Consider the following 56,684-nt stretch of genomic DNA (forward strand, 5'->3'; position numbering starts at 1 on the left):
GGGCGTCGTTCGGCTCGTGCAGGACGTGCCCGAGTGGGCCGATCTCGTGGATCTGGGGTTCGCGGAGATCCGCGCGAGCGCCGTCGGCAGTCCGCAGGTGTGCAGGCGGCTGATCGCCGGACTCGACGACCTGCTGCGGCTCGTGCCGGAGGCACGGCGCGAGCCGCTCGTGCGGCATCGTGCGCTGCTCGTACAGGCGGTGGAGCGGCAGGTGCCGGAGGCGGCGGAGCGCGCGTTCGCGCTAGAGCCCGACCGCCAGGGCATCGGCTGAACGGGAGCCGACCGGCCGGCCGCCGGGTGCCGGCACCCGGCGGCCGCGCCCGGGGGGCAGCCCCCCACCGCCCGGGCTCGGGCTCGGCTCAGCGGCAGCCCGGCCACCCAGCACCCGGGTGCCGGCATCCGACCGGCCGGCCGCGGGGTGATGGGAGGCGCCGCGTGCGTCCGGGGGGCGGCGGCACGCGGCTCAACGGCAGTACAGCCACCAGACAACCTGCTGTCCGTACACGACCGCGGGCGCGTACAGGCCCGGCAGCCCCCGCTGCCCGGAGCTCGGCTCAACGGCCGTCCGACCGCCCGATCGCAGGCGCATCCGGGGGACGGCAGCCCCCGCCGCCCGAGGCTCGGCTCAACGGCAGCCCAACCACCCGGCGCGCGGGTGCCGACCGCCAACCACCGGGTCACGGAAGGCCCGCGGGCGCGCCCGCGGGGCGGCAGCGCTCGGCTGAGTGGCCGTCAGGACGAGCGCGCGCCGCTACCTCACTGCGCTCAGCGTCGCGTAGACGACCACGTTGCCCTGGTAGCCGGTGCTCGGGGAGTAGTCGCCGCCGCAGGTGATCACCCGCAGTTCCGGCCGGTCCGCGTCGCCGTAGACCTTCTCGTCCGGGAAGTCGCTCTTGGCGTGGACCTCCACGGCGTCGACGGTGAAGACGGCCGTGCGCCGGTCCTCCCGGACGACGTCGATGGTGTCGCCCTCGGTGAGCGCGCCGAGCCGGTAGAAGACCCCGCGGCCGGCGGGGGTGTCCACGTGTCCCGCGGCGATGGCCGTGCCCACCTCCCCGGGGGCGGCGCCGTCGCCGTACCAGCCGGCCAGGCCGGGTTCGTCGGCCGGTGGCGGGCGCAGGGCGCCCGCCTCGTTCAACTCCAGCCGTGCCAGCGGTGCGTTCACGCCGATGGCCGGGATCAGCAGGCGGACGGGGTCCGCGGGGGGCAGGGGCTCGACGTCCGCGGGCGGCGGTGTGCGGTCCGGTGCGTGCTGCGCGGAGGAGGCCCAGGGCTGTGCCGGCGAGGGCTGCGGGGGGTGGTCGTCGTACAAAGCGCCGGCCACCAGCACGGTCCCCGCGACGGCGGCGCAGGCGAGCAGCCGGTACGAGGGGAGGCCGGCCGTGTCGGTGGGCCTTGTCGTGGGCGTGCCGTCCATCAGGGGGCCTTCGTTCGGCGGTCGGGCTGGGGACCCGGCCGGCCCCCGGCACCGAGGCGGTGCCGGGGGCCGGTGGGCTGAGGTGCGGTCAGGTCCGGACGGTGCCGCTGCCGCGGCGCGTCCTGGCCACCGCACCGGCGATTGCCCCGGTCAGGAGCAGACCGCCGATCGTGAGCTGCGTGCTCTGGTCGGTGGGGTCGCCGAAGCCCGCCTCGACCGCTCCGCTGGGGCGGTCGCTGATCCGGTGGGTGCCGGTGACCTTGACGCGTGGGGGGCACTTCAGCGTGATGGTGTCGAGTCCGGACGAGGCGTCCTCAGGGACCTGGAACTCCCCCACCAGGACACCCTTCTGATCCCCCTCCAGGAGATGGAACTTCCCGCCTGTCTCCGACTCCCCCTTGCCGTAGGTCTCCTTGCCGCAGGCGGTGGTGGTGACGGTGACCGTGGTCCCGGGGGCGGCGTTCCGTGGGCTGATGCTGATGTCGCTCTCCTCGGCGGCCACGGCGGCCGGGACGGAGAGCGCGAGGGTGCCGAACACCAGGGCGATGTTCAGACCGGCGCGTGCCATTCGCATGTCTTCCTCCAGTGGAGCAGTGTCCGGCCTGTCTGCGCGGCGCCTGTGCTGTGCTCCGTCATGAGGCAACCACAGTCAGTGATCATCGCAAGGTCAGGACTCGGCACACCGTCACCCCGTAGGACGCAGGGATCTGACCTCCTTTCGGCGTTGCCGCAGGTCGTCGCGGGAAGCGCGCCGAGGGGAATCCGCCGGTCCGTCAGACGCGAACGGGCTAAGCGTTACTCCGTGTCGCCACTCGCGCGGAGCGCGGGCACCGGTCCGGCCGGTGTCCCCGGCCATGGCACGGGTCCGGGGACACCGGCCGGACGCGTGTCAGGCGTTGAGCTGGTACGCGGGGAAGTTCCCGGGCAGCCGCTCCCCGGCCGGGCCCTCGGTCACGGCGCGGACGAGCAGTTCGCCGCCGACGAAGGCGCCGCGCCAGGAGGAGCCGAAGCCGCCGAAGAGTTCGTCGCGGTCGCCGCGGGAGCGGGGCTTGTTGTGACCGGTCTTGAAGGCGCGGATCTGCGGGGCGAGGCGCCGGAAGGTCGCCGGGTCGTCCGTCGACAGGGTGGCGACGAGGGCGCCGTTGGAGGCGTTCATGGCGGCGAGCAGTTCCGCCTCCGTGTCGACGAGCACGATCGTGTCGACGGGGCCGAAGGGTTCCGCGTGGTGGAGCGGGGACGACGGCGGCGGGTTCAGCAGCGTGATCGGCGGGAGGTAGGCGGAGGTGTCCTGGCCGGGCAGGAAGCGGCCGTCGGCCAGGGTGCCCCGGTGGAGCGGGACGGCGCCGCGGTCCGTGGCCTCGGCGACGTGGTCGGCGAGTTCCTTGGCCTTGGCCGCGTTGATGAGCGGCCCGAAGTCCAGGGCGGGCAGGGGGTCGTCGGGGTGCTCGACGGCGAGGGGGTGTCCGGTGCGGACGGAGCGTACGGCGGGCAGGTAGGCGGCCAGGAAGTCGGCGAACGCCTCGCGCTGGACCACGAACCGGGGGTAGGCGGTGCAGCGCTGCTTGCCGTAGTCGAAGAGCTTGGGCACGACGGCGGTCAGGGCTGACCAGTCGGTGAAGTTCCAGATGCCCCAGGTGTTGAGGCCCTCCTGCTCCAGGATGTGGCGCTTGCCGACGTCGGCGACGGCGGTGGCGATACGGGCTCCGGTGTCGCGGCCGCCGACGAACGAGACGCAGCCGATCTCGGGCGCGCGGACCAGCGCCTCGGACAGTTCGCCGCCGCTGCCGCTGACCAGGGTGAGGGGCAGGCCCTCGCGGGCCGCGAGCGCGCAGGCCAGGGTGAGGCAGGCGGCTCCGCCGTCGGTGGGTGTCTTGGCGATCACGGCGTTGCCGGCGAGGGCCTGGACGAGCATCGCGTGGACGAGGACGGACATCGGGTAGTTCCAGCTGGCGATGTTGGAGACGGGGCCGTTCAGCGCGCCGCGGCCCTCCAGCATCGGCTCGATGCCCTCGACGTACCAGCGCACGCCGTCGATCGCGCGGTCCACGTCGGCCTGCGCGAGCCGCCACGGCTTGCCGATCTCCCAGACGAGCAGCAGGGCGAGCAGGTGCCGGTGTTCGGTCAGGGCGTCGAGCGCGGCGGCGACGCGGGCGCGGCGTTCGGGCAGGGGGATGTGGCGCCAGGCGCGGTGCTGGTCGAGCGAGGCGCGTACGGCCTGGTGCGCGGTGGCCGCGTCCAGGCGGGGCGGGCCGGCGATCGGGCCGAGGTCGACCGGGCTGGTGGCGGGCAGCGCCCGGCCGTCGGCCTGCCAGCGGCCGTCCCAGAGGTTGAGGACGCGCTCGTCCCGGAAGGCTTCGGGGGCGACGGCCAGACACCGCTGCCAGGCGTCGGACCAGGCGGTGCCCGGCTTGAGGGTGAGGGTGGGTGCCATCAGGTGTTCTCCGCTCGTACGGGTCGTGACGGGGCGGGAGGTGGCAGGGGCGGCCGGCTCGCACACGCCGGTCCGCCCCGAAGGCTGCTCTCCGGTGGACAGCCGTGGGTGGTTCGCGCGGTCAGCCGGTGGACTCGGCCAGCCGCGCGAGGACGAGCTGCGAGGTCTCCGTGGGGGTCGACCCGACCCGGACGCCCGCCGCCTCCAGTGCCTGCCGCTTGGCCTCGGCCGTGCCGCTGGAGCCGGAGACGATCGCGCCCGCGTGGCCCATGGTCTTGCCCTCGGGTGCGGTGAAGCCGGCGATGTAGCCGACGACGGGCTTGGTGACGTGCTCGGCGATGTAGGCGGCGGCGCGTTCCTCCGCGTCTCCTCCGATCTCGCCGATGAGGACGATGAGGTGGGTGTCCGGGTCGTTCTCGAAGGCGGCGAGGCAGTCGATGTGGGTGGTGCCGACGACGGGGTCGCCGCCGATGCCGACCGCCGAGGAGAATCCCGTCTCCCGCAGCTCGTACATGAGTTGGTAGGTGAGCGTGCCGGACTTGGACACCAGGCCGATGCGGCCGGGCTCCGGCGCGATGTCGGCGGGGATGATGCCGGCGTTGGACTGGCCGGGGCTGATCAGGCCGGGGCAGTTGGGGCCGATGACGCGGGTGCCGCGTTCGGCGGCGTACGCCTGGAAGGCGACGGTGTCGTGCACGGGGATGCCCTCGGTGATGACGACGGCGAGCCCGATCCCGGCGTCCGCGGCCTCGGTCACCGCGGCCTTGGCGAACGGCGGCGGCACGAAGACGACGCTGACGTCGGCTCCGGTGGCCGCCGTCGCCTCGCGCACGGAGCCGAACACGGGGACTTCGCGGACGCCGAAGTCGACAGCCGTGCCCGCCTTGCGCGGATTGACGCCCGCGACGACGTCGGTGCCCGACGCCAGCATCCGGCGGGTGTGCTTCATGCCCTCGGCCCCGGTCATGCCCTGGACGAGGACCTTGCTCTCCTTGGTGAGGAAGATGGCCATGGTTCCCGGTCCCTTCAGACGGCGGCGGCGAGTTCGGCGGCGCGGCGGGCCGCGCCGTCCATGGTGGTGACCTGCTGGACGAGGGGGTGGGCCCGCTCGTCCAGGACGGCCCGGCCGCGGGCGGCGTTGTTGCCGTCGAGGCGTACGACGAGGGGCTTGGTGAGCGTCACGGAGTCGAGGGCCTGGACGATGCCGTCGGCGACGGCGTCGCAGGCGGTGATGCCGCCGAAGACGTTGACGAGAACGCTGCGTACCTCGGGGTCGGAGAGGATCACGTTCAGGCCGTCGGCCATGACCTGGGCGGAGGCGCCGCCGCCGATGTCGAGGAAGTTGGCGGGCCGGGCGCCGCACCCCGCGACGACGTCGAGGGTGGACATGACGAGTCCGGCGCCGTTGCCGATGACGCCCACCGTGCCGTCGAGCTTGACGTAGTTGAGGCCCTTGGCGGCGGCGGCCGCCTCCAGCGGGTCGTCGTGCCGGGCGGTCTCGTCCGTTCCCCAACGGGCCTGGCGATAACGGGCGTTGTCGTCGACGGTGACCTTGCCGTCGAGGGCGAGGATGTCGCCGGAGACGGTGCGCACGAGGGGGTTGACCTCGACGAGAAGTGCGTCCTCGCGGACGAGGACCTGCCACAGGGCCCGCAGGACGGGCACGGTGGCGGCCGGGAGGGAGGCGGCGGCGGCGATCTCGGCGGCCTTGGCCTCGGTGACGCCCTCGGCGGGGGCGATGGGGATACGGGCGACGGCCTCGGGGCGGGTGGCGGCGACCTCCTCGATGTCCATGCCGCCCTCGGCGGAGGCGATGGCGAGGAAGGTGCCGGCGGCGCGGTCGAGGACGTAGGAGACGTAGAACTCGGCTTCGATGTCGACGGGTTGGGCGAGCATCACCGTGCGCACGGTGTGGCCCTTGATGTCCATGCCGAGGATCCGGCGGGCCGTCACCTCGGCGGCCGCGGGGTCGGCGGCGAGTTTGACCCCGCCGGCCTTTCCGCGTCCGCCGGTCTTGACCTGGGCCTTGACGACGACGCGCCCGCCGAGCCGCTCGGCCGCCTCGCGGGCCTGCCGTGCGGTGTCGGCGGTCTCGGCGTCCGGTACGGGGATGCCGCCTTCCGCGAAGAGTTCCCTTGCTTGGTGCTCGAACAGATCCATGCCGGGCTCCCAGTGCTTCGTCCGAAACGAATGAAAGTGCCGCACGCCCCCTGGACACCACCCACTGGATGCGGGATAACAAGCTTCATACAGTATTCGTCGACTGTATGCAATCTGCCGTGAAGCGCGTGGCGAGTGAGCCGAAGGGGCGCGCGGGGTGTCGACAGGGAGAACGCGGAGGTCCCCGAGGAACGAGGGGACCGAGCACGATCGACCGCCGACACACGCTTGAAGCGCACCGGAGGCGAACCGAGCCACAAAAAGAAGGGACAGGACTTCGCCATGCATGACGACAGCCGCGACGAGCAACAAGCCCTCATCTCGGGTGGACACCTGGTCGCCAAGGCACTCAAAGCGGAAGGTGTGGAGGTCATCTACACCCTCTGCGGCGGCCACATCATCGACATCTACGACGGCTGCGTGGACGAAGGCATCGAGGTCGTCGACGTACGCCACGAGCAGGTCGCCGCCCACGCCGCCGACGGGTACGCCCGCATCACCGGCAAGCCGGGTTGCGCGGTCGTCACCGCGGGGCCCGGCACCACGGACGCGGTGACCGGCGTCGCCAACGCCTTCCGCGCCGAGTCCCCCATGCTCCTCATCGGCGGCCAAGGGGCCCACACCCAGCACAAGATGGGCTCGCTGCAGGACCTGCCGCACGTCGACATGATGACGCCCATCACCAAGTTCGCCGCGACCGTGCCGGACACGGCGCGGGCCGCCGACATGGTCTCCATGGCGTTCCGCGAGTGCTACCACGGCGCTCCCGGCCCCTCCTTCCTGGAGATCCCGCGCGACGTGCTGGACGCCAAGGTGCCGGTGGACAAGGCGCGGGTGCCCGAGGCCGGGAAGTACCGGGCGTCGACCCGCAGCGCCGGCGATCCCGCGGACGTCGAGAGGCTCGCGGACCTGCTCGTGCACGCCGAGAAGCCGGCGATCCTGCTCGGCAGCCAGGTGTGGACGACCCGCGGCACCGACGCCGCGATCGAGCTGGTGCGCACCCTGAACATGCCCGCGTACATGAACGGCGCAGGTCGCGGCACCCTGCCTCCCGGCGACCCGCACCACTTCCAGCTCTCCCGCCGCTACGCCTTCTCCAACGCGGACGTCATCGTCATCGTCGGCACGCCCTTCGACTTCCGTATGGGCTACGGCAAGCGGCTCTCCCCCGACGCGACCGTGGTCCAGATCGACCTCGACTACCGGACCGTCGGCAAGAACCGCGACATCGACCTCGGCGTCGTCGGCGACGCCGGGCTGATCCTGAAGTCGGTGACCGAGGCGGTGTCGGGCCGGCTCAACGGCGGCGCGGTCAAGCGCAAGGCGTGGCTGGAGGAGCTGCGCGCCGCCGAGCAGACCGCGCTCGACAAGCGGCTGCCGCAGCTGCGCTCGGACGCCTCCCCCATCCACCCGTACCGCCTGGTCAGCGAGATCAACGACTTCCTCACCGAGGACTCGATCTACATCGGCGACGGCGGCGACATCGTCACCTTCTCTGGCCAGGTGGTGCAGCCCAAGTCCCCCGGGCACTGGATGGACCCGGGCCCGCTCGGCACCCTCGGTGTCGGCGTCCCGTTCGTCCTCGCCGCCAAGCAGGCGCGGCCGGACAAGGAGGTCGTGGCCCTGTTCGGCGACGGCGCCTTCTCCCTCACCGGCTGGGACTTCGAGACGCTGGTGCGCTACAACCTCCCCTTCGTCGGGATCGTCGGCAACAACTCCTCGATGAACCAGATCCGTTACGGCCAGGCACAGAAGTACGGCCTGGAGCGCGAGCGGGTCGGCAACACCCTCGGCGACGTGCACTACGACAAGTTCGCCCAGATGCTCGGCGGTTACGGCGAGGAGGTGCGCGACCCGGCCGACATCGCACCGGCCCTGCGCCGTGCCCGCGAGTCGGGTCTTCCCTCGCTGATCAACGTCTGGGTCGACCCCGACGCGTACGCCCCCGGAACCATGAACCAGACGATGTACAAGTGAGGAGCGCCGGCCATGACACAGACCAGGACCAAGGCTCTTGAGGGCATCCGCGTCCTCGACATGACCCACGTCCAGTCCGGCCCCTCCGCCACCCAGCTGCTCGCCTGGCTCGGCGCGGACGTGGTGAAGCTGGAGGCGCCGAGCGGTGACATCACGCGCAAGCAGCTGCGCGACCTCCCGGACGTCGACTCGCTGTACTTCACGATGCTCAACTGCAACAAGCGGAGCATCACGCTGAACACCAAGTCGGAGCGCGGCAAGGAGATCCTCACCGAGCTGATCCGCCGCAGCGACGTGATGGTGGAGAACTTCGGGCCGGGTGCGGTGGACCGCATGGGGTTCACCTGGGAACGCATCCAGGACATCAATCCCCGTATCGTCTATGCCTCCATCAAGGGGTTCGGGGACGGTCCGTACACCAACTTCAAGGCGTACGAAGTGGTGGCGCAGGCCATGGGCGGGTCCATGTCGACCACCGGATTCGAGGACGGGCCCCCACTCGCCACGGGGGCGCAGATCGGCGACTCGGGCACGGGCATCCACGCGGTCGCCGGCATCCTCGCCGCGCTGTTCCAGCGGGAGCACACCGGGCGCGGCCAGCGCGTCAATGTGGCCATGCAGCACGCGGTGCTCAACCTCTGCCGGGTGAAGCTGCGCGACCAGCAGCGCCTGGCCCACGGCCCGCTCGCCGAGTATCCCAACGAGGACTTCGGCGGCGAGGTCCCCCGCTCGGGAAACGCGTCCGGCGGCGGCCAGCCCGGGTGGGCGGTCAAGTGCGCGCCCGGCGGCCCCAACGACTACGTGTACGTCATCGTCCAGCCGGTGGGCTGGCAGCCGATCTCGGAACTGATCGGCCGCCCGGAACTCGCGGACGATCCCGAGTGGGCGACGCCCGAGGCACGGCTGCCGAAGCTGAACAAGATGTTCCAGCTGATCGAGGAGTGGTCCTCGACGCTGCCCAAGTGGGAGGTGCTGGAGCGGCTGAACGCCCACAACATCCCCTGCGGGCCGATCCTGTCCACGAAGGAGATCATCGAGGACGCGTCACTGGCCGCCAACGAGATGGTCGTCGAGGTCGCGCATCCGCAGCGGGGCACGTTCACCACGGTCGGCAGCCCGCTGAAGCTGTCGGACTCGCCCGTCGAGGTGGTCACGTCACCGCTGCTGGGCCAGCACAACGAAGAGGTGTACGTCGGTGAGCTGGGGCTCGGCGACGAGGAGTTGCGCCTGCTCAAGTCGAACGGAGTCGTCTAGTGACCGATGCAGTGACGCACGAAGAGCGCAGGGACACGGTCCGGGCGGTCATCGCGGGAGCCCTCGCGGAGGGCCGTACGGCGCTGACCGCCCCGGAGGGGAAGGCGGTCACCGACGCGTACGGGATCCCGACTCCGGCGGAGGGCCTCGCCGAGACCGCCGACGAGGCGGTGGCCCTGGCGGACCGGATCGGCTTCCCCGTCGCGATGAAGATCGTCTCGCCGGAGATCCTGCACAAGACGGACGCGGGCGGTGTGCAGGTCGGGCTGTCGTCGTGCGCCGAGGTGCGCGGAGCGTTCACCGCGATCGTCTCGAACGCGAAGGCGTACGCGCCCGGGGCTCGCATCCTCGGGGTCCAGGTGCAGCAGATGGTGCCTGCCGGGACGGAGGTGCTCGTCGGCACGGTCACGGACCCCACGTTCGGCAAGGTGGTGGCGTTCGGTCTCGGCGGTGTGCTGGTCGAGGTGCTGAAGGACGTGACGTTCCGCCTCGCGCCCGCCTCGCGGGACGACGCGCTGTCGATGCTCGACGGCATCCGGGCCGCCGAGGTGCTGCGCGGCGTGCGCGGCGGCGCCGCGGTGGACCGCGAGGCGCTCGCCGACGTGGTGGTGCGGGTCTCCGAACTGGCTGCGGACTTCCCCGAGATCGCCGAGGTGGACCTCAACCCGGTCTTCGCGTCCGCCGACGGCGTGATGGCCGCGGACGTGAGGATTCTGCTGACCGAGGACGCGCCGGCCGCGCGGCGGACGTACACACGCGACGAGATCCTGGCCTCCATGCGGCGGTTGATGCAGCCGCGTTCGGTGGCCGTGATCGGCGCCTCCAACGAGCAGGGCAAGATCGGCAATTCGGTCATGCGAAACCTGATCGACGGCGGCTTTCCGGGCGAGATCCATCCGGTGAACCCCAAGGCCGATGACATACTCGGCCGTAAGGCGTACAAGAGCGTGATGGATGTCCCGGGCGAGCCCGACGTGGCCGTGTTCGCGATCCCGGCGAAGTTCGTCGCGTCGGCGCTGGAGGAGGTCGGCCGCAAGGGCATTCCCAACGCGGTGCTGATCCCGTCCGGTTTCGCAGAGACCGGCGAGCACGAGCTCCAGGCCGAGATCGTCGCCATCGCCGAACGGCACGGCATCCGGCTCCTCGGACCGAACATCTACGGCTACTACTCGACCTGGCAGGACCTGTGCGCCACGTTCTGCACGCCCTACGACGTCAAGGGCGGTGTGGCGCTGACGTCCCAGTCGGGCGGCATCGGCATGGCGATCCTCGGTTTCGCGCGGTCCACGCGGACGGGCGTGTCGGCGATCGTCGGTCTCGGCAACAAGTCGGACCTGGACGAGGACGATCTGCTGACCTGGTTCGGCGATGACCCCAACACCGACTGCATCGCGATGCACCTGGAGGACCTCAAGGACGGGCGGGCGTTCGTCGAGGCGGCGCGGGCGACCGTGCCGAAGAAGCCGGTGGTGGTCCTGAAGGCGGGCCGTACGGCGGCGGGCGCGAAGGCGGCCGGGTCGCACACGGGCGCGCTGGCCGGCGACGACGCGGTCTACGACGACGTGCTGCGGCAGGCGGGCGTGATCCGCGCGCCGGGGCTGAACGAGATGCTGGAGTACGCGCGGGCGCTGCCGGTCCTGCCCACTCCGCAGGGCGACAACGTCGTGATCATCACCGGGGCGGGCGGTTCGGGGGTGCTGCTGTCGGACGCGATCGTCGACAACGGCCTGTCGCTGATGGAGATCCCGCCGGATCTCGACTCCGCGTTCAAGGCGTTCATCCCGCCGTTCGGCGCCGCCGGGAACCCGATCGACATCACGGGCGGCGAGCCGCCCTCGACCTACGAGGCGACGATCCGGCTGGGCATGGAGGACCCGCGCATCCATGCGCTGGTCCTGGGCTACTGGCACACGATCGTCACGCCGCCGATGGTCTTCGCCGAGCTGACCGCGCGCGTGGTCGAGGAGTTCCGGGCGCGCGGGATCGAGAAGCCGGTGGTGGCGTCGCTCGCCGGTGACGTGGAGGTCGAGGAGGCGTGCCAGTACCTCTTCGAGCGGGGCGTCGTGGCGTACCCGTACACGACCGAGCGCCCGGTGGCCGTCCTCGGCGCCAAATACAGGTGGGCGCGGGCTGCGGGGCTGCTGTGACGGGCACGGGGCCGGGCGTCCGGCCGGGGGTCCGGGGGTTGTCCCCCGGGAGCAGGGGTCAGGTGGGCGCGGGCTGCGGGGCTGCTGTGACGGGCACGGGGCCGGGCGTGTGGGGAGGCGGTCGATGACCTGAGCGACGGCTCGAACCACGGGGTCTGCGGTGGCCGCTCGCCGCGGACCCCGGCGCGAAGAGACACGGACAGGGGGCGCTGGCCAGACTTCTTCCACGCGAGGGGTTCGATCACCATGACGACAACCGACATCTCCACATCCGTCCCCTTCAGGGAGGTGACGGACGCCAACGGGCGCATGTACCGGATCGGCGAGTCCGATATCGACATCATGGGCCGCAAGCGCAAGTGGATGGTCATCCTGCCCTGGGTCGGCATGATGGGCATCAGCTCGGCGGAGTACGCTTTCGCGTCCGCCGAGGACACACTGCACACCGCGCACAGCTGGAGCAGTTCCCACATCTTCTGGATGCTGGGCGTGTGGGTGTTCTTCCAGGCGGCGGTGGCCTTCCCCGCCGGCAAGCTCCGGGAGAGCGGGAAGCTGCCGGCCCGCTGGGCGATGATGCTGGGTGCCCTGGGCACCCTGCTGGGCTATCTGTCGCTGGCGTTCGCGCCGCACGTCGTCGTCGCGTACATAGGCTTCGGCATGTTCAGCGGCATGGGCGCCGGCATGGTCTACGCGACGTGCGTGAACATGGTCGGCAAGTGGTATCCGGAGCGGAAGGGCGGGAAGACCGGATTCGTCAACGGCGGCTTCGCCTACGGCTCGGTGCCGTTCGTCTTCATCTTCACGGGCTACATGGATCTGACGAACTTCCGCTGGGTGCTGGTGTCGGTGGGTCTGTTCCTGGCCGCCACCGTCGCCGTCGCGGGCTACTTCTTCCAGGACCCGCCGAAGAACTGGTGGCCGGCGGAGGTCGACCCCCTGAAGAAGCCGGACGACCCGCGGGCGCGGCGCGCGCTGGAGAAGAACCCCCCGGCGGTGAAGCAGTACACACCGAAGGAGGCGTGGCAGACGGGCCGTGTGGCGCTGATGTGGTTCTGTCTGCTGTGCACGTCCGGGGTGAACATCTTCGGTATCGCCTTCCAGGTGCCGTTCGGTGACGAGGCCGGTTTCGCCGGCGGGATCGTCGCGACGGCGATGTCCCTGAAGGCGATCGTGAACGGCACGGGCCGCGGTGTGATCGGCTGGCTCTCGGACCGTTACGGCCGCAAGCAGTGCCTGATCTTCGTCTGCATCGTGCTGGGCCTGTCGCAGTACGGCATCCTGTGGTCGGGCAACATCAACAACCTGCCGTTGTTCCTGCTGTTCTCCAGCATCTCCGGCTTCGGTGGCGGTGCCATCTTCCCGATGTTCGCCGCGATGACCGCGGACTACTTCGGCGAGAACAACAACGCCTCCAACTACGGCCTCGTCTACAGCTCGAAGCTGGTGTCGGGTCTGCTGGGTTCGGGCATGGGCGCCGTGGTGGTGGGCGCCTGGGACTACGCGGGCGCGTTCATCCTGGCCGGTTCGATCTCGCTGTTCGCCGGCTGTGTGGCGACGTTCCTGCATCCGCCGGGGCGGCCGCGGAAGGGCCGGATCACGGCCAATCCGCAGCCGATCAGCAGGGACATGGGCTGAGCCGCCCCTCGTTGCGCGGCCACGGGTGGCCGCGGCGGCCGGGAGACCGGTCACCGCGGCCACCCGGCCGTATGGGCCCCGTTACGACAACTGACCGTCGTAGTCGGGGAGTTTGAACGTTCGCTCGGCGTGGCCGCCCACCAGGTCGGTGGTGTTGTTGCCGATGTTGGCGATGATCGTGTAGCCCTTGGCCTCGATCTCGGCGCGCTTCTCGGTCTTGTAGGCGCTGACCTCCTCGAACAGGTCGGGCAGGTCACGCACGTACAGGCCGTCGACCGGGTAGCCGGTCTTCTTCAGGTTCCAGTCCGTGAGGGAGTGGATGATGCCGGGGCGTGCGGTGACGAAGAAGACGGCCACGCCGCGGGAGTCGGCGTAGCGGGCGAGGTCGCGCATCGTGGCGATGGCCGGGGTGGGCAGCTCCCAGAACGGGTGGAAGTGCGTTTCCAGCGAGGTGTTGTCGATGTCGAGGACGATCGCCCGCTTCTCGCCGGAGGCGTCGGCCGTGCGCTGCTCGATGTAGGGGCGGGCCTCGGCGACGACGGCGGCGACGTCGCGCAGCCAGGTGTCGTAGTCGACGCCCTGCGTCCGGGCGGCGGGTGTCGTCGCCGTCGCGGTGTCCGCGTGGGCGGAGGCGGCGGGGAGGGCCGCGACGAAGGTCAGGGCGGCGGCGGTCGCGGTGGCGCGGACCGTCCAGGTGCGTGCGTGCATGGGGGGTCTCCTGGGTGTCGAAGCAGCTCAGGGGCCCGTTCGGCCGTGATCGGACGAACGGGTTGACATGCTCGCGCCTAATGATGGACGGCAGGCGACGTTCTTACTACCAGTCGGTAGCGTCCTTTGTGCGCGCATTTCCCGGAGGCGGCCCGTCCGGTGACCCATCGTCACCGGACGGGCCGGCCCGCGTCAGCCCCGGGCGCGCAGGGCGGCGAGGTTGCCGTAACTGATCCGGGCGACCTCCAGGGACTGCCCCGGATTCGTGGCGCTGGGCGCGCCGTCGTGCTCGATCATCGGGTTGTGGTAGTTCTTCGCCCCGACCCGCCTGAAGAACGTGCGGTAGTCGATGTCACCCTCGCCGAACGTCACCATGTCGTAGCCTTGGCCGTTCTGCGTGTTGACCCTGCCGTCCTTGGCGTGGAACAGCGGGTAGCGGGGGTTGTGACGCGCCACCAGGCCCGCCGGGTCGAAGACCTGCTCCTGCGTGGATCCGTCGTGGGCGGTGTAGGTGTGGAACTTGTACTGGGCCACGTGCGCCCAGTAGATGTCCATCTCCAGCCAGACGCTCGACGGGTCGGTCGCCCGCAGGAAGTACTCCAGCTTGCGGATGCCGGAGCTGCGGGTCGGCCTGCCCAGGGCGTCGAGGGGACCGCCGTCGAGCAGGAATCCGTACGCCGAGTCGTGGTTGTGGGTGTAGAGCTTGACGCCCTCGCCGCGGGCGATCTCGCCGAGGGCGTTCCACTTGTCCGCGGCGACGTCCCAGTCCGCCCGGTAGGAGCTGCCGGTGGGGTCGCCGCCGGTGCCCATGTGGGGCATGCCCAGGATGTTGGCGATCTCCAGATGGCGCTTGAACGTGTCGAGGTCGGCCGTGGTCAGCGGCCAGGAGCCGGGGATGAAGCCGTGGTTGCCCTGGGCCCGCAGCCCGTACTCGTCCAGCCAGGACCGCAGGAGCTTCGCCCCCTCGACGCTCTCCAGGTTGGCGCCGCCGGGGGCGTTCGGGTGCTGGCGGTACCCGGCGAACTCCACCTGCTGGTAGCCGTAACGGGCCAGCTGCCGGAAGACCTCGCGGAACCCGGACGGCAGGTCATTGATCAGCGGGTCGCGGCCCGTCGCGTCGCGGACGGTGTAGAGGATCAGTCCGCGCTTGTGCGGCGGGACCAGGGCGGAGCGGCCGGCGTCGCCGGCTCTGTCGTCCACGCTGTCCTGGGCCAGGGCGGGCGAGGCGCCGAGGACCGGGGCCGCGATCGCCGCGGCCGCGGCGGCGGTGCACGTGCTGAGGAAGCGGCGGCGGCTGACGCCGAGGGCACGGCGCAGGCTGTCGTCGGTGGCGGTCTCTTCGTTGAAGGCGGTCACGGGCATTCTCTCTTTCACTTCAATGGAACACGGATACCCGGCGTGCCGCCCTCCGGGGCGAGGCCGGCGAGCCGGAGCAGCAGGGACTTCACATCGGTGGCCGCGGTGCGGCCGGACACGGCATGGGGGGTGGAGCACAGGAGGAGCGGACCCTCTTCGTCGCTCGCGGGGAGGCGGCCATGGCTGCCGCGGACGGGTGAGGGGTCCAGGGGCACGACCGCGAGGCGGTAGCGCATGCCGAGCTTCTTGCGGGCCACGGCGGTGGCCGCCTTCAGCCGCACATAGGGGTCCTCGGGGTCCATGAACAGCTCGACGGGGTCGTAGCCCGGCTTGCGGTGGATCTCGACGAGCTGCGCGAAATCGGGGGCGCGGGCGTCGTCGAGCCAGTAGTAGTACGTGAACCAGGCGTCGGGGTCGGCGACGGCGACGAGCTCTCCCGAGCGGGGGTGGTCGAGGCCGTGGGCCTTCTTGCCCTCGTCGCCGAGGATCTCGTCGATGCCGGGCAGGTCCTGGAGGACTTCGCGGGTGGCTTCGAGGTCCTCGGGGCGTCGGACGTAGACGTGGGCGAGCTGGTGGTCGGCGACCGCGAAAGCCCGTGAGGCCATCGGGTCGAGGTACTCCATGCCGTCCTGGGTGTGGACCTCCAGAAGCCCCGCGCGGCGCAGTGCGCGGTTGATGTCGACGGGGCGGCTGACACGGGTGATGCCGTACTCGGACAGGGCCACGACGGTGCGGCCCTCCTGGCGCGCGTCCTTGAGGAGGGGGCCGATGACGGTGTCGAGTTCGGTGGCGGCCCGGTGCGCGCGGGGGTCGTCGGGGCCGTAGCGCTGGAGGTCGTAGTCGAGGTGCGGCAGGTAGCACAGGGTCAGGTCGGGATGGCGGGTGCGCATGATGTGACGCGTCGCGTCGGCGATCCACTGGCTGGAGACGATGTCCGCGCCCGGCCCCCAGAACCGGAAGAGGGGGAAGGTGCCGAACTTCTCGGTGAGTTCGTCGTGGAGGGCCGGCGGCCGGGTGTAGCAGTCGGGCTCCTTGCGGCCGTCGGCGTAGTACACGGGCCGGGGGGTGACGGTGATGTCGGTGTCGGCGCCCATCGCGTACCACCAGCAGATGTTGGCGACGGTGTAGCCGGGGTGGGCGCGGCGGGCGGCGTCCCAGATCCTGTCGCCGGAGACGAGGCCGTTGTGCTGGCGCCACAGCAGGACGTCGCCGAGCTCGCGGAAGTACCAGCCGTTGCCGACGATGCCGTGTTCGGCGGGGAGGGTGCCGGTGAGGAACGTGGACTGGGCGGCGCAGGTGACGGCCGGGAGCACGGTGCTCAGGGCGGACTGGGAGCCGGCGGCGGCGAGCGCCTTCAGGTTCGGCATGTGGTCGAGGAGCCGGGGGGTGAGACCGACGACGTCCAGGACGAGCAGCGGGGTGGGGCGTCGCGTGTCGTTCACGGCAGCTCCTTGAGGCCGAGGTCGGTCAACAGGTCGCGGGCCAGGGTGAGTTCGGCGGCGATGCCGTCGGCGAGCTGGGTGCGGTTGCGGGGCCGCAGCTCGGGCGGGAGGGCCTGCCAGGTGTAGGTCTCGACCTCCAGGTGACGGGTGCGGGGCGCGGGGCCGCCGACGAGCCGGGTCAGCGTGTCCTGGAGCACGGGCAGGGTGGAGGTGAGCGGCGGGGCGGGCGGCGCGTGCAGGGGGACGTGGAAGTGGGCGCGCCAGGGGGCGCCGTCGGGGAGTGCGTCACCGCGGACGGCCTCGTCGAGGTCGTCGGTGCCGCGGAGCCCGGCGGCGGATGGGGTCTCCCCTGCTCGAAGAGCTCGGGGAAGGGTGCGGGTCTGGTGCAGGAAGCGCGGCTCGGCGAAGGCGGCGAGCGCGTCGCGCACCTCGGGCAGGTGGGGATGTTCGGCGTGCAGGGCGGCGGACAGCTGGGCCTTGGGGACGGTGATACCGGCCGCGGCGAGCGCGGCGATGGCGCTTTCCGGTTCCTCGAAGGACGTGGCGAGGTGGCAGGTGTCGATGCAGATCCCGATGCGGTGGCCGGCGCCGATGTCGGTGAGAGGGCCGATGGCGTCCGCGGTGGTCTCCACGGTGCAGCCGGGCTCGGGTTCGAGGGCGATCCGGATGGACCGGCCGGTCAGTTCCTCCAGGGCGTCGAGCCGTTCGGCGAGCGTGGTCAGGGCGGTACGGGCCGCGTGCGCGGACCGCTCGTCGAAGGCGGTGCGCCAGGCGAGCGGCAGGGTGGAGATGGTCCCTTCGGTGACGTCGTCGGGCAGCAGGGCCACGAGGAGGCGGGCGAGGTCGGTGGTGTGGGAGAGGCGTTCGGGGTCGGCCCAGTCCGGCTTGTAGACGCGGTACTTGACCTCGTCGGCGCCGAAGCCCTCGTAGGGGAAGCCGTTGAGGGTGACGACCTCCAGTCCCCGCCGGTCCAGTTCGCAGCGCAGGCCGCGCAGGGCGGCGGGGTCGTTGATCAGGGCGTGGGCCGCGTCCCTGGCGAGCCACAGCCCGATGCCGAGGCGGTCCCTGCCGAGGCGCCTGCGGACGGGTTCGCAGTGGTCCCGCAGCTGGGCGAGGACGCCGTCGAGGGTCTCGGCGGGGTGGACGTTGGTGCAGTAGGAGAGGTGGACGGTGGACCCGTCGGGGTGGCGGAAGCGCATCCGGGGCCTCTCATTCCCCGCCGCGGAGGATGGAGTTGCCCTCGTGCAGTGTCTCCGGTGCGGGGACGTCGAGCTGGAGACGGCCGCTGAGGCCGTAGAAGGCGACCGGATTGCGCCACAGGACCTGGTCGACGTCGTCCTCGGTGAAGCCGGCGGCGAGCATCGCGTCGGCGACTTTGCGGGTCTTGAGCGGGTCGCTCCTGCCCCAGTCGGCGGCCGAGTTGACGAGCACCTTCTCCGTTCCGTACGTCTTCAGGATCGAGACCATGCGGTCCTCGTCCATCTTGGTGTCGGGATAGATGGAGAAGCCGAGCCAGCAGCCGCTGTCGATGGCGTGCTTGACGGTCGTCTCGTTGAGGTGGTCGAGCAGGACCCGCTCGGTCGGCAGGTTCGACTCGCGCACGACGTCGACGGTGCGGTGGAGACCGGCGAGCTTGTCCCGGTGGGGCGTGTGGACGAGGGCGGGCAGGCCGTGGTCGGCGGCGAGCTGGAGCTGGGCGGCCAGCGCGGTGTCCTCGGCCGGTGTCATGGAGTCGTAGCCGATCTCGCCGACGGCGACGACGCCGTCCTTGACGAGGTAGCGCGGCAGGGCGTCGAGGACGGGCGTGCAGCGCGGGTCGTTGGCCTCTTTGGGGTTGAGGGCGATGGTGCAGTGGTGCGCGATGCCGTACTGGGCGGCGCGGAAGGGCTCCCAGCCGAGGAGGGCGTCGAAGTAGTCGAAGAAGCTGGCCGGGGAGGTGCGGGGCTGGCCGAGCCAGAAGGACGGTTCGACGAGGGCGCGGACGCCCGCGTCGTACATCGCCCGGTAGTCGTCGGTGGTGCGGGAGGTCATGTGGATGTGGGGATCGAAGATGCGCATCACAGCTCCTCGGGCTTGTCGCCGGTCAGGGTCAGCACGCGGCCGAGATCACGGGGGATGTCGCGGCCGGCGGCGGTGCGCTCGGCGGCGTAGTCGGTGAGCATGCGGGCGAGTTCGCCGTCGCCGGCGGCGCGCCGCTCCAGGTCCGCGACGGCGTCGACGGGCACGCCGGTGAACAGGCACTTGAGGACGGCGTGCCGCCAGGCGTGCGGAGCGAGGTGGGCGGCGGCATACGGGCCGACGGCCGCGGCGACGAGCCGGGTGTCGTTGGTGCGCAGCGCGTCGTCGACCAGCGGCAGGGCGTGGGGGCCGTCGACGAGCGCGGGCAGGGCGAGGAGGACGGCGCGGCGTTCGGCGGCGCTGCCCTGCTGGTAGAGGCGGGTGAGTGTGTCGATGCCGGGTTGGGCCGCGCCGAGGATCAGGGTGCGGGCCGCGTCGGCGTTCTCCTGGCCGCAGTGCCGCCCGGCGGCGGCGAACCGCAGCTCCCAGGTGTGGGCGGCGTACGGGGAGGTGGCGGCCGGGGGCGAGGCGGCGGCCCGGGCGGCTTCGGCGAGGGCGTCGGCGAGCCAGGCGCGGGGCGTGTCGTCGAGTCGCGCGTCGAGGTCCGCGCGGGCGAACGGGGGTGCCGGTGTGTGTGTCATGCCGCTGGGTCTCCCTTCTGGCGGACGGCGCGGAGGAACTCGATGGAGGCGCGGGCGAGTTCGGGGCCCGCATGGGAGTGGCGGGGCAGTTCGACGACGGTGAGGCCCTGGTAGCCGGTGGCGGCGAGGGCGTCGAGGACGGGTGGGAAGTCGATCTCGCCGTCGCCGAAGGGGAGATGCTCGTGGACACCACGGCGCATGTCCTCGATCTGGACGTGCCGCAGCCAGGGCGCCGCCTCCCGGACGCAGTCGGCGGGGGGTGCGGGTTCGAGGCACTGGCAGTGGCCGATGTCGAGGGTGAGGCCGAGGGGTGCGGGGTTGCCGAGCGCCGTACGCAGGTGGTGGAAGTCGTCGAGGGTGGCGAGCAGGTGACCGGGCTCGGGCTCGATCGCGACGGGTACGCCGGCCGACGCGGCGGCGTCGAGCACGGGCCAGAGCCCTTCCTCCAGGCGCTTCCAGGCCGTGTCGGTGTCCGTGCCGGGAGGGGTGATGCCGCTGAAGCAGTGCACGGCACGGGCGCCGAGGTCGGCGGCGACGTCCACGGCGGTGAGGAGCAGCCCGGTGCGGGCGGCGCGCGCGTCGGGGTCGGGGTCGAGGAGAGAAGGCCCGTGCTTGCGGCGGGGGTCGAGGACGTAGCGGGCGCCGGTCTCGACGGCGCACATCAGGCCGAGTTCGCCGAGTCGGCCGCCGACGCGGGCCGTGCGGGCGGCGAGGTCGGGCGCGAGCGGGTCGAGGTGCATGTGGTCGAGGGTCAGCCCGACGCCGTCGTAGCCGAGGTCGGCGAGCAGGGCGAGGGCGTCGTCCAGGCGCAGGTCGGTGAGCCCGTTGGTGCCGTAGCCGAGGCGGAGCAGGGAGGGGTGGGTGGTCATGTGGGGCTGACCTTCCGTGCGAGCGTGCGGGCGATCGGCACGAGCCCCATGACGGCAAGGCCGGTGACAGGGGCGCCGGACCGGGCGGCGAGGGCGGCCTGGAGCGGGATCATCGCGCGGATCCCGCCGCCGACGGCGCGCTGGGTGAGGGCCGGTGAGGGGTTGAGGGCGGCGTGGAGGTAACCGGTGGCGGCGGTACGGAGGTATGCGGCTGTGAGCAGCAGCGGGGCGGGGCCGGCGGGTGGTGTCGCCACGGCGGAGGCGAGGGCGGTGGTGGCGGCGAGGGCGACGAGTGGTGTGGCCGTGGAGCCGCCGTGCGCTTCGTGCCTTGACACGGCGGTGACGGCGTAGGTGTGGGCGGCGAGGGCGGCGGCGGCGCGGGCGCCTCCGGTCGGCGTGAAGAGTCCCCCACCCCGCCCCTCCCCGAAACCCTGACGGGACCCGGGGGGCTCCGCCCCCCAACCCCCGGCGGCAGCTCCGCGCCGCACCGCACGGGGCGGCGCCCCGGGAACCCGCGCCCCGGGCGGGGTCGTTGCGGCGATCGCGGGCGCCGGCGGCACCGCGGCAGCTCCGCGCCGCACCCCACGGGGCGACTCCCCGGGAACTCGCGCCACGGGCGAAGGCGTTCCGGCGATCGCGGGCGCCGGCGGCGCCGCGGGCCGCGTCCCGGGCGCAGGCGACGCGGACAACGTTGCCGTTGCGCCCAGCAGGAGGTCCAGGCCGCGGGCCGCTGCCATCGCCGCCGGGGCCGCCGGGGTGTGCTTGAGGTGGAGGTCGTACGCCCAGACCGTGGCCGACAGGGCCGTGGCCACCGCCAGGGCGGGGCGGCCCGCGCGGGAGGCGAGGGCGAGGCCCGCCGCGGTGAGGCCTCCGGCCGCCGTCAGAGCCGCGCCGGGGGTGATGCGGCCGGAGGGGATCGGGCGGTGCGGGCGGTCGACGGCGTCCTCGTCGCGGTCGGCCCAGTCGTTGAGCGCCATGCCCGCCTCGTACAGGCACAGGGAGGCGCCCACGGCGAGTGCCGTGCCCCGGTTGGGGCGCAGCCCTGCCGCGGCGGCGCCCGCGAGGGCGTCGCCGGGGACGGTGAACAGGGCCGAGACGCGCAGCAGTTCGGCCCAGTCCCGCAGCGTGGCCCGGCCCGGCGCGGCCGGGGGTGCGAGGCGGGACAGGAGCGCGCGGATCATCGGGCCTCCCGCAGCCGGTCGGCGAAGGACAGCAGCGCGGTGAACTGTTCGGACAGACCCGCGGGGCCGCCGTCCGGGTCCTTGAAGTAGAAGCCGAGTTCGGGCAGCGGCCCGGTGATGCCGGCTTCGTGGGCACGGGCGACGAGCCGGGCGAGGTCGAGGACCAGGGGCGCGGCGAGTGCCGAGTCGCAGCCCTGCCAGATGGTCTGGAGGATCATGCGGGAGCCGAGGAAGCCGTCGAAGGCGATGTGGTCCCAGGCGGTCTTCCAGTCGCCGAGCGAGGGGACGTCGTCTATGTGGACCTCGCCCTCGGGGCTGTGGCCGAGGGTGTCGGCGAGGACGCGCTCCTTGCCGGCGTTCTTGGCGGCCGCGGCGGCGGGGTCGGCGAGGGCCGCTCCGTCTCCGCCGCCCAGCAGGTTGGTGCCGGACCATGCCCGTACGGACAGGGCGCGCTGCACGAACATCGGGGCGAGGACGGAGCGCAGCAGGGTCTGGCCGGTCTTGCCGTCGCGGCCGGCGTGGGGAAGTCCACTGGCCGCGACGGCGTCGGTGAGGGCGGCGGTGCGCAGCCCGGTGGAGGGGGTGAAGTTCACGTAGGGGCAGCCGGTGCGGAGGGCGGCGGCCGCGTAGAGGGAGCTGGGCGGCAGCCGGACGGCGTCCGGACCCGGGAGGGGTTCGGTGGAGGAGACGTTGACGACGACGACCCGTGCGAGGCGGTGCCGCTCGCGGAAGGACGCGAGATCGGCGGCGAAGGCGGTGATGAGTTCCTCGTCGGTGCGGGTGTCTCCGGCGAGCGGGCCGCCGGGACGTATCTCCTCGTCGGCTGCGGCGAGTTCGGAGCGGACGGCACGCGCGAGGCCGTGCGGGAGGACGCCGGCTTCGGTGAGGTGCTCGGCACGCTTGGGCAGCGGGCAGCTGGCGGTGTCGTGGCCGCCGAAGACGAGGGAGGACAGGGAGGGCAGTCCGGTGCCGGTGAACGGCGGTGTCTCGGTGACCATGCCGGTCGGCGGATGCAGTCCGGCGGTGACCGCCGCGCATCCGGCGACGGCGGTGGTGGCCACCGATCCGCGGGCTCCGGCGAACCAGACCCCGGTGCGTGCGGTGTCCCCGGCAACCCGGGGCTCCGTTGCGTTCCCGTCGTTGTTCACGGGCTGCCTCCCTGCCATGTCGATGTTCCGATGGGGATGGAGGACGGCGGGCGGGGGTACGGCGCCTCCCCGCCCGCCGCCGGCTCGGTGGCGGCCCTCAGGGTCGCGCCCCCGGAGGGGCGCAGTGCCGCGAGGGGCACCTAGGTCCTGTCCGGCCGATCTTGCCGGGCTCGCGTGCCCTGGCACGCACATCTGCTGCGTTGTCCTCGGTCGCCAATGTCCCCCGTAGCCCTTCGGGCACGGGAGGTGCCCCCACCGCAGTGGCGACCTCCTCCGCCTTGCATCTGCACGCACCAGGACCCGCTCACTGATCCGGCCTGATCGACCGGACAGGACCTATGAGGGCAGCTCCTTCAGCTGGATGTCACGGAAGGACACCTGGTCCTCGGCGCCGTGGTTCTGGATGCCGATGTAGCCGTCCTTGAGGCTGCGGACCGGGTCGGTGTTGGTGAAGTCGTTGATCTTCTCTCCGTTGAGGAAGACCTGCAGACGTTCGCCCTGGACCCGGATCTCGTAGGTGTTCCACTCGCCGGGCGGGCGCAGGACCCGGTCGCGGGTCTCGATGTCGGCCGACTTGAAGCCGTAGACGGCGCCGGTGGTGCGGTCGGGGGCGTCGGTGGCGTCGATCTGGACCTCGTAGCCGTTGTTGACCGCCGACCAGGGGTCGTCGGAGGCGGGGAAGCCGACGAAGACGCCGGAGTTGTCGTCGCCCTCCATCTTCCAGTCGAGCTTGAGGGAGTAGGAGTGCAGTTCCTTGGCCTGGTACCAGAGCATGCCCATGCCGCCCTCGGTGCGCAGTTCGCCGTCGACGACGTTGAACTTCCCCGGTCCCGCCTGCTTCCAGCCGTCCAGCGTCTCGCCGTTGAAGATGGGCCGGTAGCCGGTCCTCGGCGTGCAGTCGGCGTCGACCTGGCCGGTGGCGTAGCGCAGTCCGCCCAGCAGGTGCTGCCGGAAGGCCGGCTCGGCGTAGGACTCCTTGGTGTGGCCGCCGCCGGTGTAGAAGGCGCGGCCGCCCTCGTAGGACTGGCACCAGGCGATCGGGTGGTCGCCCTTCATGGTGCCGCCCGTGTAGCTGGTCTCGTCGAGGGTGGCGAGGACGCGGGCCTGCTCGCGCGGGTTGGTGCGGTAGTTGTACCACTCGTCGGTGCGCTGCCAGGGTCCGTCGATGTGCGCGGTGGCGGGGTGGTCGTGGTCCTCGACGCGTACGGTCGCGGACTGGATGTGCGGGTGGTTGGCGAAGTAGGCGCCGACGAGTCCGCCGTAGAACTCCCACTCGTACTCGGTGTCGGCCGCGGCGTGCACGCCCATGTAGCCGCCGCCGGCGGCGACGTAGTCCTCGAAGGCCTTCTGCTGGTCGGCGTTCAGGACGTCACCGGTGGTGGACAGGAAGACGACCGCGTCGTAGCGGGCGAGGTTGGCGGCGGTGAACTGGCGCGGCTCCTCGGTGGAGTCGACCGTGATGCCGCTGCTGCCGCCGAGGTCCTTCAGCGCGGTGATGCCGGCGGGGATGGAGTCGTGCCGGAAGCCGGCGGTCCGGGAGAAGACGAGGACGCGCCCCGCGGCCTTGTCGACGGGCTTGTCGGAGATCTCGAAGTCGTCGACGTCGTACAGGGCTCCGGCTCCTCCCTTGAAGACGAGGACCAGGTCGGTGGTCCGTCGCGGGACCGACTTGAGCGGCACGTCCACGTTCTGGAAGGTCTCCCAGCCGCCGGTGACGGGGACGGGCGTGGAGCCGAGCAGGGTGCCGCTCGCGGACCCGGCCCGCACCTCCAGGACTCCGCCGGACCCGCCGGAGGAGACGCGTGCGGTGAGCTTGGTGGCGCCGGCGAGCCGGTACGGCGTGAAGGAGATCCAGTCGCCGTTGTGGATGTCGCCGACGGTCTTGCCGCCGTGCGCGGTCGCCTTGTCGTAGGTCTTGACGCCGGACGCGTCGTCGAAGTGCTCGGCCTGGCGGTGGCGCGGCTGGAGCTTCGCCTGGTCGTGCGTGGTCAGCGGGTCCTGGCCGCCGCCTCCGCCGTCGGTGTACTCGGCGTCGAGGACGCCGAAGATGTCGGCGTTGGGGTCGTGCCCGCCGTCGGCCGAGGTCTTGATGGTGCCGGTGCAGCCGTTGGCCGAGGTCTCGGGGTGGCCGTGGCTGTCGTGGCCGAGGATGTACGTCACCTTCACCTTGGCGCAGTCGACGGTGCCGTCCTCGGGGTCGGAGACCGTCACCTTGAAGGGGACCTCGTCGCCGAAGGTGAACAGCGCGCCGTCGGCGGGCAGTTCCAGGGTGACCTTGGGCGCGGTGTTGCCGACGACGACACGGACGCTCGCGGAGCCGGTGCGGCCGCTCGGGTCCCTGGCGGTGACGGTCGCGGTGTAGGTGCCGTTCTTCGTGTAGGTGTGGGCGGGGTCGGCCTCGGTGGAGGTGCCGCCGTCGCCGAAGTCCCAGCTGTAGGTGAGGGCGTCGCCGTCCGCGTCGGTGGTTCCCGCCGAGGAGAAGGACACGCGCAGGGGCGCGGTGCCGGAGGTCCTGTTCGCGCTCGCCTCCGCGACCGGGGAGCGGCCGCCGGTGGCGTTCTCGATGCGGTAGAGGCCGGAGTTCTCGTCGCCGCCGAACCAGGCGGTGCCGTAGTCGAGGACGTACAGCGCGCCGTCGGGGCCGAAGGCCATGTCCATGACCTGCGTGCCGGTCCAGGGGACGGGGTTGATGGACTGGACGGTGCCGTCCGCGCCGTGCTCGATGCGCTTGATCCAGCGCCGGCCGAACTCTCCGGCGAAGAAGTCGCCGTCGTACTCCTCGGGGAACTTCACCGGGGAGGTGGAGGCGGCGTCGTAGCGGTAGACGGGTCCGCCCATCGGGGACTCGGAGCCGGTGCCGAACTCGGGCACCGATCCCCCGTCGTACGGGATCCACGCGGCCTGCGCGGGCGGCAGGTCGACCAGGCCTGTGTTGTGCGGCGAGTCGTTCTTCGGGGCGGCGCAGTCGAAGGCGGCGCCGGAGGTCTTGGTGGCGAAGTCGTAGTCGATGTACGGGTCGTTGTCGCCGGTGCAGAACGGCCAGCCGTAGTTGCCGGGGCCGGTGACGCGGGCGAACTCGACCTGTCCGGCGGGACCGCGCTCGGGGTCGGCGGTGCCGGCGTCGGGGCCGTAGTCGCCGACGTAGACGACGCCGGTCTTCTTGTCGACGCTGAACCGGAAGGGGTTGCGGAAGCCCATGGCGTAGATCTCGGGCCGGGTCTTCTCGGTGCCGGGGGCGAAGAGGTTGCCCTCGGGGATCGTGTAGGACCCGTCGTCGCCGACCTTGATGCGCAGGATCTTGCCGCGCAGGTCGTTGGTGTTGCCGGAGGTGCGGCGGGCGTCGTAGGCGGGGTTGCGGCCGGGGCGGTCGTCGATGGGGGTGTAGCCGTCGGAGGCGAAGGGGTTGGAGTCGTCGCCGGTCGACAGGTACAGGTTGCCGGCCGCGTCGAAGTCGATGTCGCCGCCGACGTGGCAGCAGATGCCGCGGGTCGCCGGGACGTCGAGGATCTTCTTCTCGCTGGCGTTGTTGAGGGTGCCGTCCTCGTTGAGGACGAAGCGGGAGAGCCGGTTGACGCCCTCGAACCTCGCGAAGTCCGCCGCGGTCCCCTCGTTGGGCGCGTCGCCCGCGGGGGTGTCCATCGGGGGCGCGTAGTAGAGGTAGACGAAACGGTTCTCGCTGAACTTCGGGTCGAGGCCGATGCCCTGGAGGCCCTCTTCGTCGTGCGAGTAGACGGGGATCGTGCCGACGACCCGGGTGGTGCCGGCGGCGTCGGTCATGCGCAGCTCGCCGTTGCGGGAGGTGTGGAGCACGCTGCGGTCGGGGAGGACGGCGAGCGACATGGGCTCGCCGGTCTCCTCACCGCCCTTGGCGAGGGTGACCTGCTGGAACTCCGCGGCGGCCGGGGTCGCTTCGGGGTCGGCGGCGGTCGCCGTGGTCGGCGCGGTGAGGGCGAGCGAGGTTGCTGCGAGGAGACTGCCGGTCAGGAGTGCGAGGCCCTTGCGGGCCCTTGGCCTTGTTCTGTGCACGGTTGTCCTCCGGTAGTGGCCGGTCGAACGAGCGGGTTGCCGTGGAGCGCTGGGGGTGTCCCCCGGGCCGCGCTCGCCTCGTGGAGCGGCGCTGCTCGCGGGTGTTCGTCCTTGGGCTGCGAGAGCTCCGCGCCGGGCTGGATGCCGTGGAACCGGAGTGCGCCGTCACTCCTGGACCACCTATGTCGTGTACACGAGAGGGGACGGTAGCCGGGTTCATCCGGGACCGAAAGCCCTTGTGCACCGGGGAAGTTGAACTTTTTCCCGTAGCAGGACAAAGGCGTGTCGGGGCGTGTCGGACCGGCCCGGCGGCATCACCGCCGCCGGGCTCGGGCCAGGCAGGTTCTACTGGTCGCCGCCCGAGAAGGCGGCGTCGAAGGAGGCGCTGGGCGGGTCGAAGTCGAACTGCTTCAGATACGCAAGCGCTTGTGGCGCCCCGGCGAGCCGGTCCATCCCGGCGTCCTCCCACTCCACCGAGACGGGCCCCTCGTAGCCGATGGACCGCAGCATCCGGAACACGTCCTCCCAGGGCACGTCGCCGTGCCCGGCGGACACGAAGTCCCAGCCGCGCCGCGGGTCGCCCCACGGCAGATGGGAGCCGAGCCGCCCGTTGCGCCCGTCCAGACGCCTGCGGGCCTCCTTGCAGTCGACGTGGTAGATCCGGTCCCGGAAGTCGTAGAGGAAGCCGACCGGGTCCAGGTCCTGCCAGACGAAGTGGCTCGGGTCGAAGTTGAGCCCGAAGGCGGGTCGGTTGCCGACCGCTTCGAGGGCCCGCTTCGTGGTCCAGTAGTCGTAGGCGATCTCACTGGGGTGGACCTCGTGGGCGAAGCGGACGCCCTCGGTGTCGAAGACGTCGAGGATCGGGTTCCACCGCTCGGCGAAGTCCTCGTAGCCGCGCTCGATCATCCGCTCCGGCACGGGCGGGAACATCGCCACCAGGTGCCAGATGGACGAGCCGGTGAAGCCGATGACCGTGTCGACCCCGAAGGCCGCCGCCGCACGCGCGGTGTCCTTGATCTCGGCCGCGGCCCGCTGCCGCACGCCCTCCGGCTCCCCGTCGCCCCAGATGCGGGCGGGCAGGATGGCCTGGTGCCGTTCGTCGATGGGGTGGTCGCAGACGGCCTGGCCGACGAGGTGGTTGGAGATCGCGAAGCACGTGAGGCCGTACTTCTCCAGCAGCGCGTGCCGGCCGTCCAGGTAGGACGGGTCGGCCAGAGCCTTGTCCACCTCGAAGTGGTCGCCCCAGCAGGCGAGTTCCAGACCGTCGTAGCCGAATTCACGGGCCAGCCGGCAGACCTCCTCCAGCGGCAGATCGGCCCACTGACCGGTGAACAGAGTGAACGGACGTGGCATGGGACCTCCTTCTCAGACCTGTGCCCGTACTGCGTGGGCTGATTGTTCCGCTCCTTCTTCCGCCCCGGCCGCCGGCACCGGGGTGTACACGGCGTTCTTCTGCGCGCTCTCCTCCACCGCGGCGAGCACCCGCTGCACCTGGAGCCCGTCGGCGAACGAGGGCACCGGCTGCGCCCCGGTGGCGATGGCCTCGACCAGGTCGCGGGCCTGGTGGGCGAAGGTGTGCTCGTAGCCGAGCGCGTGGCCCGGCGGCCACCACGCCTCCAGGTAGGGGTGTTCCGCCTCGGTGACGAGGATGCGGCGGAAACCCGCGGTGACGGCGGGCTCGCGGTGGTCGTGGAAGGACAGCTCGTTGAGGCGCTCCAGGTCGAAGGCGAGCGAGCCGAGTTCGCCGTTGATCTCCAGGCGCAGGGCGTTCTTGCGCCCCGACGCCATCCGGGTCGCCTCGAAGGAGGCGAGGGCCCCGGAGGCGAGGCGCCCGGTGAACACGGCCGCGTCGTCGACGGTGACCGCTCCCCGTTGGCTGCCGCCGGACGCGGTCAGACCCGCCGATGCCCCCCGCAGCAGCGGCCGTTCCTTCACAAAGGTCTCCAGCTGTGCCGAGACCCCGACCAGCACCTCCCCCGCCAGGTACTGCGCGAGGTCGACGATGTGCGCGCCGAGGTCGCCGAGCGCCCCCGACCCGGCGTGCTCGCGCTCCAGGCGCCAGGTCAGCGGGAAGTCGGGATCGACCAGCCAGTCCTGGAGATAGGTGACCCGCAGGTGGCGCAGCGTGCCGAGCCTGCCCTCGGCGACGAGCCGGCGCGCGTAGGTGAGAGCGGGCACGCGCCGGTAGTTGAAGCCCACCATCGCCACCTGCCCCCGCGCGCGGGCCGCTTCGGCGGCCGCGACCATGGCCTCGGCCTCGGCCACCGAATTGGCGAGCGGCTTCTCGCACAGGACGTGCTTGCCGGCCTCCAGCGCCGCGACGGCGATCTCCGCATGGCTGTCCCCGGGTGTGCAGATGTCGACGAGCTGCACATCGTCGCGGGCCACGAGGGCGCGCCAGTCGGTCTCCGCGGCCGCCCAGCCGTGTCTGTCGGCCGCCGCGCGCACGGCGTGCGCGTCGCGGCCGGCGACCGCGGCGAGGACCGGCCGCAGCGGCAGGTCGAACACCCGGCCCGCGGTGCGCCAGCCCTGGGAGTGGGCGGCACCCATGAACGCGTAGCCGACCATGCCCACGCCGAGTGCCGGCGCGGTGGCGTCACTGTCCCTCTGTTCCATACGGTTTCTCCTCGTCGGTGTGCACGGTGGGGGCGGCGCGCCGGTCAGTTGAAGCCGGTGGGCAGGTACTCGTCGACGTTGTCCTTGGTGACGACGGCGGAGTAGAGGGTCAGGGAGGCCGGGATCTCCAGTTCGGCCATGCCGCTGATGCCCTTGCCCTGTCCGAGCGCGCGCGCCAGGTCGATGGCGGAGGCCGCCATCGTCGGCGGATACAGGACGGTGGCCTTGAGCACGCTGTTGTCGGCCTTGATGGCGTCCATCGCGGACTTGGCGCCCGCTCCGCCGACCATCAGGAAGTCGTCGCGGCCGGCCTGGGCGATGGCGCGCAGGGCGCCCACGCCCTGGTCGTCGTCGTGGTTCCACAGGGCGTCGAACTGCGACTGGGCCTGGAGCAGCTGCGCCATCTTGGCCTGGCCGGACTCGACGGTGAAGTCGGCGGCCTGGCGGGCGACCTTCCTGATGTTGGGGTAGTTCTTCAGCGCGTCGTCGAAGCCCTGGGTGCGCTGCTTGGTGAGTTCGAGGTTGTCGAGTCCGGCGAGTTCGACGACCTTGGCGTTCGGCTTGTCCTTGAGCTGTTCGCCGATGTAGTTGCCCGCGTTGAGCCCCATGCCGTAGTTGTCGCCGCCGATCCAGCAGCGGTATGCCTGCGGGGAGGCGAAGATGCGGTCCAGGTTGACGACGGGGATGCCCGCCCTCATGGCCTGGAGGCCGACCTGGGTGAGCGCCTTGCCGTCGGCGGGCAGGATGACGAGGACGTCGACCTTCTTGTTGATGAGGGTCTGGACCTGGCCGATCTGGGCGGCCGTGTCGTTGGACCCCTCGGTGATCTCCAGGGTGACGTCGGAGTACTTCTCGGCGCGTGACTTGGCGTTCTGGTTGATGGCGTTCAGCCACCCGTGGTCGGCCTGGGGGCCGGCGAAGCCGATGGTGACGGCCTTGCCGGGCTTGTCGTCGGCGACCGGGGCGTTGTTCGTGGCCTGTTCCTGCTTCTTGGGCTCGTTGCTGGTGCAGGCCGTCAGCAGTGCTCCGGCGGAGACGGCTGCGGTGCCGAACAGCAGTCCTCTGCGGCTGGTGGAGGGGATGTGCGGCATGGCGGGTCTACCCCTTTGACTGGGCGGTGTGGGCGGTATGGGCGGTGCGGGTTGGGGGAGGAGTGCGAGCGCGGGAGGCGTCAGGCGTCGCCGCCGCGCAGGGTGCGGCGCTGGACGAGGACGGCGGCGACGATGATCGCGCCCTTGGCGATCTGCTGGACCGCGGTCTCCAGGTTGTTGAGCGCGAAGATGTTGGTGATCGTCGTGAAGACCAGGACGCCGAGGACGGAGCCGACGATGGTGCCGCGGCCGCCGCTGAGCAGGGTGCCGCCGATGATCGCGGCGGCGATGGCGTCGAGTTCGTACAGATTGCCGTTGGTGTTCTGGCCGGAGCCCGCGAGCACGATCAGCATGAACGCGGCGATGCCGCAGCACAGGCCGGACAGCAGGTACAGGTACAGGCGCTGGCGCCGTACGTCGATGCCGGCGAGCCTCGCGGCCTCCGCGTTGCCGCCGACGGCGACGGTGCGGCGGCCGAAGGTGGTGCGGTTGAGCAGCAGCCAGCCGATGACGGTGACGGCCGCGAAGACGAGCACCAGCGGCGGGACTCCGAGGATGTAAGCGTCCCTGACACCGAGGTCGAGCACCGAGTTCACGGTGACGATCTGGGTCTTGCCGTCGGTGATCTGCAGCGCGAGTCCGCGGGCCGAGGCGAGCATGGCGAGGGTGGCGATGAACGGCACCATCCCGCCGTACGCGATGAGCACACCGTTCACGAGACCGCAGCCCACGCCCACGATCACGGCGGTGAAGAGGATCCCGGCGAAGCCGTATTCCTGGGTGGCCACGGTCGTGGCCCATACGGAGGCGAGTGCGACGATCGCGCCGACCGACAGGTCGATGCCGCCGCTGGTGATGACGAACGTCATGCCGACGGTGACGACACCGATGACCGACGCCTGGGTCAGTACGAGCTGGAGGTTGCTGGACGCGAGGAACTCGTCGGGCTTGGTGATGCCGCCGACGGCGATCAGCACGGCGAGGACGCCGAGGAGCGAGAGGTTGCGGACGTCGGCGCGCAGTCCGAGCGGCCTGCGCCACCCCCCGCCTGCCGGTGCGGACGTGGCGGTGGCGGCCGGCGCGTCCTTCTGCGCCGCAGAAGCTGGCTGCGTCATGCCGTCGGGCTCCCTTCCATCACAAGATCGAGTACGCGGTGTTCGTCGAGCTCCCGGGCGTCGGCCGTGTGCACGACGCTGCCTTCGCGCAGCACCAGCACACGGTCGGCCAGACCCAGGACCTCGGGCACTTCGCTGGATACGAGCAGCACGGCGAGCCCTTCGTCGGCCAGCCGGCGGATGACGGCGTACAGCTCGGCGCGGGCGCCGACGTCGACGCCGCGGGTGGGCTCGTCGAGGAGGAGCACCTTGCAGCCGCGCAGCAGCCAGCGGGCGAGCACGGCCTTCTGCTGGTTGCCGCCGGACAGGGTGCGGATACGGGCGTCGGGGTTGTCGGGCCGCAGGGACAGTTCCCTGGTGGCCTGCCGGGCGGCCGCCCGCTCCTGGCGGTGGTCGAGCCAGCCGGCGCGGGAGAAGCGGGAGAGGGTGGACACCGAGACGTTGCGCGTCACGGACTCCAGCATCAGCAGGGCCTGCGCCTTGCGTTCCTCGGGTGCGAGGCCGATGCCGGCGCGGACGGCGGAGCGGACGCTGCCGGGGCGCAGCGGGATGCCGTCGACGAGGACACGGCCCGCACTGGGCCTGCGCGCGCCGTAGATCGTCTCCAGGATCTCGCTGCGTCCGGAGCCGACGAGTCCGGCGAGGCCGACGATCTCTCCGGGCCGCAGCTCCAGGTCGACGGGCGCGAACTCGCCCTGCCTGGCGAGTCCTTCGACCCGCAGGACCGGTTCGCGCCCGGAGGCGGCCGCGGTGTCCGGCCGCTCGGGGAAGACGTACTCGACGTTGCGGCCGGTCATCAGCGCCACGATGTCGCGCGTGGGGGTGGACTCGGCGGGCAGGCCGACGGCGACGGCGCGGCCGTCCTTGAGCACGGTGACGCGGTCGCCGATGCGGCGGATCTCCTCCAGCCGGTGGGAGATGTAGACGACGGCGACGCCTTCGGCGGTGAGCGCGCCGACGATACGGAAGAGGTTGTCGACCTCGTCGGGGTCGAGCGCCGCGGACGGCTCGTCCATCACGATCAGCCGCACGTCGTGGGAGAGGGCACGCGCCATCGAGACGATCTGCTGCTGGGCCGCGGACAGGTCGCCGACCTGGCGGGCCGGGTCGATCTCGCTGTGTCCGAGCCTGCGCAGCAGTTGTGCGGTGGCGGCCCGGGCGGCGGCGCCGCGTACGACGAATCCGGCGGATGTCGGCTCGTGGCCGAGGAAGACGTTCTCGGCGACCGACAGCCCTTCCACCAGGTCGAGTTCCTGGTAGATGGTGGCGATACCGAGGCGCATGGCGGCGATGGGCGACTTCAGGGACACGGGCTCGCCGCGCCAGGTGATCTCTCCGCCGTCCGGCCGGTGGGCGCCGGCGAGGACCTTGATCAGGGTGGACTTGCCTGCGCCGTTCTGCCCGAGGAGGCAGTGGACTTCGCCGGCCTGGACCTCCAGGTCCACGCCGTCCAGGGCGCGGACGCCCGGGAACGACTTGGTGATGCCGGACATGGTGAGCAGGGGTGGTTCTGGTGCCATGACGATTCCCCTCGGCGGGTGCGGCCGGTGAGCGGGCAGGGCGGATGAGGGTACGAGGGCGGGCCCGGGGCGCCCCCGTCGGTGCGGCGGGGGCGTGCGGGTGGGTGGCACGTCGTGGAGCGGCTCGTGCGTCGACAGGTGCGGGTGCGATGGTGGTCCGGGGGCGTGCCGTGGTGCGGGGGCGTCGCGGGGTGCGCGGCGACGGTCGGCCGTGCGGGTGGGGCCGGACCGTGCCGATGGTGCTGGTGGTTCTGGTGGTGCCGACGGTGCTGGTGGTGCCGTCTGGTGCTGGTGCCGGTGGGGCGGTGCCGTGCTGGTGGTGCCGGTGGGGCGGTGCCGTGCTGGTGGTGCCGGCGGTGCGGCGACGGTTGTGCCGTGCGAGGTGGTGCGCGTGGTGCCTGGCCCTGCGGGCCGGCCCGACGGATCAGGCCGGTGAGAACAGGTGGTCGCTGATGAGCCGCGCCGCGCCGATGACTCCGGCCTGCGGCCCCAACTCCCCCAGCACGATCGGCAGGTTGCCCGTGGCCAGCGGCAGGGACTGCCGGTAAACCTGCGTGCGCACACTGGCGAGCAGCGTGTGCCCGAGCCCGGTCACCCCGCCGCCGATCACCACGAGGCCGGGGTTGAAGAAGCTGACCAGCCCGGCGATGACCTGGCCGACCCGGTTGCCTCCCTGGCGGATCAGGTCGAGGGCGGTGGCGTCACCGGCGGCCGCGGCCGCGGAGACGTCCACGGCCGTCAGCTGCCCGGCCGCCTCCAGCCGGGCGGCGAGCTCGGGCGAGAGGCCGGCGCGCGCGGCGTCCTCGGCGTCGCGGGCGAGCGCGGCGCCGCTGAAGTGCGCCTCCAGGCAGCCCTTGTTGCCGCAGACGCAGGCCCTGCCGTCCGGCTCGACCTGGATGTGCCCGATGTCCCCCGCGCTGCCGGTCGTGCCGCGGTAGACCTCGCCGCCGACGACGATGCCGCAGCCGATGCCCGTGCCGATCTTGACGCAGAGGAAGTCGCCCACGGACCGGGCGACGCCCGCGTGCTGCTCCCCCATGGCCATCAGGTTCACGTCGTTGTCGACCATGACCGGGCAGCCGAGGTCCTGACTGAGCGCCTCGCGGACCGGGAAGCCGTCCCAGCCCGGCATGATCGGCGGTGCGACGGGAACGCCCTCGGGGAAGCGGACCGGGCCGGGCACGCCGATGCCCGCCCCGTCGAAGCCCTCGGCGAGTCCGGATGCCTTGAGCTTGTCCGCCATCGACAGCACCTGCTCGAAGATCGCCACCGGACCTTCTCGCACGTCCATGGGGTGGTTGAGATGCCCCAGGACCTCAAGCTCCGCGTTGGTGACGGCGACGTCGATCGAGGTGGCACCGATGTCGACACCGAGGAAGCGCAGGGCGGGCGCGAGCCGGATGTTGTGGGAGCGGCGGCCGCCGCGCGAGGCGGCGAGCCCGTCCGCGACCACGAGGCCGGTTTCCAGGAGCCGGTCCACCTCGACGGCGAGCTTGGACCGGGACAGGTCCACCTGGTCGCCCAGCTGGGCCCGGGAGTTGGGTCCGCCGTCACGCAGCAGCCGAAGCAGTCGCGCCTGGTGCGCGTTCGCGGGTCGAGCCGTCATGCGCCTCACGTACCCCTCCCCTCCCCGGCCCTCGGCCCGGGAACCCTGGTACTTCCGTTCTGCTTTCGAGGGGAACGTAGCAGCGCTTTGCCGGAGTGGGAAGGACTTGCGCACGATTCCGGGGCAACTTCTTCCACACTCGGGACAAAGAACGGTGACCGGGCCCCGGCACGGACCTGAACCGCGTCAGGTCGACCGGCGCCTCACCAGCTGCGTGGGCAGGATCACGCCGCCGGCTCCTCCCCGCCGATCCGGGCGAGCAGCACGCGGACCGTCTCGGCGCTGATGCGGTCCCAGGGCTGGCGAATGGTGGTGAGTGCGGGGCTGGCCGCGGTGGCGGCGGGCGAGTCGTCGAAGCAGCCGACCGCCACGTCCTCCGGGACCCTGAGTTCGGCAAGATCGCCGAGGTGCTGGACGTCTCTGTGCCGGGTGCCCGGCAGCACGCCTCGCGGGCACGACGTCGGGTGGCCAGGGCGAAGCAGTCCATGCCGCAGGCGTCGAAGGCGGAGCGTGAACGCGTCCTCGCGGTTTTCCGTGCAGCGTACGAGGCTGGGGACCTGGCCGGCCTGGTCAGGCTCCTGCACCCGGACGCCGTCTACGTCACCGGCGGCGGCGGCAAGGCCTTCGCGGCACGCAAGCTCATCCACGGCGGAGAGCGCGTCGCCGAGGTCATGGTGCGGGTGGGGCACCAGTGGCATCCGGACCGCATCGACTTCGCCGAGGTCGGCGGCGAGCTCGCCCTGGCGTTCTATCGCGACGGCCGGTCTACTCCGTGGACACTGTCCAGATCACAGACGGTCTGACCACCGCGTACCGCAGGGTCATCAATCCCGACAAACTCACGCGCGTCCAGCCGTCACACACGGAGGGGCTGCCTCGTCTCCCTGATGAGAAAGCAAAACGGGCGACGAAGGACTGTGCCTCGGCAGGTGAGTTGACCGTGCGGAGCACGGCATACATCCACCTGCTGCGTTCTCCTGCTGACCATCCGCGACACGTCGCCCAGCAGGTGAAGGTGCCCGCGGAGGAGTGGGCCGCCTACGACTGGTCGGGGCGGGCGATCAAGCGGCACCGGATGGAGATCCGGGGCGCGTTCGGCTTCCGTGAGTGCACCGAGGAGGCCCAGGCCCAGCTCGCCGAGTGGCTGGCGGTCGAGCTGTGCGGGGTGGAGCTGAACCGGAACCGGCTGGCGGAGGCGGTGGTGGCCCGCTGCCGCAAGGACCGGCTGGAGCCGCCGGCCCCAGGACAGATCGCCCGGCTGGTGGGCAAGGCGGTCAGCACCTTCGAGGAACGGTTCTGTGCGGCGGCCCGTGACGTCCTGGTCCGCATGTCCAAAGGCCGTGGGCTCGCGTTTTCCGAAGGGGGGCAAAGGCGAACTGACGGGTGGCACGGCCATAACCGTACCTAGGCGGGCCTGGGTTTGCCCGCGCCCGCCGAACCCGCGGTACCCGGCAGGTGGGTTGGGCAGAATGCCACGCATGGATCAAGCGTTAGCGGCCCTACTGGGCGCCGTTGTCGGATCTGCCGGAATGGCCGCCGCAGCAGCCTTCACCGGGCTCTCTGCTCGGTGGCAGGTGCGCACACAGGGCGCCCTGCAGCACAGGCAGGTGCAGCGACAAGCCCGCCGGGAGGCGTACAGCGTTCTTCTGGCTGACGCGTCGCGTGCTCGGGACAACCTGTCTGCCGTGTGGCACCAGCTGCGTGATGAACATGCCGACCTCGACGAGACTGGGCATCTGCTCGACACTGCCAAAAGCTCCGTGCATGCCGCGCAGCGGGCCGGTGCAACAGTGACTGTCGAAGGGCCGCCTGCAGTGGTCGACGCCGCATACGCGGCGCTAGCCAACCTTGCCGTGCTCTACGCCGCCCTGGCTGCCTACAGGGCCTGCCGGGCCGCAGATGAGGACGCTACCGAACTCATTGCGACGTGCGCCCAGCAGCGCAACCAGGTGCGTCTGGACATGGACGCCTTCGCAGCGGCTGCACAAGCCGCACTCAGCGACCCGGGGTTGGAAGGACGAAGGCTGTGACCCAGACCGCTGTTCAGGAACAACTCAACTGCTCCAGAGCGTCTTCGCGGAGCGGATTCACATGGAGATCGGCGCCAGCGACAGGCCCGTCGAACTCGGCATGGACTCCCTGATGGCCGCACTTGTGGGAGGCGAAATTCGGCGACGCTACAACGTCCCGCTGCGCGTGTCCTGGGAATGGCTCATGACCCTCACCGCAGAAGAGATCGCCACCCAGCTCGTCTCCGCATCCGCGGACCGCGGACCGCGGACCGCGGACCGCGGACCGCGGACCGCGGACAAGGATCACACGACGCGAATAGCTGAGGAGCATTTCCAAGGTCGAACATACGCCTCATCGACCGCCTGAACCTCCGGCCCACGGTGCGGCGCCTCGCCCTGACCGCCCTCGCCTGCGCCGGCACCGGTGGTCCAGCCAGGCCAGGATGTCGGACGAGATGAGAACGCTTCAAAAATCCGGAAGTTGCGTCACAACGTCACTGAGCTGCACGAAGGAGGAAGAACCCCCTGGCCACGGGGCAGAGACTAGGGCTCGGGGGAACTCGCGGTTGTCGCACAGTTCTTCGCTGGATGCGCAAGATTCCTCCAACTTATCTGATCATGACCATGGTTGGATGCGGGCTCAAGATCAACATCGGAAGGAACGCGAGCCCATGCGCATCCACCGCACAGCACTCCTCGTCGCCACCACCGCAGCCCTCGCCCTCACCCCCCTCACCGCACAAGCCGCACCGAAGAACCAGGCGAAGGAACCCACCGGCGTCACCGTCTCCAAGGAAACCAGCACCGACCGCGAGATACGCGAGTACTGGACCCCCGAACGCCTGAAGAACGCCAAGGAATACACCCCCACCAACCGCGGCAAGCACACCACCGGCCCCGACGCCGCACGCACCGGCAGCAAGAAGATCTTCGCCTCTGCCAACGCGGTGAAGCCCAAGACCAGCACCACCACCACCACGACTACACAGATGGCTGCCGGCGAAATCGCCGTCGCGCAGGAAGTCCCCTACACCACCGGCCCGTCCTACTCCATCGTCGGCAAGCTGTTCTTCAAGAAGCCCGGCGCCACCACCGAATCCAAGTGCAGCGCATCGGTGATCGTCTCCAACAACCGCAACACCCTCTGGACCGCCGGCCACTGCGCGCACCTCGGCGACGGAAGCGGATCAGCCGGCTTCATGAACGACATGTACTTCATCCCCGGCTACCGTGACGGGAGCGCCCCCTTCGGCGCCTGGAGCGTCAAGTACAAGATCGTCAACGACGACTGGATGAACAACGGCGACTCCTTCGACGCTGACTACGCAGCCCTCGTCCTCAACCCCCACCCGACCCACGGCAAGCTGCAGGACAACGTTGGAGCTCTCGGCTACTACTTCGCCGATAACGTCGAGGAGTACGAAGACGTATACGCCGCGGGCTACCCCGGTGAGGGATACAACCGCACCGACATTATCGGCGAGCGGATGTACTACTGCTACGGCAACACCGTCGACGCCGGCCCCTACGACCCGTTCATCGACGACCGCAAGGAGATGGACTGCGACCAGGGCAAGGGCTCCTCCGGCGGCCCGTGGATCTGGGGCAAGTCCACCACCAACCCGCGGATCATCGCCAACTTCTCGCACTACGAGAATGACCCCAACACCGGCCTCCGCGCCGACGACGACGTGTTCTCCAGCGAGTACGACTCGAAGTCAGCGAACACCATCAACACCGCGAACACCCTCAGCTAGCCTTTCCTGTACAGCCGAAGGGCCCTCGAGCATCCAGCTCGAGGGCCCTTCGTCGTGAACATGCAGCTCAGACGTGCTCGCCGTACTTCGCCGCCTCCAACGCCCACGCATCGAAGATTTCCTGCGTGCTCATCGACTCCACCCCAGCCGGCAACTCCTTACCTGACCTGGCCAAAGCTTCCTCCCACAAGGCGATGTAGTCCGCGCGCGTCTTCACCGGCTCGGTATGCACCGTTACCGACGTGTCCTCCTCCGCAGCCCCGACCGTCACCGCCACCGCGCCGCCAACGAGAGCCAGCGCACACACACCTATCGCGATCCGCTTCATGAGGCGCACCGTACCGTGACCTGGGCGTACCACCCCAGCCGGCCGACTGGGAGGCCGATTTGCACCGCGATCGCCCGCCCTCCATCCGGTGGATCTCGGACCTTGTGCCGCAGCTCAAGGAACAGGAACCACGTCGTCAGCGCCTGGGAGCGTCCCAGGCGGGTGCCGCTCTGCGACGACCGCAACACCTTCCCGAAGTACATGTCGGCGTCGGGCGGCTCCATCTCCCACAGCGGCGGACCGAACCATGCCCGCATCTGCTCCAGTGTGCCCGACGTCCCCGCGGATCGTGCCGTCCGCCAGCCTCGCCGAGGCCCGCTCGAGGACGAACCCGGCGGCCGGCACTCACGCAGGTCCCGTACGACAGCCGGCGCCAACCCGAGCCCCCTCACGTTCACCCTGACCGTAGACCGGTCGGACGTGGTGAGAATTCCTCAGGAATCCCGAAGTTACGTCAAACAACGAAGAGACGCCGCAGAGAGGTCGATGCACTGGCCGGACGAGATCCGCAGCCCCGAGGAGCTCGTCCCGCCGCCGGTTGAGATCGGCGGCTCGGAGTGGACGAGGCACTGCGGCTCATGGACGCGATGTCCGAGGACCACATGCCCGCCCTGACCGACCAGTACCGCGAGGCGCTGGAGGAGGTCATCGCCGCGAAGGCGGAGGGGAAGCAGCCGCCACAGCCCGAGGGGGCGCCGGCGCCGGCGAAGAAGATGACCGCGAAGAAAGGCCGCGGCCAAGAAGACGACCGGCCGAAAGCCACGCGCGTCCTAGGGTTGTTCGCGCTGGTGGTACGTCTTGCGGGTGTGCTCCGTGTGCGCCCTCATGATCTCCGTGGCGCGCTGTTCGTCGCGCGCGGAGATGGCCGCGATCAGGCTGCGGTGCTCGATCCACGACTGCCGACCGCGCTGCCGCGCCACGGGCGTGTAGTACCAGCGCACCCGGCGGTCGACCTGCGCGGCCAGCTCGGCGAGGACGCTGTTGCCGGCGAGCTCCATCACCTTGGCGTGGAAAGCGGCGTTGGTGGCGACCGCCTGGTCGACGTCGTCGTCCGCGACGGCCTGCTCGCCCTTGGCGCACAGTGCTTCGAGCGCCTCGATGCCCGCCCGGCCGGAGTTGGCCGCGGCGAGGCGGGCGGCCTCGGCCTCCAGCAGCGTGCGCACCGACAGCAGTTGGTCGGCCTCCGCCTCGGTCGGCTCGTGGACGAACGCGCCCTGTGCCGGGCGCAGGTCGACCCACCCCTCGGTGTTGAGGCGCTGGAGCGCCTCGCGCACGGGCTGGCGGGAGACCCCGAGGTGGCCGGCGAGTTCGCTCTCGACCAGGTGCTGGCCGGGGCGCAGGGCCCGGGTCGTGATCAGTTCGAGCAGTGCCTCGTACACGCGCTCGCGCAGCGGGCCCGGTCGTTCCAGCTTGGGCACGGTTCCCTGGGGCAGTCCTGCGGACAACATCACGGTCCCCCTCGAGGCCGACAGCAACGGCGAAGCGACTCGGATTGGCTATCGTCTACAGTCTACCGAGCACAGTGGCCCTGACACCGAGATCCGCGTCACTCCGCTGCACTCTGTCACCACCTCGGCGCGGCCGCCGGGCCGTCGGACCGGCCGGCCGCCGGTCACAGGAACGGCTGGAGGCGGTCCAGGAAGACGCGCTGGGAGGCGACGAGCTTCCCCCGCGCGGTCTCGACACCGAACCACTCGGCCCGGTCGATCTCCGGGAACTCCTGCTGGACCCCCGACCCCCGCGGCCACTCCATGGTGAAGGTGCCCGGCACGACGAGGCCCGTGTCGAGGTCGCCCTCCATCGCCCACACGGTGATCACCTTGCCGTTCGACTGCCGCGTCTCACCGAGCGGGATCCAGTCGCCCACGGGCGGCTGCAACCCCAGTTCCTCTTCGAACTCCCGCCGCGCGGCGGCCATCGGGTCCTCGTCCGGGGTGTACTCGCCCTTGGGGATCGACCAGGCCGCGTCGTCGCGCGACGCCCAGAACGGGCCGCCCATGTGCGCGATGAGGATCTGGACCTCTCCGTCGCGCCGCCGGTAGAGCAGGAGTCCGGCACTTCGCTTCGTCGCCATGCCGCCAGTGTGGCCGCCCGACCGCTCAGGGGCAGCGGATGACCTGGCCCGCGTACGAGAGGTTTCCGCCGAAGCCGAAGAGGAGCACCGGGTCGCCCGAGGTGATCTCGCCGCGCTCCACGAGCTTGGACAGGGCCATCGGGATCGACGCTGCGGAGGTGTTGCCGGACTCCACGACGTCCCGGGCGACGACGGCGTTGACCGCGCCGATCCGCTGGGCGACGGGCTCGATGATGCGCAGGTTGGCCTGGTGCAGGACGACGGCGGCCAGCTCCTCGGGCGCGACGCCGGCCCGCTCGCAGACCTGGCGGGCGATGGGCGGGAGCTGGGTGGTGGCCCACCGGTAGACGGACTGCCCCTCCTGCGCGAAGCGCGGCGGGGTGCCCTCGATGCGCACGGCATGCCCCATCTCGGGGACCGAGCCCCACAGGACCGGGCCGATGCCGGCGTCCTGACCGGGGCGGACGGCTTCGACGACGGCGGCGCCGGCCCCGTCGCCGACGAGCACGCACGTGGTGCGGTCGGTCCAGTCGGTGATGTCGGCCATCTTGTCGGCGCCGATGACCAGGGCCCGGGTGGCCGCTCCCGCGCGCACCGTGTGGTCCGCGGTGGCGAGGGCGTGGGTGAAGCCCGCGCAGACCACGTTGAGGTCCATCACGGCGGGCGAGCCCATCCCGAGCCGCGCCGCCACGCGCGCGGCCGTGTTGGGCGAGCGGTCCACGGCCGTGGAGGTGGCGACCAGTACGAGGTCGATGTCGGCCGGGGTGAGTCCGGCCGAGGCCAGGGCCTTGGCGCCCGCGTGCGCGGCGAGCTCGTCGACGGGCTCGTCGGGGCCCGCGACGTGCCGGGTCCTGATGCCCACGCGACTGCGGATCCACTCGTCGCTGGTGTCGACCATGGCCGCCAGGTCGTCGTTGGTGAGCACCTTCGCGGGCTGATAGTGCCCGACGGCGACGACACGTGAGCCGGTCATGGATGGGTCCCCTCGGTGACGATGCAGGAACCACCCAGTGTTGGCGGCTACCCATGGGTACGACGGCATGTGATCCGACAAGCTTCACCGGCCGGACTTTGGAGCTTCCCCAACGGAACCCCGCGGTTGCCCCGCACACGGCCCTTGACCCTGCCCGAAGGCATACTGTAGACAATATTCTGTCGACTCACCCTCATCACAGTCCGCCCTCGCTCGGTCGCCTCACCGAACGGAGAGCCCCGTGAAAGTCGCAGTTGTCGGCGCCGGTGCCATCGGCGCATATGTCGGGGCCGCGCTCCACCGCGCCGGTGCCGACGTCCACCTCATCGCCCGCGGCGCGCACCTGGCGGCCATGCGCCGGGACGGTGTCCGTGTCCTCAGCCCGCGCGGCGATTTCACCGCGCGCCCCCGTGCCACCGACGACCCGTCCTCGGTCGGGCCCGTCGACTACGTCTTCCTCGGCCTCAAGGCCAACTCGTACGCCGCGTCGGGCCCCCTGGTCCATCCGCTGCTGCACGGCAGGACGGCAGTGATCGCCGCGCAGAACGGCATCCCCTGGTGGTACTTCCACGGCCTCCCCGGCCCCTACACCGGCCGCCGCATCGAGAGCGTCGACCCCGGCGGCGCGGTCAGCGCGACGCTGCCGCCCGAGCGGGCCATCGGCTGCGTCGTCTACGCGGCCACCGAGCTCGAAGCGCCCGGGGTCGTACGGCACCTGGAGGGGACCCGGTTCTCCATCGGGGAACCGGACATGACCGTGTCCCGGCGCTGCCTCGACTTCAGCGAGGCGATGGTCGCCGGCGGCCTGAAATGCCCCGTCGAACCCGACCTGCGCAACGACATCTGGATCAAGCTGCTCGGCAACATCTCCTTCAACCCGATCAGCGCGCTCTCCCGGGCCACCATGGCGCAGATCTGCCGGCACCGGGACACCAAGGCGCTGGTCGAGACGATGATGCGCGAGACGCTGGCCGTCGCGGCCGCGGTCGGCTGCCGTCCCGGGATCTCAGTGGAGCGGCGCCTCGCCGGCGCCGAGCGCGTCGGCGACCACAAGACGTCCACCCTCCAGGACCTGGAGAAGGGCAAGCCGCTCGAACTCGACGTCCTCCTCGCGGCCGTCGTCGAGCTGGCCGCGCTGACCGGCACCCCCGTACCGAAGCTGTGCGCCGTGCACGCACTCGCCGATCTGCTCGCATCGACCACGACCCCCTCCACCGGGAGCGCAGCATGAAGAAGAAGCCGCAGAAGCGGTATCCGAGGCTCACCCACCCCCTGGTGCGCGGCGACGACGGCCTGCTGCACAGGGCGAGCTGGGACGAGGCGCTGGAGCGGGCCGCGACCGGTTTCCGCCAGGTGCGTGACGCGCACGGACCCGACGCCTTCGCGATGCTCTCCTGCGCCCGTGCGACCAACGAGATGAACTACGTGGCACAGAAGTTCACCCGCGTCGTGATGGGCACCAACAACGTCGACTCCTGCAACCGCACCTGCCACGCGCCGAGCGTGGCGGGCCTGTCGGCGGTGTTCGGCTCCGGCGGCGGCACGTCCTCCTACGAGGAGGTCGACCACACCGACCTCATCGTGATGTGGGGATCCAACGCCCGCTTCGCCCACCCGATCTTCTTCCAGCACGTGCTGAAGGGAATACGGAACGGGGCACGGATGTACGCCGTCGACCCGCGCCGCACCTCGACGGCCGAGTGGGCCGAGAGCTGGCTCGGGCTGAACGTCGGCACCGACATCCCCCTCGCCCACGCCGTCGGCCGCGAGATCATCCGCGCCGGACTGGTCAACCGCGCCTTCGTGGACCGGGCGACGACCGGCTTCGAGGAGTACGCGCGCCTCGTCGAGCCCTGGACGCTGTCCGCGGCCGAGAAGGTCACCGGTGTCCCCGCCGAGGCGATCCGCGAACTCGCCCACGCCTACGCCACCGCCGAGAGGGCCCAGCTGTGCTGGACGCTCGGCATCACCGAGCACCACAACGGCACGGACAACGTGCGCGCGCTGATCAACCTGGCCCTGCTCACCGGCCATGTCGGCCGCTACGGATCGGGAGTCCAGCCACTGCGCGGCCAGAACAACGTGCAGGGCGGCGGCGACATGGGTGCGATCCCCAACCGGCTGCCCGGATTCCAGGACATTCTCCACCCCGAGACCCGGCGGAAGTTCGAACGGGCCTGGGGCACCGTCATCCAGCCCCGCTACGGCAAGACGCTGACCGAGATGTTCGAGGCGATGGAGAGCGGTGACCTGCGTGCCGTGTACTGCATCGGCGAGAACCCCGCACAGTCCGAGGCGGACAGCGAACAGGCGCTGCGACGGCTCGCCGCGCTCGACCACCTGGTGGTGCAGGACATCTTCCTGACGAAGACCGCGGAGATGGCCGACGTGGTGCTGCCCGCGACGGCGGCCTGGGCGGAGACGGACGGCACGACGACCAACAGCGAACGCCGCGTGCAGCGGGTCCGGGCGGCCCTGGTGCCGCCGGGTGAGGCCCGCGAGGACATCGCCATCATCTGCGACCTCGCCGAACGCCTCGGCCACGACTGGAAGTTCGCCGACTCGCAGGAGGTCTGGAACGAGCTGCGCTCCCTGTCGCCGGACCACTTCGGGATGACGTACGACCGGCTGGAGGAGCACCAGGGTCTGCAGTGGCCCTGCCCCGACACGGACGAGCTGCCGTCCAGTTTCCTGCACGGCAGGCTCTGGGCGAGCGACCCGGAGCGGCGGGGCATGCCGGCCGCCTTCGGGCTCGTGGAGCACGACCCGCCCGTGGACCTCACCGACGAGGAGTACCCGCTGCGGCTGACGACCGGGCGCCGGCTCGACTCGTACAACACCGGGGTGCAGAGCGGGAGTTTCGCCTCGCCGCTGCGGCGCGGCGAGTACATCGAGCTGTGTCCGGAGGACGCCGCGGCGTACGGCGTCGAGGCCGGCGAGGAGGTGCGCGTCTCCTCGCGGCGCGGGGCGGTCACGGCACCCGTGTGGATCGACCCCGGGCTGCGGCCGGGGCTCGCGTTCATGACGATGCACTTCCCCGACGAGGTGGACACCAACGCCCTGACGATCGAGGCGAACTGTCCCATCGCGGGAACGGCCGAGTTCAAGGCGTCGGCGATCCGGATCGAGAAGCTGGTGCCCGCATGGACCTGAAGTTCACGGACGCGGCGAAGGCGACGGACGAGGAACGCGCGGCGGTCGACGCGCTGCTGGGCCCGCCGGAGACGGGCTGGGAGGGCGGCTCCTCGCGCTCCTCGGACGAGTTGCGGTGGGCGCGCGGTGGCGCCGCCGCCCGGGAACGACGGGACCTGCTGCTGCCCGCGCTGCACGCCGTCAACGACCGGGTCGGGTGGCTGAGCGAGGGAGCCCTCGACTACATCTGCCGTCGCCTGACCGTGCCTCCGGCGGAGGCGTACGGGGTGGCGACGTTCTACTCCCTGTTCTCCGTGAAGCCGCGCCCCGCGAAGGTGCTGCACGTGTGCACGGACCTGGCGTGCGCGGCACGCGGGGGGTCTCTCGCCGCCGCCGACGGCGTGGGCCCCGACGTGTCCGTCCAGCCGAGCCCGTGCCTGGGCCTGTGCGAACGGGCCCCGGCGGCGCTGCTGATCCGCGCGGGCACGGCCCCGCTGCGCGGGGTAGTTCCCCGCCCCGCCCCTTCCCGAACTGAGGCTTCGCCCCAGACCCCGGTACCGCCTTCGGCGGTGTCCTCAAGCGCCGGACGGGCTGATTTCGCTCCGCGAAATCCAGCCTCGCCGGCGATTGAGGCGCGGGGTCCGGGGCAGAGCCCCGGTTACGGGAAGGGGCGGGGCGGGGAGAACACCACCGCCGTCGTCGCCCCCGCCACCCCCGACGCCCTCGCCCTGGCCACGGCCTCGCCCGAGGACGCCCCCGACGAGGCCCCCGCGAGCGCCGCCGTGCCGCAGGCCGGCCACCCCGGGCTCACCCTCCTCGCTCGCGTCGGCGTCGTCGACCCCCACAGCCTCGACGACTACCGCGCCCACGGCGGCTACGCCGCCCTCCGCCGGGCCTTCGCGCTCGGCCCCGCCGGTGTCATCCGCGAGGTCACCGACGCCGGGCTCCTCGGCCGCGGTGGCGCCGCGTTCCCCACCGGGCGCAAGTGGCAGGCGACCGCCGCGCAGCCCGACCACCCCCACTACCTCGTCTGCAACGCCGACGAGAGCGAGCCCGGCACCTTCAAGGACCGGGTCCTCATGGAGGGCGACCCGTACGCGCTCATCGAGGCGATGACCGTCGCGGGGTACGCCGTCGGGGCGCGGCAGGGATACCTGTACCTGCGCGGCGAGTACCCCAGAGCCCTGCGCCTGCTGCAGAACGCCATCGAACGGGCCCGTTCCCGAGGGCTCCTCGGCGACGACATCCTCGGGCAGGGGTACTCCTTCGACATCGAGATTCGCCGGGGCGCGGGCGCCTACATCTGCGGCGAGGAGACCGCGATCTTCAACTCCGTCGAGGGCTACCGCGGCGAGCCGCGCACCAAGCCCCCGTTCCCCGTGGAGAAGGGCCTGTTCGGCAAGCCGACCGCCGTCAACAACGTCGAGACGCTCGTCAACGTCCTGCCCTTGCTCACCGGACGGACCGCCGCCGAAGGGGAGACCAAGCTCTTCTGCCTGTCGGGGAACGTGGACCGGCCCGGCGTGTACGAGGTGCCGTTCGGCGTCACCCTGCGGGAGCTGATCGACCTCGCCGGCCCGCCGGAGCGCATGCGCGCCGTTCTCCTCGGCGGTGCGGCCGGCAGTTTCGTCCGGCCGGACGAGCTGGACATCCCGCTCACCTTCGAGGGCACCCGCGCGGCCGGTACGACGCTCGGGTCCGGCGTGGTGCTCGTGCTCGACGACAGCGTCGAACTGCCCCGCATCCTCCTGCGCATCGCGGAGTTCTTCCGCGACGAGTCCTGCGGGCAGTGCGTGCCGTGCCGGGTCGGCACCGTCCGGCAGGAGGAGGCGCTGCACCGCCTCAAGGACCGTACGGGCGCCGCGGCCGCCGACGACATCGCGCTGCTGCGGGAGGTCGGCCGGGCCATGCGGGACGCATCGATCTGCGGTCTGGGGCAGACCGCCTGGAACGCCGTCGAATCCGCCATCGACCGGCTGGGAGCCTACAAATGACCGCGATTCCTCTTCAACCGCCGTGCAGACTGGTCGAGTTCACGCTCGACGGGGAGCCCGTACGCGTCCCGGAGGGCGACACGATCCTCGACGCGTGCCGTGCGGGTGGCAAGGACATTCCGACCCTGTGCCAGGGCGACACGCTCACACCGAAGAACGCCTGCCGGGTGTGCGTCGTCGAGGTCGAGGGCGCGCGGACGCTCGCGCCCGCCTGTTCCCGCCGGGTCGAGCCCGGCATGAGCGTGCTGACGGACACCGAACGCGCCCGGCACAGCCGCAAGGTCGTGCTGGAGCTGCTCGCCTCCTCCACGGATCTGTCCACGACCCCCAGGGCGGCCGAGTGGATCAAGGAGTACGAGGCGAAGCCGGACCGCTTCGGCACGGACGCGGCCCGCGTGAACGAGGAGCCGAAGATCGACAACGACCTGTACGTGCGCGACTACGACAAGTGCATCCTCTGCTACAAGTGCGTCGACGCGTGCGGCGAGCAGTGGCAGAACACGTTCGCGATCGCCGTCGCGGGCCGTGGCTTCGACGCCCGCATATCCACCGAGCACGACGCCCCGCTCACCGACTCGGCCTGCGTGTACTGCGGCAACTGCATCGAGGTGTGCCCGACGGGGGCGCTCTCGTTCAAGTCCGAGTTCGACATGCGGGCGGCGGGCACGTGGGACGAGTCGGCGCAGACGCAGACCACCACGGTGTGCGCGTACTGCGGCGTCGGCTGCAACCTGACCCTGCACGTGCAGGACAATGAGATCGTCAAGGTCACCTCGCCGCACGACAACCCGGTGACCCACGGCAACCTCTGCATCAAGGGCCGTTTCGGCTACCAACACGTACAGAATCGGGTCTGATCTCATGGGACGGGTCACCGAGCGCCGCCGCACCATCCGCATCCGGGACGGGGCGGTGTCGACCCGTCCCGACACCCTGGTGGCCGAGGAGCCGCTGGAGATCCGGCTGAACGGCAAGCCCCTGGCCATCACGATGCGCACCCCGGGCGACGACTTCGCGCTGGCGGCCGGGTTCCTGGTCAGCGAGGGCGTACTGGGGGCGGCCGAGGAGCTCCAGTCGATCGTGTACTGCTCGGGGGCGCAGGCCGACGGATCGAACACCTACAACGTGGTGGACGTGAAACTCGCGCCCGGCGTCGTCGTCCCCGACATCACGCTGGAACGCAACGTCTACACGACGTCGTCGTGCGGGCTGTGCGGCAAGGCGAGCCTGGACGCCGTCCGGACGACCGCCCGTTTCCCGATCGCCGACACTCCCCCGGTCCGCGTCGAGCCCTCGCTGCTCGCCGGCCTCCCCGACCGGCTGCGCGCGGCGCAGCAGGTCTTCGACCGGACCGGGGGCCTGCACGCGGCGGCGCTGTTCTCGCCGGAGGGCGAGCTGCTGGACATACGGGAGGACGTGGGCCGGCACAACGCGGTCGACAAGATCGTCGGCCGCGCCCTGCGGGACGGCGGGCTGCCGCTGTCCCGGTCGATCCTGCTGGTCTCGGGACGGGCGTCGTTCGAGCTGGCGCAGAAGGCGGTGATGGCGGGCATCCCGGTGCTCGCGGCCGTCTCCGCACCGTCGTCGCTCGCGGTGGACCTGGCGGCCGAGACGGGCCTGACACTGGTCGGCTTCCTGCGCGGCGCCAACATGAACGTGTACGCGGGCGACGAGCGCATCGCCCTGGGTACCGGGGTCTGACGCGCCCCGCGGCACGGGACAGCGACCCGGCCGGCGGGGAGCGCCCCCTGCGCCGGCCGGGTCCTTCCGTCGCGTGCGTCGACGACCGCGCTGCTTGCGCGCCCGGCAGCATGCGCTCAGCGGCCGACGCGCCCGGCGTCCGAGGGCGGCGGGATCATCTGGAGCGTCAGGGTCGCCGGGGCTTCGGCGACGCCGGGACCGCCGGCCTCGGCCCACGCGATCACGTCGTCGGTGGCGTCGTCGTCGAGCGCCCAGCCGATCCACGCGGCCCGGGCGCCGCGCCGGCGGCCCTCCGTCGAGGGCTGCACGACGATGACGTTCGCCTGCCCGCAGGGGCCGAGGCAGTCGCTGGTGCGCACGGCGAGCTCTCCGCCCGACTCGGCCGCCGCCCGCCGCAGGCGGGCCAGTTGGCCGGCGTGGTCGGTTCCCGGGTTCTTGCGGCCGTCGCCGCAGCAACAGCCCCGGCAGACGACCAGGGTGCAGGGGCGGGCGCCGAAGGGGCGTATCGCGTACGTCACCGGCTGATCATGTCAGCCGCAGACGCCGCCGGGATCCGCGATCCGGCCGAGCAGCGCGAGGAATCGGTCACGTTGGGCGGCGGTCAGCGGCGCGAGCGGGCGACGCGGCCCCGTCTCGCCCAGCACCGGTCTGGGTCCAACGCCGCGCGGCGTCAGCGGTGGCGGCCGACGCGTACGGGCGACGCCCAGGCGTCAGCGGCGCGCCGGCGACGGGCGCGTGGCGTCCGCCTGAGACGCCCGAGACGAGGGCCCCGACGATTCCGGCGGCGAAGCCGCGCCCGTCCTCGCTCGACGCTTCGCGATCACCGCGCAGACCATCAGCTGGAGCTGGTGGAACAGCATCAGCGGCAGCACAGCCAGGCTCGCCTGTGCGCCGAACAGCACCGCCGCCATCGGGAGCCCCGCCGCCAGGCTCTTCTTCGAGCCCGCGAACTGGATCGCGATCCGGTCCGCACGGCCGAAGCCGAGCCGCTTCGCGCCGAACCACGTGAGCGTCAGCATCAGCCCGAGCAGCGCCGCCTCGATCACGAGGAGGCCGCCGAGCCGTGCCGGGGTCACCTGGTGCCAGACCCCCGCGACCATGCCCTCGCTGAAGGCCGTGTAGACGACCAGCAGGATCGAGCCGCGGTCGACGTATCCGAGCATCTGCTTGTGCCGGGCGAGGAAGCCGCCGACCCAGCGGCTCAGCAGCTGGCCCGCCACGAAGGGGACGAGCAGCTGCAGCACGATCCGCAGCAGTGAGTCCGCGGAGAACCCGCCCGTGCCGCCGCCGCCCAGCAGCAGGGCCGCGAGCAGTGGCGTGATCACGATGCCGGCGAGACTGGAGAACGACCCGGCGCAGATGGCCGCGGGCACGTTTCCGCGGGCCATCGCGGTGAAGGCGATCGACGACTGGATCGTCGAGGGCACCAGGCACAGGAACAGCAGTCCGTTGGCCAGCTCGGGCGTCAGGACGAGCGGTTCGAGCCCGCGCGCCGCGAGTCCCAGCAGCGGGAAGACCAGGAACGTCGCGGCGAGCACGGTCACGTGCAGCCGCCAGTGCCGCAGCCCGTCGAGCGTCTCGCGGGTCGAGAGCCGGGCGCCGTAGAGGAAGAAGAGGAGGGCCACCGCTCCGGTGGACGCGCCGCCTGCCACGTCGGCCGTGGTGCCCGATGCGGGCAGCAGCGCTGCCAGCGCCACCGTGCCCAGCAGAGCGAGGATGTACGGGTCGATCGGCAGCCAGGACGGCAGGCGCGGGGTACGGCGGCGGTTCATGAGCTCCACTTGCTCTCGGATCAGGACGTGCCCTCTCCATGGTCCTCTCCCCCGAGGCGATCGGGAATCCCGTACACCACTCTGACTGCCATCGCGCTTCATGATGAGCGCGCTACGGTGGAAGGCGTGTACGACCCGACGCAGCTGCGCACCTTCCTGGCCGTCGCGCAGACGCTGAACTTCACGCAGGCGGCCCGCCGGCTCGGGCTGCGGCAGTCGACGGTGAGCCAGCACGTGCGCCGGCTGGAGGACGCGGCCGGGCGGCCGCTGTTCACGCGCGACACGCACAGCGTCGAGCTCACCGAGGACGGCGAGGCGATGCTCGGCTTCGCGCGGACGATCCTTCAGGCGCACGAGCGCGCCGCGGCGTACTTCACCGGCACGCGGCTGCGCGGCCGGCTGCGGTTCGGGGCGTCCGAGGACTTCGTGCTGACCCGGCTCCCGGAGATCCTGGAGTCGTTCCGCCGCGACCATCCCGAGGTCGACCTGGAATTGACGGTGGAGCTCTCCGGGACGCTCCACAAACGCCTGGAGGCCGGACGCCTCGACCTGGTGCTCGCCAAGCGGGGCCCGGGCGCCTCGCACGGGGAGCTGGTGTGGCGCGACCGCATGGTGTGGATCGCGGCCAAGGGCGTACGCCCCGATCCCGAGCGGCCGCTGCCACTGATCCTGTTCCCGCCGCCCGCCGTCACCCGCGCCCGCGCGCTGGACGTGCTGGAGCGGGAGGGCCGCGCCTGGCGGATCGCGTGCACGAGCGGCAGCCTCAGCGGCCTGGTGGCCGCGGCCCGCGCCGGTCTCGGCGTGATGGCGCACACGCGCGGGCTGATCCCGCCCGGTCTGGTGGCCGTTCCGGAGCGGGCGGGGCTGCCCGATCTCGGCACGGTCGACTTCGTACTGCTCCAGGGGCGTCGGCGGCACCCGGCACAGGAGGCGGCCTCCGCCCTCGCCGACGCGCTCCTGGCGGCGGGCGACCGGCTGCACGGCCCGGCCCCGCGCTGAGCCGGACGCGAACGGGCCCCCACCCCTCCCGACCTGGCACCGAGCAGGTACGGACCAAGCTCTCCGCCCGGTAGAGCGCCGGTGACCGCTGCGTACAGATTCGGTGGAGATTCCACCCGACTGTACTTACTCTGGGGTCAGAATTGACCTCGACCGATCCGCCCCGCCACCCCCTCGCCCCGCTGACCTGTGCCGATGACCGTCCCCTTCGCACCGCGCGGGCCCTCCCGCCCGGAGTAACGGTGGGGTACGGTCACGGCGCTGTGCGGAGCGCCACAAGGAGCAGGCCATTGCGCGAGTTCACTGTCCCACCCATGGCCGCGGCGCCTCAGGTCGGCGGACTGGCGGACGCGGTCTTCGACCATGCCCTCGACGATCCCGGCCGTGTCGCGCTCGCCCGCAAGGACGACCGGGGCAACTGGCAGGACGTGACGTCGGCGCAGTTCCGCGACGAGGTGCTGGCGCTGGCCAAGGGGCTGCTCGCGCACGGTGTCCGCTTCGGGGACCGGGTCGCCCTCATGTGCCGCACCCGCTACGAGTGGACCCTCTTCGACTTCGCGCTGTGGACCGTCGGGGCGCAGTCCGTGCCCGTGTACCCCACGTCCTCCGCCGAGCAGGTCTACTGGATGCTGCACGACTCCGAGGTCTCGGCCTGCATGGTGGAGCACGAGGACCACGCGATGACCATCGGCTCGGTGATCGACCGTCTGCCGCAGCTGAAGCGGCTGTGGCAGCTCGACGCCGGGGCCGTGTCCGAACTCTTCGAGGCCGGCGCGCACATCGACGACGACGTGGTGCACCGCCACCGGCGGGCCGTCACCCCGGACTCGGTCGCGACCGTCATCTACACCTCGGGCACGACGGGCCGCCCCAAGGGCTGTGTGATCACGCACGCCAACTTCATGTTCGAGGCCGACACCATGACGGGCCGCTGGGAGCCCGTGTTCCACTCCCGGCCCGGTGACGAGGCGGCGACGCTGCTGTTCCTGCCCCTGTCCCACGTCTTCGGCCGCATGGTCGAGGTCGCCGCGATCCGGGGCCGCGTCAAGCTCGGCCACCAGCCGGTGCTCCAGGCGAGTGCTCTGCTGCCCGATCTCGCCTCGCTGCGGCCGACGTTCATCCTCGCCGTTCCCTACATCTTCGAGAAGGTCTTCAACGCGGCCCGCCGCAAGGCGGAGGCCGAGGGCCGGGTGGGGGCGTTCGACAAGGCCGTCGAGGTGGCCGTGAGGTACGCGGAGGCCGTGGAGCACCGGGCCTTCGGTCTCGGCCCGGGGCCCTCGGCCGGCCTGCGCGTCCAACACCAGCTGTTCGACAAGCTCGTGTACTCCAAGGTGCGCGACGCGATGGGCGGCCGCGTGCGCCACGCGATGTCCGGCGGCTCGGGCATGGACCGGCGCCTCGGGCTGTTCTTCGCCGGTGCGGGCGTCACGATCTACGAGGGCTACGGTCTGACCGAGTCCTCGGCCGCGGCCACGGCCAACCCGCCCGAGCGCACCCGCTACGGCACGGTCGGCCAGCCGGTCCCCGGCACGACGGTGCACATCGCGGAGGACGGCGAGGTCTGGCTGCACGGCGATCACGTCTTCTCCGGCTATCTGAACGACCCGAAGGCCACGGACGCCGTGCTGCACGACGGGTGGCTGGCGACCGGGGACCTCGGCGCGCTCGACGAGGACGGCTATCTGACGATCACCGGCCGCAAGAAGGAGATCCTGGTGACCTCCGGGGGCAAGAGCGTCCAGCCCGCCGCCCTGGAGGAACGGGTGCGGGCGCATCCGCTGGTGGCCCAGTGCATCGTCGTCGGCAACGACCGCCCGTACATCGCCGCCCTCGTCACCGTCGACCAGGAGGCCGTCGACCACTGGCTGACGATCCAGGGCAAGGCACCGCTGTCGCCGGCGGACCTGGTGCGCGACCCGGATCTGGAGATGGAGATCCGGCGCGCGGTGGTGGCCGCCAACACCCTGGTGTCGAAGGCCGAATCGATCCGTACGTTCCGGATACTCGCCCACCCCTTCAGCGAGGAGCACGGTCTGCTGACGCCGTCCCTCAAGCTGAAGCGGAAGGCGATCGAGAACGCGTACGCGGTCGAGGTGGACGCCCTGTACCAGTGACCTCGTCTCAGGGCCGGGCGCGGGCACGGTGGACGTACGGGCCCGGGCCCGGCGCCCGCGGGCGGTCGACCAGGTCGCGGACGAGCGGGTGGTCCGGGGAGCGGGAGCAGGCCGGGTCCGTGCGCGTGGCGTCCCCGGTGAGGGCGTACGCCTGGCAGCGGCAGCCGCCGAAGTCCCGGGTGCGCAGCTCGCAGGTGCGGCACGGTTCCCGCATCCACGCCTCGCCGCGGTAGCGGTCGAAGGCCGGCGACTCGTACCAGATCCACTCCAGGGTGTGCTCCCGCACGCCGGGCGCGTCGAGGTCGGGCAGGGTGGCGGCGGCCGGGCACGGCAGGACCGTGCCGTCGGGGGCGACGGTGAGGGAGACGGCGCCCCAGCCGCCCATGCAGGGCTTGGCGATCCCGTCGACATGGTCCGGCACGACCCACACCAGCTCCATGCGGCCGGCCAGGCGGTCGCGCCACCGCTCGACCCGCAGGCGGGCGTCGGCGATCATGTCGCGGCCGGGGAGCAGGGCGTCCCGGTTGCGCAACGCCCAGCCGTAGAACTGCGTGTGGGCGAGCTCGATGCGTTCGGCGCCCCAGGCGAGGGCGAGTTCGACGAGGTCGTCGAGCGCCTCCAGGTTGGCCCGGTGCAGGACGACGTTCACGCCCAGCGGCAGCTCGGCCTCCTTGACGAGCCGGGCGGCGCGCTCCTTCGCGCCGAACGCCCTTGCTCCGGCGATGCGTTCGGCGGCGACGGGGTCCGTGTGCTGAACCGAGAGCTGGACGCTGCGCAGCCCGGCCGCGACGAGCCCGGCGAGCCGCTTGGCATGCAGGCCGGAGCCGCTGGTGACGAGCTGTGTGTGGACACCGGCGCCGTCCGCGGCGGCGACGATCGCGTCGAGGTCGCGGCGAAGGAGCGGCTCGCCGCCGGACAGATGGGTCTGCACGACGCCGAGCCCGGCGGCCTGCCGGAAGACGGCGGCCCATTCCTCGGCGGTCAGCTCGGCCGAACGGCGGGTCAGCTCCAGCGGGTTGGAGCAGTACACGCAGCGCAGCGGGCAGGCGTGTGTGAGTTCGGCGAGGAGGGCCCACGGCGGCTCGCAGGTCCGGTCGGTCATACGAGCCAGCCTTTCTCCCGCAGGCGCGCGAGAAAGGGGGGCACCTCGCGGGCGACCGGCGCGCCCGGGTGGCGGGCCCGGAGCTCGGCGACGACGGCGTCGACGTCGCGTTCGCCGTCACAGAGCCGGAGGACCGGTCCGGCGGCGCCGTGCAGGACGACGACCCGCTCGGGCAGGACGAGGAGATCGGTGCCGCGGACGCGGTCGTGGCGGAGCGTCACCGACCGGTGCAGCGACGGCCGCCAGGTCCGGTCGCCCTCGCCGCCGTTCACGGCCGTGCTCCGGCGGTCTCGACGGCATCGAGCAGCGACCAGAGCACGTCGCACTTGAAGGCGAGGGCGGCCACCGCGCGTTCCTGCTCCTCGCGGGTGCGCGCCCAGGCCAGCACCAGTGCCATTGCCTCTTCGGCGTCCCGGCGGCCCTGACCGATGCGGTCCCGGAAGTAGGCGAGCCCGTCGTCCCCGATCCAGCCGTAGTGCCGTTCGAACGCCGCGACGCGGGTGCGCATGATGCCGGGGGCGGCGAGTTCGGTGAGGGAGGCGGCGACGGCTTCGAGCGACGGGCGCAGCCGGCAGAAGTTGACGTAGCCGTCGACCGCGAGTCGTACGCCGGGCAGGACCTCCGAGCCCGAGAGCAGGCGTTCGCGGGCGATCCCGGCGGCCTCGCCGAGCCGCAGCCAGCGCTCGATGCCGCCGTCACCGTCCTTGTCCCCGTCGTGGTCCCGGATCCGCCGGAGCCAGGAGCGGCGCAGCACCGGGTCGTCGAACTTGGCCAGGATCAGGGCGTCCTTGACGGGGATGTGGCGCTGGTAGTGGAAGCGGTTGACGATCCAGCGGCGCACCTCCTCGCGGGTGAGACCACCCTCGTGCATCCGTACGTGGAAGGGGTGCCGGTCGTGGTAGCGCTCGGCGGGCACGGCGCGCAGCCGCTCCGTGAACGCGTCCCGGCCCCAGGGCGCGGTGCCGCTCACAGGTCGATCACCATCCCGTCGGTGGCGACCTCGATGCCCGAACGGGCCAGCAGCGCATGCTGGTCCGCGTCCGGGTCGGCGAGGGGGTTGGTGTTGTTGAGGTGGGTGTAGAGGCAGCGGGCGCGCAGCCCCGCCAGCCTGCGGGCGGTGCCGTCCGGGCCGCTGATCGGCAGGTGGCCCATGCCGGTTGCGGTTGCGGTCGGCAGACCGGCCCGTGCCGGTTCGTCGTCGTCCCAGAACGTGCCGTCGGCGATGACGACGTCGGCGGCCTCGGCGGCGCGCTGGAAGTCCTCGGTCCAGCGGGCCAGCGAGGGCGCGTACAGCAGGGTGCGGCCGGTGGCCGGCTCGTGGAGCCGCAGGGCGACGGCCCAGGTGCGCAGGTCGGGTCCGGTCCCGGCCGCGTACCGGGGCCGTTTGGCCGCGAGGGGCACGGCCGACACCTCGACGCCGACGCCGTCGGCGAGCGGCACGGCGTCGGGGCCCAGTTCGCGCCATGCGACCCGGGTGTAGGGGGCGAGGATCTCGCCGAGGCGCAGGCGGCCGACGAGCGCGTCGCGGACCGGCGCGGTGGCGAGGATGTCGAAGCCGTCGGCCTCGCGGAGCCGGGCGATGCCGAGGGTGTGGTCGAGTTCGGCGTCGGTGAGGACGACGCCGGCGACGGGCGAATCGCGCCGGCCCGGCCCCGGGCGCAAGTGGGGGCAGCGCTCGATCTGTTCGCCGATGTCGGGGGTGGCGCCCACGAGGTACCAGCGGCGCTCGTCGGCGCGCACGGCGAGTGAGGCATGCAGACGGCGGCGGCGCGGGTGGGCGCGGGCCCCGGCACAGCCGGGACACGCGCAGTTCCACTGGGGCAGTCCGCCGCCGGCCGCGGTGCCGAGCACCTGCAGCAGCATGCGGCGGCCGCTAGCGGTCGGCGAGGGCGTAGGCGGTGACCTCCAGCGCGGTCTCGACGACCGTGAAGTCCGGGGTCCGCCAGGAGTCGGCCGGCTGCGGCCGGGCGGGAGGTGCCGAGTCCCGCGGCGGCACCTCGTGGGCGGGGGGCGTGAGGGGGGTGCGGGAGAGGACCGGGGTGGGGGGCATGACGTACCTGCCTTCCTGAGAGTGGGGGGTCAGGAGTGCCGTGCGACGCGCGGGGGCGTGGCCGCCCGCACCGGACCCCGTTCATATCGGCGTCCGGCGTTCAGGCATCTGCCACAGGGTCCCGCCTTGACGAGACTCGGTCAATGGTGCGGACCGACACCGCCTCCGCGGGAAGCCGGTTCCGCCGACGGGAATGCGTCCGCCCATGTGATCGTTGACTCCGGGAGTACCAACCGACGACGTAAGGATCGACCGCTCGTGAGCAAGGTCCCCTCCAT

General features: G+C 71.6%; 51 protein-coding genes and 1 pseudogene (2 of these 52 running past the window's edge). 18 read left to right on the forward strand and 34 right to left on the reverse strand.

Annotated elements, in window-relative coordinates:
• On the forward strand, positions 1–271 hold the 3' end of the coding sequence (locus tag ACF08N_RS01650) for a DUF2254 domain-containing protein (protein ID WP_392322531.1). It extends 1,058 nt beyond the left edge of the window; the window shows 271 of its 1,329 coding nt (coding positions 1,059–1,329); its start codon lies off the left edge, out of view; its stop codon occupies positions 269–271.
• Positions 272–751: 480 nt separating this feature from the next.
• Here the strand turns inward: ACF08N_RS01650 and ACF08N_RS01655 are convergent, their stop codons facing one another.
• From ACF08N_RS01655 to sucC, 5 genes are all read right to left on the reverse strand, one after another.
• The gene (locus tag ACF08N_RS01655; RefSeq protein WP_392322532.1) at positions 752–1,417 is read right to left on the reverse strand and encodes a class F sortase; all 666 of its coding nucleotides are present in this window, start codon (positions 1,415–1,417) and stop codon (positions 752–754) included.
• An 88-nt stretch (positions 1,418–1,505) separates the two neighbouring features.
• A complete protein-coding gene (locus ACF08N_RS01660; protein WP_392322533.1) occupies positions 1,506–1,991 on the reverse strand; it encodes a sortase in 486 nt (161 codons plus the stop codon).
• A 315-nt stretch (positions 1,992–2,306) separates the two neighbouring features.
• Complete coding sequence (locus ACF08N_RS01665; RefSeq protein WP_392322534.1) at positions 2,307–3,848, reverse strand: aldehyde dehydrogenase family protein; 1,542 nt, start codon at positions 3,846–3,848, stop codon at positions 2,307–2,309.
• 121 nt (positions 3,849–3,969) lie between these two features.
• Positions 3,970–4,860: a succinate--CoA ligase subunit alpha gene (gene sucD, locus ACF08N_RS01670; RefSeq protein WP_392322535.1), complete on the reverse strand. Its 891-nt coding sequence runs from the start codon at positions 4,858–4,860 to the stop codon at positions 3,970–3,972.
• Between the two features lie 14 nt (positions 4,861–4,874).
• Positions 4,875–6,008: an ADP-forming succinate--CoA ligase subunit beta gene (gene sucC, locus ACF08N_RS01675; protein WP_392322536.1), complete on the reverse strand. Its 1,134-nt coding sequence runs from the start codon at positions 6,006–6,008 to the stop codon at positions 4,875–4,877.
• A gap of 282 nt (positions 6,009–6,290) precedes the next feature.
• Between sucC and ACF08N_RS01680 the strand changes: the two genes are divergently transcribed.
• The 4 genes from ACF08N_RS01680 to ACF08N_RS01695 all read left to right on the forward strand — a co-directional run bounded on the left by ACF08N_RS01680 (position 6,291) and on the right by ACF08N_RS01695 (position 13,021).
• Positions 6,291–7,985, forward strand: a complete 1,695-nt coding sequence (locus ACF08N_RS01680; protein WP_392322537.1) for a thiamine pyrophosphate-binding protein — start codon at positions 6,291–6,293, stop codon at positions 7,983–7,985.
• 12 nt (positions 7,986–7,997) lie between these two features.
• Positions 7,998–9,239, forward strand: coding sequence for a formyl-CoA transferase (frc, locus tag ACF08N_RS01685; protein ID WP_392322538.1), 1,242 nt, complete (start codon positions 7,998–8,000; stop codon positions 9,237–9,239).
• Between the two features lie 11 nt (positions 9,240–9,250).
• Positions 9,251–11,386, forward strand: a complete 2,136-nt coding sequence (locus ACF08N_RS01690) for an acetate--CoA ligase family protein (protein ID WP_392322867.1) — start codon at positions 9,251–9,253, stop codon at positions 11,384–11,386.
• A 246-nt stretch (positions 11,387–11,632) separates the two neighbouring features.
• The gene (locus ACF08N_RS01695) at positions 11,633–13,021 is read left to right on the forward strand and encodes an OFA family MFS transporter (protein WP_392322539.1); all 1,389 of its coding nucleotides are present in this window, start codon (positions 11,633–11,635) and stop codon (positions 13,019–13,021) included.
• An 81-nt stretch (positions 13,022–13,102) separates the two neighbouring features.
• On the opposite strand, the gene ACF08N_RS01700 is transcribed toward ACF08N_RS01695, so the two are convergent.
• From ACF08N_RS01700 to ACF08N_RS01780, 17 genes and pseudogenes are all read right to left on the reverse strand, one after another.
• The gene (locus ACF08N_RS01700; RefSeq protein ID WP_392322540.1) at positions 13,103–13,729 is read right to left on the reverse strand and encodes an HAD family acid phosphatase; all 627 of its coding nucleotides are present in this window, start codon (positions 13,727–13,729) and stop codon (positions 13,103–13,105) included.
• A 192-nt stretch (positions 13,730–13,921) separates the two neighbouring features.
• Complete coding sequence (locus ACF08N_RS01705; protein WP_392322541.1) at positions 13,922–15,085, reverse strand: sugar phosphate isomerase/epimerase family protein; 1,164 nt, start codon at positions 15,083–15,085, stop codon at positions 13,922–13,924.
• Between the two features lie 14 nt (positions 15,086–15,099).
• Positions 15,100–16,527, reverse strand: a complete 1,428-nt coding sequence (locus ACF08N_RS01710; protein ID WP_392322542.1) for an alkaline phosphatase family protein — start codon at positions 16,525–16,527, stop codon at positions 15,100–15,102.
• Positions 16,524–17,726 carry a metabolite traffic protein EboE gene (gene eboE, locus ACF08N_RS01715; RefSeq protein WP_392322543.1) on the reverse strand — a complete coding sequence of 401 codons (1,203 nt, stop codon included), beginning with the start codon at positions 17,724–17,726 and terminating at the stop codon, positions 16,524–16,526. Before eboE ends, ACF08N_RS01710 begins: the two co-directional genes overlap by 4 nt.
• Positions 17,727–17,736: 10 nt before the next feature.
• Positions 17,737–18,585: a TatD family hydrolase gene (locus ACF08N_RS01720; protein WP_392322544.1), complete on the reverse strand. Its 849-nt coding sequence runs from the start codon at positions 18,583–18,585 to the stop codon at positions 17,737–17,739.
• Positions 18,585–19,226, reverse strand: coding sequence for an EboA domain-containing protein (locus ACF08N_RS01725; protein ID WP_392322545.1), 642 nt, complete (start codon positions 19,224–19,226; stop codon positions 18,585–18,587). Before ACF08N_RS01725 ends, ACF08N_RS01720 begins: the two co-directional genes overlap by 1 nt.
• A complete protein-coding gene (locus tag ACF08N_RS01730; RefSeq protein WP_392322546.1) occupies positions 19,223–20,095 on the reverse strand; it encodes a sugar phosphate isomerase/epimerase family protein in 873 nt (290 codons plus the stop codon). Before ACF08N_RS01730 ends, ACF08N_RS01725 begins: the two co-directional genes overlap by 4 nt.
• A complete protein-coding gene (locus tag ACF08N_RS01735; RefSeq protein ID WP_392322547.1) occupies positions 20,092–21,276 on the reverse strand; it encodes a UbiA family prenyltransferase in 1,185 nt (394 codons plus the stop codon). Before ACF08N_RS01735 ends, ACF08N_RS01730 begins: the two co-directional genes overlap by 4 nt.
• Positions 21,273–22,424: an inositol-3-phosphate synthase gene (locus ACF08N_RS01740; RefSeq protein ID WP_392322548.1), complete on the reverse strand. Its 1,152-nt coding sequence runs from the start codon at positions 22,422–22,424 to the stop codon at positions 21,273–21,275. The genes ACF08N_RS01735 and ACF08N_RS01740 overlap by 4 nt, the downstream gene beginning before the upstream one ends.
• Before the next feature lie 336 nt (positions 22,425–22,760).
• A complete protein-coding gene (locus ACF08N_RS01745; RefSeq protein ID WP_392322549.1) occupies positions 22,761–26,450 on the reverse strand; it encodes a ThuA domain-containing protein in 3,690 nt (1,229 codons plus the stop codon).
• 345 nt (positions 26,451–26,795) lie between these two features.
• Complete coding sequence (locus ACF08N_RS01750) at positions 26,796–27,803, reverse strand: sugar phosphate isomerase/epimerase family protein (protein WP_392322550.1); 1,008 nt, start codon at positions 27,801–27,803, stop codon at positions 26,796–26,798.
• A 12-nt stretch (positions 27,804–27,815) separates the two neighbouring features.
• Positions 27,816–29,066 (reverse strand): Gfo/Idh/MocA family protein, encoded by a 1,251-nt coding sequence (locus tag ACF08N_RS01755; RefSeq protein WP_392322551.1) that lies wholly within the window; start codon positions 29,064–29,066, stop codon positions 27,816–27,818.
• Between the two features lie 44 nt (positions 29,067–29,110).
• Entirely contained in the window at positions 29,111–30,157 is a 1,047-nt protein-coding gene (locus tag ACF08N_RS01760; protein ID WP_392322552.1) for a substrate-binding domain-containing protein, read from the reverse strand.
• Between the two features lie 80 nt (positions 30,158–30,237).
• A complete protein-coding gene (locus ACF08N_RS01765) occupies positions 30,238–31,272 on the reverse strand; it encodes an ABC transporter permease (protein ID WP_392322553.1) in 1,035 nt (344 codons plus the stop codon).
• The gene (locus ACF08N_RS01770; RefSeq protein WP_392322554.1) at positions 31,269–32,792 is read right to left on the reverse strand and encodes a sugar ABC transporter ATP-binding protein; all 1,524 of its coding nucleotides are present in this window, start codon (positions 32,790–32,792) and stop codon (positions 31,269–31,271) included. Before ACF08N_RS01770 ends, ACF08N_RS01765 begins: the two co-directional genes overlap by 4 nt.
• Before the next feature lie 424 nt (positions 32,793–33,216).
• Positions 33,217–34,398: an ROK family protein gene (locus tag ACF08N_RS01775; protein WP_392322555.1), complete on the reverse strand. Its 1,182-nt coding sequence runs from the start codon at positions 34,396–34,398 to the stop codon at positions 33,217–33,219.
• Between the two features lie 186 nt (positions 34,399–34,584).
• Positions 34,585–34,784: pseudogene (locus ACF08N_RS01780) on the reverse strand (substrate-binding domain-containing protein); the annotation flags it as partial.
• 21 nt (positions 34,785–34,805) lie between these two features.
• Here ACF08N_RS01780 and ACF08N_RS01785 point away from each other — a divergent pair.
• The 5 genes from ACF08N_RS01785 (at position 34,806) to ACF08N_RS01805 (ending at position 38,167) form a co-directional block, all read left to right on the forward strand.
• Positions 34,806–35,201 (forward strand): hypothetical protein, encoded by a 396-nt coding sequence (locus ACF08N_RS01785; protein WP_392322886.1) that lies wholly within the window; start codon positions 34,806–34,808, stop codon positions 35,199–35,201.
• A 137-nt stretch (positions 35,202–35,338) separates the two neighbouring features.
• The gene (locus ACF08N_RS01790; RefSeq protein ID WP_392322556.1) at positions 35,339–35,806 is read left to right on the forward strand and encodes a DUF4158 domain-containing protein; all 468 of its coding nucleotides are present in this window, start codon (positions 35,339–35,341) and stop codon (positions 35,804–35,806) included.
• Between the two features lie 121 nt (positions 35,807–35,927).
• Positions 35,928–36,428, forward strand: coding sequence for a hypothetical protein (locus ACF08N_RS01795; protein WP_392322887.1), 501 nt, complete (start codon positions 35,928–35,930; stop codon positions 36,426–36,428).
• The gene (locus tag ACF08N_RS01800) at positions 36,319–36,777 is read left to right on the forward strand and encodes an acyl carrier protein (protein ID WP_392322557.1); all 459 of its coding nucleotides are present in this window, start codon (positions 36,319–36,321) and stop codon (positions 36,775–36,777) included. Before ACF08N_RS01795 ends, ACF08N_RS01800 begins: the two co-directional genes overlap by 110 nt.
• Positions 36,778–37,081: 304 nt before the next feature.
• Positions 37,082–38,167: a trypsin-like serine peptidase gene (locus tag ACF08N_RS01805; RefSeq protein ID WP_392322558.1), complete on the forward strand. Its 1,086-nt coding sequence runs from the start codon at positions 37,082–37,084 to the stop codon at positions 38,165–38,167.
• A gap of 67 nt (positions 38,168–38,234) precedes the next feature.
• On the opposite strand, the gene ACF08N_RS01810 is transcribed toward ACF08N_RS01805, so the two are convergent.
• From ACF08N_RS01810 to ACF08N_RS01830, 5 genes are all read right to left on the reverse strand, one after another.
• On the reverse strand, positions 38,235–38,495 hold the full coding sequence (locus ACF08N_RS01810; protein ID WP_392322559.1) for a hypothetical protein: 261 nt from the start codon (positions 38,493–38,495) through the stop codon (positions 38,235–38,237).
• Positions 38,492–38,752 (reverse strand): hypothetical protein, encoded by a 261-nt coding sequence (locus tag ACF08N_RS01815; protein WP_392322560.1) that lies wholly within the window; start codon positions 38,750–38,752, stop codon positions 38,492–38,494. Before ACF08N_RS01815 ends, ACF08N_RS01810 begins: the two co-directional genes overlap by 4 nt.
• 513 nt (positions 38,753–39,265) lie before the next feature.
• Positions 39,266–39,943, reverse strand: a complete 678-nt coding sequence (locus tag ACF08N_RS01820; protein WP_392322561.1) for a GntR family transcriptional regulator — start codon at positions 39,941–39,943, stop codon at positions 39,266–39,268.
• A gap of 164 nt (positions 39,944–40,107) precedes the next feature.
• On the reverse strand, positions 40,108–40,569 hold the full coding sequence (locus tag ACF08N_RS01825) for an NUDIX domain-containing protein (RefSeq protein ID WP_392322562.1): 462 nt from the start codon (positions 40,567–40,569) through the stop codon (positions 40,108–40,110).
• A gap of 25 nt (positions 40,570–40,594) precedes the next feature.
• Positions 40,595–41,542, reverse strand: coding sequence for a beta-ketoacyl-ACP synthase III (locus ACF08N_RS01830; RefSeq protein ID WP_392322563.1), 948 nt, complete (start codon positions 41,540–41,542; stop codon positions 40,595–40,597).
• A gap of 241 nt (positions 41,543–41,783) precedes the next feature.
• On the opposite strand from ACF08N_RS01830, the gene ACF08N_RS01835 reads away from it, so the two are divergent.
• The 5 genes from ACF08N_RS01835 to fdhD are packed head-to-tail and all read left to right on the forward strand — an operon-like array spanning position 41,784 to position 48,369.
• Positions 41,784–42,773 carry a 2-dehydropantoate 2-reductase gene (locus ACF08N_RS01835; RefSeq protein WP_392322564.1) on the forward strand — a complete coding sequence of 330 codons (990 nt, stop codon included), beginning with the start codon at positions 41,784–41,786 and terminating at the stop codon, positions 42,771–42,773.
• Positions 42,770–44,695, forward strand: a complete 1,926-nt coding sequence (locus ACF08N_RS01840; protein WP_392322565.1) for a molybdopterin oxidoreductase family protein — start codon at positions 42,770–42,772, stop codon at positions 44,693–44,695. The genes ACF08N_RS01835 and ACF08N_RS01840 overlap by 4 nt, the downstream gene beginning before the upstream one ends.
• On the forward strand, positions 44,686–46,668 hold the full coding sequence (locus tag ACF08N_RS01845) for an NADH-ubiquinone oxidoreductase-F iron-sulfur binding region domain-containing protein (protein WP_392322566.1): 1,983 nt from the start codon (positions 44,686–44,688) through the stop codon (positions 46,666–46,668). Before ACF08N_RS01840 ends, ACF08N_RS01845 begins: the two co-directional genes overlap by 10 nt.
• Positions 46,665–47,525 carry a 2Fe-2S iron-sulfur cluster-binding protein gene (locus tag ACF08N_RS01850; RefSeq protein ID WP_392322567.1) on the forward strand — a complete coding sequence of 287 codons (861 nt, stop codon included), beginning with the start codon at positions 46,665–46,667 and terminating at the stop codon, positions 47,523–47,525. The genes ACF08N_RS01845 and ACF08N_RS01850 overlap by 4 nt, the downstream gene beginning before the upstream one ends.
• A gap of 4 nt (positions 47,526–47,529) precedes the next feature.
• Complete coding sequence (gene fdhD / locus ACF08N_RS01855; protein WP_392322568.1) at positions 47,530–48,369, forward strand: formate dehydrogenase accessory sulfurtransferase FdhD; 840 nt, start codon at positions 47,530–47,532, stop codon at positions 48,367–48,369.
• A 116-nt stretch (positions 48,370–48,485) separates the two neighbouring features.
• On the opposite strand, the gene ACF08N_RS01860 is transcribed toward fdhD, so the two are convergent.
• Entirely contained in the window at positions 48,486–48,887 is a 402-nt protein-coding gene (locus ACF08N_RS01860; protein WP_392322569.1) for a (2Fe-2S) ferredoxin domain-containing protein, read from the reverse strand.
• A 192-nt stretch (positions 48,888–49,079) separates the two neighbouring features.
• The gene (locus ACF08N_RS01865; RefSeq protein WP_392322570.1) at positions 49,080–50,141 is read right to left on the reverse strand and encodes a bile acid:sodium symporter family protein; all 1,062 of its coding nucleotides are present in this window, start codon (positions 50,139–50,141) and stop codon (positions 49,080–49,082) included.
• A 117-nt stretch (positions 50,142–50,258) separates the two neighbouring features.
• Here ACF08N_RS01865 and ACF08N_RS01870 point away from each other — a divergent pair, with 117 nt between their 5' ends.
• Positions 50,259–51,140, forward strand: coding sequence for a LysR family transcriptional regulator (locus ACF08N_RS01870; protein ID WP_392322571.1), 882 nt, complete (start codon positions 50,259–50,261; stop codon positions 51,138–51,140).
• Positions 51,141–51,454: 314 nt separating this feature from the next.
• Positions 51,455–53,254 carry an AMP-dependent synthetase/ligase gene (locus ACF08N_RS01875; RefSeq protein ID WP_392322572.1) on the forward strand — a complete coding sequence of 600 codons (1,800 nt, stop codon included), beginning with the start codon at positions 51,455–51,457 and terminating at the stop codon, positions 53,252–53,254.
• A 7-nt stretch (positions 53,255–53,261) separates the two neighbouring features.
• Here the strand turns inward: ACF08N_RS01875 and pqqE are convergent, their stop codons facing one another.
• From pqqE to pqqA, 5 genes are read right to left on the reverse strand one after another with little or no spacing between them, the layout of a single operon-like run.
• Positions 53,262–54,356 carry a pyrroloquinoline quinone biosynthesis protein PqqE gene (gene pqqE / locus ACF08N_RS01880; RefSeq protein ID WP_392322573.1) on the reverse strand — a complete coding sequence of 365 codons (1,095 nt, stop codon included), beginning with the start codon at positions 54,354–54,356 and terminating at the stop codon, positions 53,262–53,264.
• Positions 54,353–54,628 (reverse strand): pyrroloquinoline quinone biosynthesis peptide chaperone PqqD, encoded by a 276-nt coding sequence (gene pqqD, locus ACF08N_RS01885; RefSeq protein WP_392322574.1) that lies wholly within the window; start codon positions 54,626–54,628, stop codon positions 54,353–54,355. The genes pqqE and pqqD overlap by 4 nt, the downstream gene beginning before the upstream one ends.
• Complete coding sequence (gene pqqC, locus ACF08N_RS01890; protein WP_392322575.1) at positions 54,625–55,326, reverse strand: pyrroloquinoline-quinone synthase PqqC; 702 nt, start codon at positions 55,324–55,326, stop codon at positions 54,625–54,627. Before pqqC ends, pqqD begins: the two co-directional genes overlap by 4 nt.
• Positions 55,323–56,219 carry a pyrroloquinoline quinone biosynthesis protein PqqB gene (gene pqqB, locus ACF08N_RS01895; protein ID WP_392322576.1) on the reverse strand — a complete coding sequence of 299 codons (897 nt, stop codon included), beginning with the start codon at positions 56,217–56,219 and terminating at the stop codon, positions 55,323–55,325. Before pqqB ends, pqqC begins: the two co-directional genes overlap by 4 nt.
• A 10-nt stretch (positions 56,220–56,229) precedes the next feature.
• A complete protein-coding gene (gene pqqA / locus ACF08N_RS01900; RefSeq protein WP_392322577.1) occupies positions 56,230–56,406 on the reverse strand; it encodes a pyrroloquinoline quinone precursor peptide PqqA in 177 nt (58 codons plus the stop codon).
• Positions 56,407–56,664: 258 nt separating this feature from the next.
• On the opposite strand from pqqA, the gene ACF08N_RS01905 reads away from it, so the two are divergent.
• A protein-coding gene (locus ACF08N_RS01905) for an aldo/keto reductase (RefSeq protein ID WP_392322578.1) crosses the window boundary here: on the forward strand, positions 56,665–56,684 show its 5' end (the start). 814 nt of this gene lie beyond the right edge of the window; the window shows 20 of its 834 coding nt (coding positions 1–20); the start codon lies at positions 56,665–56,667; its stop codon lies off the right edge, out of view.

Source organism: Streptomyces sp. NPDC015127, from assembly GCF_043080095.1.
Taxonomy (GTDB): Bacteria; Actinomycetota; Actinomycetes; order Streptomycetales; family Streptomycetaceae; genus Streptomyces.

Bases quoted from the DNA above. Each gene is read 5' to 3' on its own strand.
- ACF08N_RS01655 (WP_392322532.1), bottom strand. From the start codon at position 1,417: ATGGACGGCACGCCCACGACAAGGCCCACCGACACGGCCGGCCTCCCC.
- ACF08N_RS01660 (WP_392322533.1), bottom strand. From the start codon at position 1,991: ATGCGAATGGCACGCGCCGGTCTGAACATCGCCCTGGTGTTCGGCACC.
- ACF08N_RS01665 (WP_392322534.1), bottom strand. From the start codon at position 3,848: ATGGCACCCACCCTCACCCTCAAGCCGGGCACCGCCTGGTCCGACGCC.
- sucD (WP_392322535.1), bottom strand. From the start codon at position 4,860: ATGGCCATCTTCCTCACCAAGGAGAGCAAGGTCCTCGTCCAGGGCATG.
- sucC (WP_392322536.1), bottom strand. From the start codon at position 6,008: ATGGATCTGTTCGAGCACCAAGCAAGGGAACTCTTCGCGGAAGGCGGC.
- ACF08N_RS01680 (WP_392322537.1), top strand. From the start codon at position 6,291: ATGCATGACGACAGCCGCGACGAGCAACAAGCCCTCATCTCGGGTGGA.
- frc (WP_392322538.1), top strand. From the start codon at position 7,998: ATGACACAGACCAGGACCAAGGCTCTTGAGGGCATCCGCGTCCTCGAC.
- ACF08N_RS01695 (WP_392322539.1), top strand. From the start codon at position 11,633: ATGACGACAACCGACATCTCCACATCCGTCCCCTTCAGGGAGGTGACG.
- ACF08N_RS01700 (WP_392322540.1), bottom strand. From the start codon at position 13,729: ATGCACGCACGCACCTGGACGGTCCGCGCCACCGCGACCGCCGCCGCC.
- eboE (WP_392322543.1), bottom strand. From the start codon at position 17,726: ATGCGCTTCCGCCACCCCGACGGGTCCACCGTCCACCTCTCCTACTGC.
- ACF08N_RS01720 (WP_392322544.1), bottom strand. From the start codon at position 18,585: ATGCGCATCTTCGATCCCCACATCCACATGACCTCCCGCACCACCGAC.
- ACF08N_RS01725 (WP_392322545.1), bottom strand. From the start codon at position 19,226: ATGACACACACACCGGCACCCCCGTTCGCCCGCGCGGACCTCGACGCG.
- ACF08N_RS01730 (WP_392322546.1), bottom strand. From the start codon at position 20,095: ATGACCACCCACCCCTCCCTGCTCCGCCTCGGCTACGGCACCAACGGG.
- ACF08N_RS01735 (WP_392322547.1), bottom strand. From the start codon at position 21,276: ATGATCCGCGCGCTCCTGTCCCGCCTCGCACCCCCGGCCGCGCCGGGC.
- ACF08N_RS01750 (WP_392322550.1), bottom strand. From the start codon at position 27,803: ATGCCACGTCCGTTCACTCTGTTCACCGGTCAGTGGGCCGATCTGCCG.
- ACF08N_RS01755 (WP_392322551.1), bottom strand. From the start codon at position 29,066: ATGGAACAGAGGGACAGTGACGCCACCGCGCCGGCACTCGGCGTGGGC.
- ACF08N_RS01760 (WP_392322552.1), bottom strand. From the start codon at position 30,157: ATGCCGCACATCCCCTCCACCAGCCGCAGAGGACTGCTGTTCGGCACC.
- ACF08N_RS01765 (WP_392322553.1), bottom strand. From the start codon at position 31,272: ATGACGCAGCCAGCTTCTGCGGCGCAGAAGGACGCGCCGGCCGCCACC.
- ACF08N_RS01770 (WP_392322554.1), bottom strand. From the start codon at position 32,792: ATGGCACCAGAACCACCCCTGCTCACCATGTCCGGCATCACCAAGTCG.
- ACF08N_RS01775 (WP_392322555.1), bottom strand. From the start codon at position 34,398: ATGACGGCTCGACCCGCGAACGCGCACCAGGCGCGACTGCTTCGGCTG.
- ACF08N_RS01795 (WP_392322887.1), top strand. From the start codon at position 35,928: ATGGCCGCCGCAGCAGCCTTCACCGGGCTCTCTGCTCGGTGGCAGGTG.
- ACF08N_RS01805 (WP_392322558.1), top strand. From the start codon at position 37,082: ATGCGCATCCACCGCACAGCACTCCTCGTCGCCACCACCGCAGCCCTC.
- ACF08N_RS01810 (WP_392322559.1), bottom strand. From the start codon at position 38,495: ATGAAGCGGATCGCGATAGGTGTGTGTGCGCTGGCTCTCGTTGGCGGC.
- ACF08N_RS01815 (WP_392322560.1), bottom strand. From the start codon at position 38,752: ATGCGGGCATGGTTCGGTCCGCCGCTGTGGGAGATGGAGCCGCCCGAC.
- ACF08N_RS01820 (WP_392322561.1), bottom strand. From the start codon at position 39,943: ATGTTGTCCGCAGGACTGCCCCAGGGAACCGTGCCCAAGCTGGAACGA.
- ACF08N_RS01825 (WP_392322562.1), bottom strand. From the start codon at position 40,569: ATGGCGACGAAGCGAAGTGCCGGACTCCTGCTCTACCGGCGGCGCGAC.
- ACF08N_RS01830 (WP_392322563.1), bottom strand. From the start codon at position 41,542: ATGACCGGCTCACGTGTCGTCGCCGTCGGGCACTATCAGCCCGCGAAG.
- ACF08N_RS01840 (WP_392322565.1), top strand. From the start codon at position 42,770: ATGAAGAAGAAGCCGCAGAAGCGGTATCCGAGGCTCACCCACCCCCTG.
- ACF08N_RS01845 (WP_392322566.1), top strand. From the start codon at position 44,686: ATGGACCTGAAGTTCACGGACGCGGCGAAGGCGACGGACGAGGAACGC.
- ACF08N_RS01850 (WP_392322567.1), top strand. From the start codon at position 46,665: ATGACCGCGATTCCTCTTCAACCGCCGTGCAGACTGGTCGAGTTCACG.
- fdhD (WP_392322568.1), top strand. From the start codon at position 47,530: ATGGGACGGGTCACCGAGCGCCGCCGCACCATCCGCATCCGGGACGGG.
- ACF08N_RS01865 (WP_392322570.1), bottom strand. From the start codon at position 50,141: ATGAACCGCCGCCGTACCCCGCGCCTGCCGTCCTGGCTGCCGATCGAC.
- ACF08N_RS01875 (WP_392322572.1), top strand. From the start codon at position 51,455: ATGGCCGCGGCGCCTCAGGTCGGCGGACTGGCGGACGCGGTCTTCGAC.
- pqqE (WP_392322573.1), bottom strand. From the start codon at position 54,356: ATGACCGACCGGACCTGCGAGCCGCCGTGGGCCCTCCTCGCCGAACTC.
- pqqB (WP_392322576.1), bottom strand. From the start codon at position 56,219: ATGCTGCTGCAGGTGCTCGGCACCGCGGCCGGCGGCGGACTGCCCCAG.
- pqqA (WP_392322577.1), bottom strand. From the start codon at position 56,406: ATGCCCCCCACCCCGGTCCTCTCCCGCACCCCCCTCACGCCCCCCGCC.